Source organism: Glycomyces mayteni (assembly GCF_042428885.1).
Taxonomy (GTDB): domain Bacteria; phylum Actinomycetota; class Actinomycetes; order Mycobacteriales; family Micromonosporaceae; genus Glycomyces; species Glycomyces mayteni.
In genome coordinates this window covers 617252-674154 of record NZ_JBHMBP010000001.1, presented here as the reverse complement: position 1 = coordinate 674154, position 56903 = coordinate 617252, and the positions used below count along the sequence as shown (strand labels likewise).

Below are 56903 nucleotides of genomic sequence, written 5' to 3'. Positions count from 1 at the left end.
GAGCTGTCGCGCATCACCGCCGAGCGCGTCCGCGACGAGTTCGTGAAGCTCATGCTCGCGCCCGACCCGGTCGTGGGCCTGCGCATCCTCGTCGACACGGGCCTGGCGGAGCAGTTCCTGCCGGAGCTGCCCGCGCTGCGCATGGAGATCGACGAGCACGCCCAGCACAAGGACGTCTACGAGCACTCGCTCCAGGTGCTGCGCAACGCCATCGCGCTGGAGGACGACGGCCCCGACCTGCTCATGCGGCTCGCGGCCCTGCTCCACGACATCGGCAAGCCCGAGACGAAGGACGTCGCGCCCGCCGGCGGCGTCACCTTCCACCACCACGACGTCGCCGGGGCCCGCCTGGCGCGCAGGCGGATGCGGGAGCTGAAGTTCCCCAAGGCCGAGATCCAGGCCGTGTCGCTGCTCATCTCGCTGCACCTGCGCTTCTACGGGTACGCCGACGACGAGGCGGGCGGCTGGACCGACTCGGCGGTGCGCCGGTACGTCACCGACGCGGGCGACCAGCTCGACCGGCTCCACGTGCTCGTGCGCTCCGACTGCACGACCCGCAACCGCCGCAAGGCGGAGCGGCTGCGCCGCGACTACGACGCGTTCGAGGACCGCATCGCCCGCATCCGGGCCGAGGAGGACCTGCGCGCGGTCCGCCCCGACCTCGACGGGAACGCCATCATGGCGCTGCTGGGCCTGAAGCCCGGCCCCGAGGTGGGCCGGGCCTGGGCGTTCCTCAAGGAGCTGCGGCTGGAGCGGGGGCCGCTTCCCCGCGAGGACGCTGAAGCGGCGCTCCTCGACTGGGCCGCTTCGGAAGGGATCGCACCGCGTCCAGACGCGGGATGAGGATCTCCTGCACCACGAGGGCGCACATGACCGCCACGGCGAGCCACCGCGAGGCCGCGGCGGCGAGGAACAGGCCCTCGGGGATGCCCCGGCCGTCCTCGGCCGACACCTGGAGCATCTTGCCGTAGAACGAGAAGAAGTAGAACAGCTCCGCGGCCTGCCACACCAGGAAGAAGCCCCACTTGGGGCGGGCGAGCACCGCCAGCGGCAGCAGCCACAGCACGTACTGCTGCGACCAGACCTTCCCGAACAGCAGGAACGTCGCGACCACGAGGAAGCACAGCTGCGCCAGGCGCGGCACCACGTCCTCGGTCGAGGGCGTCTTGAGCCCGAAGTCCCCGCCCGCGGTCCGGCGCTGCGCGAAGTACCCGAGCGCGGCGATCCCCAGGCAGGACAGGGCGAACAGGCCCAGGTACATGTCGTTGACGAACTCGGAGTCCCAGAGCCGCTCCCAGCCGGTGACCCCGCGGAGCACGTACCAGCCGGTGCCCCAGTCGACGGGCCGCTCCGAGTTCAGCTCGAAGAACCGCATCCACGACTCGGGCCACAGGTACGCGACGGGCCCGTTGATGAGGGCCCACACGACTGCCGCGGTCGCCGACGCCTGGAGCGCAGGCAGGAGCTTCTTCTGCCGCAGCGCCAGGATGAGGAGCGGGCCGATGAACAGGAGCGCGTAGAACTTCGCGGCCACGGCGAGGCCGAGGAACAGCCCGGCCATGACGGGGCGGCCGCGCTGCCAGTACAGGAAGAACGGCATCGACAGGGCGACGGCGAACAGGTCCCAGTTGACGGTGGCGGTCACGAGGACGACCGGCGCGGCGGCGAGCATCATCGCGTCCCACGGCCGCGAGGGCCGGGAGTGGACGAGCGCCGGGTCCGGGTTGGGGCCGGGGATGTCGGTGCGGCGGTTGTCGCGGCGGATGCGGTGCAGGACCGCGATGGCGGCGGCGCCGCAGACGAACAGCACGACCGCGTTGAGGTGCCAGAAGATCGGGCCGCCGTCGGTGTTCGCGACCGAGCCGATCCGGTAGGCGATCTGCCCGAGCACACCCATGAACCATCCGGTCAGTACCGGGTATTCGACCGGGTGGTCCTGGTAGGGGACGGCGCCCTCGTTGAGCCTCTCCGCACCCCACAGCGCGCGGATGTCGGTGTAGCAGGCGCCGGTGTACTGCTGCCAGTCCACCCAGCCGCCCGCCGAGCACGGGTACTTCTGGAGCCAGTTGACCGCGAACGCGATCAGTCCGGTGAGGAGGATGACCCGGATCGGGATCCAGAACGTGCGGCGGGGCGGGTCGGCGGCGTGCTCGCCGAACGGCCCGCCGATGAGGCCGGAGGCGAACCGGGCGACCCGGTCGGTGAGGGTGGGTGCGGCCGGGGGGTCCCCGGCGGGGCGCTCGATCCCGGAGGGGGGCGGCGCATCGTTCGGCGCGTGGTCCGGGGCTGGGCCCGGTGCGGATGCAGACGGCGGCATGGGCCTTATTGTGGCCCATCCCCCCGTCGCTCCGATACTGGCCGAGGGTCGTCCCCGGCTCGCTAGCTAACCGCCCCGGCCCTCGTCGGGCTCGCTGGTCGAGCCCTCCTCGGTCGGCGTGCTCGGTTCCTCTTCGGGGCAGGTCGGCTGGAGCCAGCCGCCGCACTCCTCGCCCGTGGACTCCTCGCCGGTGGGATCGGTCGTCGGATCGTCCGTGCCCGGATCGCCGTCTTCCTCACCGGGCTGGCAGGCCTCGCCGTCCCAGGTGCCGCCGTCCGCTTCGCAGTCCTCCTGGGCCTGCTCGTCGGCCTGTCCGGCGCAGAGCGGGTCGTCGGCGTTCTTGGAGCAGAACGCGCCGCCGTCGATCGGGCCCCCGGCCTTCTCGATGTCCCAGCTCTGGGCGTTGCCCTGGTCCTCGACCTTGCCGTCCCAGTCGACGACCTCCCACTCCTCGGCGTCGAGGATGCGGCTCATCGCGGTGAACCACACCGGGTAGGCGGTGTTGGAGCCGAACACGTTGTTCGGGTCGCCGTTGATGTCGGCGATCGGGTCGGACTCGGAGGTCACGTTCCCGACCCAGGCGGCGATGGACAGCTGCGGGATCGCCCCGACGTACCACGCGTGCGCGTTGTACGAGTCCGGGTAGTCGTTCCCGTCCTTGTCCTTGCCGCCGGCCTCCCAGGTCCCGGTCTTGCCGAAGTAGTCGCGGGGGAGCTGGTCGACGTCGGACGAACCGCCGATCTCGGAGCCGATCCACTGGAGGTTGCGGGCGACGGCCTCGTCGATGACCTGCTGGTCGAGGGTCAGCTCGTTGGTCGGCTGGACCTCCTCGCCCTTGTACTCGACCTTGGCGACGAAGTGCGACTCGTTGTAGACGCCGTTGTTGGCGATGGTCGCGTAGATCGAGGCCATGTCGCGCACGCTCGTCGGGTACTGGCCGAACGCGATGTGGTTGTAGAACGGGTCGGTGTTGCCCTTGCCGCCGATGGTGCACTCGGTCGGGTTCTCCTCGTAGAGGAACCGACCCTCGGTGTTCACGATCGGGTTGCAGTCGGCGTCGACCTGGATGCCCGCGTTGACGTCCCAGTTGCCGGAGGCGTCGACGATCGGGTTGTTGCTGGAGTCGACCGCGGTCCCGTGCTGGGTGTAGGTGCCGCTGTCGGTCATGTGGTAGTTGATGCTGACGTCGTGCATCTCGCCGTTGTCGTCCTCGATGGACCGGGCCTGGTTCATGACCGACAGGCCCATCTGGTCGGCGTAGTCGAGGATGGTGCTCGCGCCGTACTCCTCCGCGATCGAGTACATCGGGGTGTTCTTCGACTCGCGGACCGAGTCGGTCAGCGTCATCTCGACCTTGGAGTTCTGGCTGCCGTTGCGCAGCGTGCAGTCCGGGTAGGTGCCGCCGCCGATGCACTCTTCGACGTCGTCGAGCGTCAGCGACTCGAACTCGCGCGGCGAGGAGGCGTTGAACCAGGAGTCGACCGAGTCGCCCTCCTCCATCGCGGTGGCGGCGGTGACCATCTTGAACGTCGAGGACGGCGGGTGCGGGGACTCCGCGCCGGCCTTGTCGACGCCGAAGCCGTCGTCGCCGCCGTAGTAGCCGAGGATCGCGCCCGTGTCCGGGTCGATCGCGACCATCGCCGTCATCATGTACTCGTCGTAGTCCTTGAGGGCGGCGTCGTCGTTGTCGTTGACGAACTGGGCGTACCCGTCCTCGGTGAGGTCGCGCTCGGCCTGGTTGACGTCGGTGACGACGTTGCCGTCCTTGTCGACGGGGTTGCCGTCGCCGTCGGTCTTCACGGCGATGGCGCCGCGGGAGCCGGTGCTCTTGAGCGAGGTCTGCACCTTCGGGTCGATGGTGAGCGTGATCGAGTAGCCGCCGTCGGCGCCGCTCTCCTCGGCGCCCTTGAGCATGTCCTTGGTGATGCCGTAGCGCTCGTAGAGCTCGTCGAAGACGTACCCGTCGAGCTCGTTGATGATGAAGCCGACGTCGGTGTTGCCGCCCCAGGACCCGGACGCGTTGAAGTCGGTGTCCGTGCTGTCGATGACGTCCTGGTAGGTCGCCGCGTCGCGGTCGGCCTGCTTGATCTGGCCGGTCTCCAGCAGGGCGTCCATGGTGAACTCCCAGCGGGCCTTCGCCGCGCCCTCGTCGTAGCTGTCGGTGTAGTACGGGTCGTAGTAGCCGTTGGGCGACTTGACCTGCATGACGATGTAGGCGGCCTGGCCGTAGGTGAGCTGGTCGAGCTCGGTGTCGAAGTAGTTCTTCGCGGCGGCCTTGATGCCGTAGGCCCCTCGGCCGAAGTAGGCCATGTTGAGGTAGGCCGTGATGATCTCGTCCTTGTCGTACTCGGACTCCATCTTGATCGCCAGGGCCGCCTCGCGGGCCTTGCGGTCGTACGAGATCTCGTCGCGCGCGTCGAGGACCATGCCCGCGTACTGCTGGGTGATGGTCGAGGCGCCCTGGGTGTCGCCGCCGGTGAGGTTGTTGACCAGGGCGCCCATGGTGCGGATGTAGTCGACGCCGCCGTGGTCCCAGAACTTGCGGTCCTCAAGGGCCACGAGCGAGTCGGTCACGGTCTCGGGGGCCTGGCCCGGGTCGATCTGGAGGCGGAGGGTGTCGCCGTAGGCGCCGGCCTGGGTGCCGTCCGCATAGAAGAAGGCGGAGGACTCGCCCTTGCGGAAGACGTTCTGGAGGTCGGGGGTGTTTTGGAAGAAGTAGGTGGCGACGATCGTCACGCTGGCGACGAACAGGATGCCCATCGCGATGAGGGCCGCGAACATCTTGCGGCCCAGGCGTTTGCGCTTCTTCTTGGCGCCTTCGAGGTCGTCCTTGTTCAGAGGGCCGTTCCCGGCGCGGCGGCGGCCGCCGTTCCCGGCGCGGCCGGTGCGGGCGTCGGCCTCGTCGAGGTTGATGCGGGCGGCGCCCACGGACGCGGAGCCGACGGAGGCCGACCCGACCGAAGCGGAGCCCACGGACGCGCGGCCCGAGCCCCCCACGGACGCGGAGCCGACCGAGGCGCGGCCGGAGCCGCCGACCGAGGCCGAGCCGGTGGGCCGGGCGGAGCCGACCGAGGCCGAGCCGGTGGGGCGCGCGCCGCCGACCGACGCGGAGCCGCGGCCGACGGGGGCCTGGCCCGCGGGCGGCGTGCCGTAGCCCTGCTGCGGACGGCGCGGAGGCTGCTGGCCGTGGCCCTGCGGGGGGGAGCCCTGCTGGCGTCCGCCGCCCCACCCGTAGTCGGGTTCGCGGGGACCGCCGCCGGGGGCGGCGCCGTAGCCGCGCGCCTGCCCGGAGGCCCGGCCCTGCGGCCGCCCCTCGTCGGGCGGCGGTGGGCGGTAACCGTTGTCGCTCATGCTCAACCATCCACGTGCTGTGTAACCCCAGCGGGGCTTGCCGGTCGGCCCGGTGCGCGCCGGAAGGGTGGCGCCCCGGGGGGCGCTCCGGCGGGACCGGCGTTCGCAAAGGTCTACTTCCGGCATGGGGGGTGGCCGGTCGTCTCGCAGTCTCGCACACCGAATCTGGGAGGACTCCGCTAGACCGCGTCGTGCGCACGAGCCTATCGGATCGAAGTGCCTCTGAACAGGGCGCGGACCCGTCGCTTGACGTGATTTGCACCTGCCGCTAAGGTTATCCTGATGTATCGGTCCGATACATCGCTCAGTTAGATCGCCGTGTGAGAGGAGGGACCGATGTTGGAGCTGGCCATTCTGGGGCTCTTGCATGAATCCCCGATGCACGGCTACGAGCTGCGCAAACGGCTGCTGGCCCTGCTGGGGGCCATCAGGGCGGCGTTCAGCTACGGATCGCTCTACCCGACCCTCAAAAGAATGCGCCTGCGCGGGCTCATCGTCGAGGAGACTCCGGCGGGCGTCACATCCGAGAAGACCCTCGCCACCCGCGCCGCGGCAGAGAAACCCCTGCTCAGTGGCCGAAGGGCCCGAAAGGTCTACCGGCTCACACCCGAGGGCAAGGAGCACTTCGCCCAGCTCATGGCCGACGCGGGCCCCGAGTCCGCGGACGAGGCCCTGTTCGGCGTCCACTTCGCGTTCTTCTCCCGCACCGACCCGGCCACCCGCCTGCGCATCCTCGAAGCGCGCCGGCGCCGCGTCGAGGAGCGCCGCGAGCGGATCCGCGAGGCGCTCGCCCGCACCGCCGAGCGGCTCGACGCCTACGGGCTCGAACTCCAGCGCCACGGCCTGGAGACGGCCGAGCGCGAGGTGCGGTGGCTCAACGAGCTCATCGCCTCCGAGGAGGGCCGCCGCCCCCGGCAGCACCACGACTTCGGCGATCCCGTCGCCGGGACGGGAGGGCCCAGCGCCCTTCCGGAACAGGGAACACCCGATCCGGCTGCGAGCGCCGGAGACCCAAATAAACAAGACAAAGGAGGCATGCGCGATGGGTAAGCTGCGCGTAGCCATTGTCGGCGTGGGCAACTGCGCCTCTTCGCTGGTCCAAGGAGTCGAGTACTACCGCGACGCCGCTCCCGAGGACCGGGTGCCCGGCCTCATGCACGTCCAGTTCGGCGACTACCACGTCAACGACATCGAGTTCGTCGCCGCATTCGATGTCGACGCGAAGAAGGTCGGCCAGGACCTCTCCAGCGCGATCAACGCCTCGGAGAACAACACCATCCAGTTCGCCGAGGTCCCCCCGACCGGCGTCCAGGTCCTGCGCGGCCCGACGCACGACGGCCTGGGCCAGTACTACACGGAGATGGTCACCGAGTCGTCCGAGGCGCCCGTCGACGTGGTCGCGGTCCTCAAGGAGACCAAGGCCGACGTCGTCGTCTGCTACCTGCCGGTCGGCTCCGAGACCGCCGCGAAGTTCTACGCGCAGGCCTCGATCGACGCGGGCTGCGCGTTCGTCAACGCCCTCCCCGTGTTCATCGCCTCCGACCCCGAATGGGCCCAGAAGTTCACCGACGCCGGCGTCCCCATCGTCGGCGACGACATCAAGTCGCAGGTGGGCGCGACCATCGTGCACCGCGTGCTCGCGAAGCTGTTCGAGGACCGCGGCGTGCGCCTGGACCGCACGTACCAGCTGAACTTCGGCGGCAACATGGACTTCATGAACATGCTGGAGCGGACCCGCCTGAAGTCCAAGAAGATCTCGAAGACGCAGGCCGTGACGTCCCAGATCCCGCACGAGATGCTCGGCGCCGACGTCCACATCGGCCCCTCGGACCACGTGCCGTGGCTGACCGACCGCAAGTGGGCGTACATCCGCCTGGAGGGCACCACCTTCGGCGACGTGCCGCTCAACGCGGAGCTGAAGCTCGAAGTGTGGGACTCCCCGAACTCCGCGGGCGTCATCATCGACGCGGTGCGCGCCGCGAAGATCGCGATGGACCGCGGCCACGGCGGCCCCGTCGAGTCGGCCTCCTCGTACTTCATGAAGTCCCCGGCCAAGCAGTTCTCCGACGAAGAGGCCCGCATCTCCGTCGAGAACTTCATCGCAGGGCTCTAAGCACCGCGAACGCCTCCCCAAGGGGGACCCCGATTCCAAAATCGGGGTCCCCCTTGGCAATCCCCGGAGTTATCCTCGGACGATGCGCACCGACGGGCACGTCCGCAACCTCGCCGGCAACCGCCGTTTCCGGCACCTGCTGGCGGTGCGCCTCACCTCCCAGGCCGCCGACGGCATGTTCCAGGCGTCCCTGGCGCTCTCGGTGTTCTTCAACCCCGCGCTCGGCGACGCGGGCGACCCGTTCCGGTACGCCGCCGCCGTCGCGCTCCTCCTCGGCCCGTACTCGCTGCTCGGCCCCTACGTCGGCACCGTCCTCGACCGGTTCAGCCGCCGCAACCTCATCGGCGGCGCGAACCTCGTGCGCGCCGCCCTCATGATCGTCATCTGCCTGACCCTCCCCGGCGGCTTCAACTGGTCGTGGGTGCTGTGCGCCATGGTCGTCCTCGCCGCCAACCGGTTCGTCCTCGCCGGGCTCGGCGCCGCCCACCCGCAGGTCGTCCCGCCCCAGGACCTCGTCACCGCCAACTCCCTCGCCTCCACGCTCGGCGCGCTCGCCTACGGCCTCGGCCTCGCCACCACCGGCGTCGCGAAGCTCATCGACTCCGGCGTCTCCTACTCGATGCTCGCGCTCGCCGCGGGCTGCGGCTACCTCGTCTCCGCGTGCCTCATCTGGGCCGCGTTCAAGCGCTCCGGCCTGGGCCCCGCCGAGGACGAGTCGCCCGCGGGCGGCCTGTGGAAGGGCGTCGCCGCCACCACCGCCGGGATGGTCGCCGGCTTCAAGCACCTGGGGACGCGCCGCGGACCCGCCCTCGCGATGGCCGTCCAAGGGCTGCACCGGTTCCTGTACGGCATCGTGTTCATCATCGCGATCGCCCTGTTCATGGGCTTCTTCTGGGACGTCGAGTCCGACCCGGCCCGCACCACCACGATCTCCTGGCTGCTGGTCCTGGCGGTCCTCGGGAACGTCGGCGTCCTCGCCGCCGCGATCGTCACCCCCCGCGCGACCCGCGTGTGGGGCCCCAAGAACTGGGTCGTGGTCCTCATGGCCCTGTGCGCGGTCGTCGCCGCGGCCCTCGCCGGGACCATGCGGCCGGTCATGTTCGCCGTCGCGGTCCTGCTCATCAACATCGCCTCGCAGGGCGTGAAGATCACCGTCGACACGAGCATCCAGCGCGGCGTCGAGGACGCCTACCGCGGGCGCGTGTTCAGCGTCAACGACACCGTCTACAACGTCGGGTACCTCGCGGGCCTGTTCGCCGCCGCGCTCGTCGTCCCCACCGACGGCTACGCGCCCGGGACCCTCGTCGGCGTGGCCGTCTCCTACGGCCTGATCTGCGTCGGATACGCCTACCTCGCCCGAGACGACGCCCCGTACGATGCTGAGTCATGGAGCCCAGCCGCCCCGCAGACGGGACCCCAGCCGCGACCGAGCACGAGCCGGTAGCCTCCAGCCCCTTCAAGTCCACGCCCCCCTGGGAGCGCGGCTCGGGGTGGAAGCGCGGCCTCGCCGGGCTCGGCGCGGTGGTCCTCACCGCCGGCTCGATCGCCGGGGTCGCCTGGCTCGCGTTCCGCGACGGCGGCGGCGAAGGCGGCGACACCGGCGAGGTGATCTCCGCGCGCTGCAACGTGACCGAGGCCGAGGACGCCGGGAGCGGCGCCGACCCGCTCGACCCCGCGGCCCCGCCGGAGCGGTCGCTCGCGGTTGTCCAGACCAACTACGGGGAGATCGCCGTCATGCTGTGGGGCGACCTCGCGCCGTGCGGCGTGGACGCGTTCACGCACCTCGCCGAGGCCGGGTTCTACGCCAACCACGAATGCGACCGGCTCACCACGCAGGCGGTCGACCCGACCGCGGTCCTGCGCTGCGGCTCCCCCGGCGCCGACCCCGAGTCCGATGACTCCTACGGCCCGGGCTGGCGGTTCCAGGCCGAGACCGGCATGGCGGGCAACGACGTCGCCGACGTCCTCGCGCTCGTCACCGACGACCGCGGCCGCGCGGGCTCGGCGTTCGCGCTCATCCGCGGCGCGGCCGTGCCGACCGCGGGCGTGAGCGTCATCGGCGGGATCGTCGACGGCTTCGAGGTCCTCGACGACATCGCGGCGCTCTCCGAGACCGTCGAGTCGGACGGCCCCCCGTCCGTGCCCGTCGAGGTCTGGTCGGTCACCGTCACCGAGCTCGCGGACCTCCCCAGCGGCCCCGACACCGTGGGCGAACTCACCACCGGCGCGCCGACCGCGCTGCCCACCGGTCTGCCGACCGGGACCCCGACCCCCACCGACGCCGCGACGACGCCCTAAGGAAGGAACGACTACTCGTCGTTCTCTTTCCCGGGGCTGTTGCGCTTCGCGTACTTGTCGACGTACTCCTGGCCCGTGAGCCGCCGGATCGCGTCCATGACCTCGTCGGTCACCGCGCGGATCACCACCCGGTCGTTCTCCATGCCCTTGTACCGCGTGAAGTCCAGCGGCCGCCCCACGCGCACGCCCACCGGCGCGACCCGCGGCCGCGACTCCCCGATCGGCAGGACCTTCTCCGTCCCGATCAGCCCCACCGGCACCACCGGCGCCCCCGACGCCAGCGCCAGGCGCGCCACCCCGGGCTTGCCGCGGTATAGCCGCCCGTCGGGCGAGCGGGTCCCCTCCGGGAAGATCGCGAACACGCGGCCCTCTTCGAGCACTTCGAGGGACGGCTCCAGGGCCGAGGCGCTCTTGCGCCCGCCCGAGCGGTCCACCGCGACCTGCCCGAGGGCCTTGACCGTGGAGGAGATGATCTTGCCCTTGACGCCCGCGCCGGTGAAGTACTCGATCTTCGCCATGGTCGCGATGTGCCGCTTCGTCGTCAGGCCCAGGAAGTAGTGGTCGGCCACGGAGAGGTGGTTCGACGCCAGGATCACCGGCCCGGTCTCCGGGATGTTCTCTTTCCCGTCGATCCACGGCCTGTAGATCAGTTTGACGGCCGGCGCGGCCGTCCATTGCAGCGTCCTGTACAGCACCGTGCTCAGCTCTCCAGTGGTCTCACCCTAGGGACGGGTCGGCACAATTATGGCTCGCGAACCGCCGGAGGCGAAACCCGCGAGCCGTCGTTCCCGAGGGCCGCGCCCGAAGACGACGACGGCCCCGCCGGGAAGGCAGGGCCGAGTCTATGGCATTCGGCGCCGCTACAGGTACTGGCCAGGAGGGTGGTCGCGGTCGTCACCGCGCGCGGCGCGCTCGGCCATGACCGCCCTCAGCTGCGGCGGGAGGTCGCTCCCGGCGGGCAGGGCCTTGAGCTCCCCGCCGCGCATCTGGTCGAGCTGGAGCCGCGCGGCCATCTGCTGCGCGACCAGCGCCGCCTGGATGCCGTGGAACAGCCCTTCGAGCCACCCCACGAGCTGGGCCTGCGCGATGCGCAGCTCCGCCTCGGTGGGGATCTCGTCCTGCCCGAACGGCAGCGACAGGCGCTCCAGCTCGTCGCGGAGCTCGGGGGCGAGTCCGGTCTCCAGTTCGGCTATGGAGCGGGCGTGGATGTCGCGGAGGCGCTGGCGGCCCTTCTCGTCGAGTTCGGCGGCGCGGACCTCTTCGAGGAGCTGCTTGATCATGGAGCCGACGCGCATGACCTTGGCGGGCTCGCTGACGAGCCGGGTCGGGTCGGTCTCGTAGGGGTCGCCGTCCTCGTCCTCGGAGTCGGCGTGCGCGGCGGATTTGGCGGTGGCGACCGGGTTGCCTTCGGCGTCGACGATGAGGAGGTCGTCCTCGTTCTCCCGCTCGTCTCGGTCCGGCTCGGTGTTCGCGTCGCTCATGGTCGCATTGACCCCACAGTCGTGTCGATGGTGGTTCCGTTCCCTTGCTTCGAGCCTAACGCGGAAGCCCCGGAAGGTGTTCCCGCTCGCCATCCAGGCCGTGGATAGCGAAAAGGCCCGTGGTCGAAACCATCGGGCCTTTGCCTGTGCGCGAGGGGGGACTTGAACCCCCACGTCCTTGCGGACACTGGCACCTGAAGCCAGCGCGTCTGCCATTCCGCCACTCGCGCGTGTCGGGACTTGCAACGCGACGATAGTACCCTGCGCGGCGAGTCCCGCTCAACGGGGTATTGCCTCCGTTGAGGCCGGGGCCACTAGAGGAGGGTGCGGACGCGGCCGACCGGCTTGCCGCCGCCGAGGATCTCGGGCCCGGAGAGGGCGTCGATCTCGGGTTTGGCGGCCTGCGGGACGTCGAGTCCGGCGATGGCGGTGAGGGCGCGGAGGGCGACGGGCATGGAGGCGCGTCCGGCGCCGTCGTCGATCTTGACGGCCACGGCGCCGACGCCAGGCGCGGCGACGACATGGAAGCCTTCGGCGCCGCCTTTGGCGAGGAGGCCGGGGACGGCGGTCATGGAGCGCTGGTCGGGTCCGCGGGTGCCGTCGATGAGGCGGGGGTTGGCGCGCATGGCGTCGGCGACGCGGCGCTCGTCGGTGCCTTCGGGGGCTTCGACGAGGCGGGCGAAGGCGCGGGCGATGCCGTGGAGGGAGACGGCGAGGACGGGGGCGCCGCAGCCGTCGACGCCGACGTGCTCGACGGCCTCGCCGGTGAGGTCTTCGACCGTGGCGACGATGAGGCGCTGGAGGGGGTGCTCGGGGTCGCGGTAGGTCGCGGTGTCCCATCCGGCGGCGGCGCAGGCGGCGAGCATCCCGGCGTGCTTGCCGGAGCAGTTCATGTAGACGCGCTTGGGCTCGGGCCCGTCGGCGGCGACGACGGCGTTGCGGGCGTCGGGGTTGCCGGGGAGGTCGGGCGGGCACTGGAGGTCGTCCTCGGTGAGGCCGGCGTGCGCGAGGACGGAGCGGACGCGTTCGACGTGGAACGGTTCGCCGCGGTGGCTGGCGGCGGCGATGGCGAGGTCGGCCTCGGTGCCGGGCTCCCAGCCGGCGCGGAGCATCGCGAGGGCCTGCATGGGCTTGTTGGAGGAGCGGGGGAACACGGGGGAGGCGGCGTCGCCGATCGCGGCGGCGAGGCTTCCCGCGGGGTCGGTCACGGCCACGCTGCCCCGGTGGAAGCTCTCGGCGAATCCGGACCTGACGACTTGGGCGACGGGTTCGCCGCCTCGGTACGAAGCACTCATACTGCGAGGCTAGCCGGGCGGCTAGAGGCTCGCGGCCTGATCGCCCGTGATGAGGCGCACGTCCTGGTTCGCGACGGCCGACCGTTTCACCTCGGCGAGCGCGATCTGGCCGAGCTCGTAGTGCTGGACGGCGGTGCCGATGTAGCCGACTTCCTTGCCGTCCAAGGTGATCGGGGTGCCGTGGGCGGGCGGGTGCTCGTCGGTGCCGTCGAGGTGGAGCATGACGAGGCGCCGGGGCGGCTGGCCGAGGTGGTGGACCTTCGCGACGGTCTCCTGGCCGCGGTAGCAGCCCTTGTCGAGGTGGACGGCGGCGGCGAGCCAGTGCGGGACCTCGTGGGGGACGGTCTTCTCGTCGGTGTCGGCGCCGAACGCGGGGAGCTTCGCGGCGACCCGGAGGGCGTTCCAGGCCCAGGTCCCGGCGAGGGTCTCCGCGCCTTCGGCGGCTTCGGCGAGCTGCCCGCGGCGGACGAGGACGTCGAAGGTGGGGACGCCGAGGGCGTCGGTGCGGCGGGTCCAGCCGTCGGTCTCCCGGAAGGGGCCGCCGGGGTAGACGGAGGTGGGGACGGCGAGGAGGTCCTTGGACGCGAACTTGGCGACGGGCACGGGCTGGACGACGGGCGCGTCGTCTTCGGCGCGGGCGATGCCGGTGAAGGTGAACAGGGCCCAGTCGGCGGACTCGTCCCTGATGTCGACCTCGGTGCGGAACTTCATGAGCTCCAGGTACTTCAGGAGCGGTTCGCCGCGGCCGGGCTCGGTGTCGAGCCAGGTGGTGGCGCCGTCGTCGTAGACGTTCGCGTGGTGCTCGACGCGGCCGGTCGGGGAGAGGATGAGCGTCTCGGTGCCCTGGTGCGGCTTGAGGGCGGTGAGCTGCTGGGTGGAGAGGGAGTGGAGCCAGGTGAGGCGGTCCGCGCCGGTGACGGAGAGGACGTCGCGGTCGGAGCGGTCGAAGAGCGCGCCGGTCTCCATGGCCGCCTTCTGCTCCTTGAGCGGCCCGCCGTAGTGCCAGGCGGTGCGGCCGTCGGCGGTGGCGACGGCGCCGGGGGCGGCGAGGAGCGGGGACGGTCCGATCGTGGTCATGCGTGCTTCTCCAGGCAGTCGGCGCAGGTCCCGAACAGGGCGACGTGGCCGACGTCCATGACGAATCCGGTGGCGTCGGCGACCTCCCTGCGCACGCCTGCGAACTTCGACGGGTCGACTTCGGTGATCCGGCCGCAGCGGTGGCACACCAGGTGGGCGTGGCCGCGGTCGCCGGACAGGTGGTAGGTGGGGGCGCCGTGGGAGAGGTGGGTGTGCGAGACGAGCTGGAGCTCTTCGAGGAGGTCCAGGGTGCGGTAGACGGTGGTGATGTTCACGCCTTCGACCTGGCCGCGGATGCGCTCGTGGATGCGCTCGGGGGTCGCGTGCCCGAGCGCGCGGACCGCCTCCAGGACGAGCTGGCGCTGCGCGGTCATGCGCAGGCCCTTGGAGCGCAGCACCGCCGCCAGTTCGGTCTCGGCCTCGGCTTCGGTGGGCATGACTGCATGGTACTGCGCCGGGCGCTCGCCGGATCGCTCCCCGGCGGGGAGCACAATGAGCGGATGGCACTAGTAACCGCAGTACTGCACCGCGGCGTCGTCGACTCCGACGCGCCGCTCCTGTGCGCCGACGACCTCGGGGTCCTCCGGGGCGACGGCGTCTTCGAGACGATCAACGTCCGCGGCGGCGCCGCGTTCCTGCTCTCCGAGCACCTCGACCGGATGGCGAACTCCGCGCGCCGCATGGAGTTCGAGCTGCCCGCGAAGGCCGAGCTGGCCGAGTTGGCCGAGCAGGCGCTCGTGGCGTGGCGCGAGCGCGCCGAGGGGGAGGGCGCTTTGCGCCTGGTCGCGACCCGCGGCCGCGAGGCCGGCGGCCCGCCCACCGTCTACGCGACCGTGGACCCGGTGCCGCGCGAGCGCATCCTGCCGCGCCGCGACGGCCTGCGGATCGCCACGGCGACCCTGGGGGTGAATGCCGATGCGCGGGGCGACGCCCCGTGGCTTCTAGGCGGCGTGAAGGCGCTGTCGTACGCGTCGATGATGGCGGTGACCCGCTGGGCGAAGACCCAGGGCGCGGACGACGCCCTGTGGGTGTCCGCGGACGGGTTCGCGCTCGAAGGCCCCACGTCCTCGCTGTTGTGGCTCGAAGGCGACACGGTCTTCACCACGCCGACCTCCGCGGGCATCCTGCCCGGCACCACGAGCGCGTACCTGCTGGAGCAGGCCCCGAAGGCGGGCCTGAAGACCGGCGAGAAGCTGATCTCGGTGGGGGACTTGAAGAACGCCGAGGCGGCGTGGCTCAGCTCCTCCGTCCGAGGTGTGGCCTTCATCACTCAGATCGACGGCGAAGCGGTCGCGCAGCGCCCGGACATCACCGCTGAGCTGGACAAACTCGCGGGATTCGAAGTGCCTTCGTAACGGTTCGGCATCGTTTCCCAGGTTCTTCCCAGGCTCGCCACAGGTCCCGTTCAGAGACGGTCCTCATAGTAATGAGTGTTCCGGTCACGCCGACAAGCCAATCGGAGGGACATGGGCAGTCTTCCGGGAGGCACGGAACATCCGGGGGCACTAAGCCGGTAAGGGCAATCGGGCACAGCCCTACCGGTGCCAATGAAAAGTGGAGCTCCTCCACTTTATCGGGGCCGCAGCGAATGGGCAAGCGCTGCGGCCCCATTACCGTGTCACAGGACCGACACGAAACCGCATCGGCGCCAAACACACTCGCGTGAAAAGGCGGTGCCGCCTGCGGCAACGCCGCCCGCATTCGGTCCGGCCGGTCAGCCGAGAACCTTCCCCGGATTGAGGATGCCGAGCGGGTCGAGCGCCGCTTTCAACCGCCGCTGCACCGCCAGGTTCACCGGGTCGACCTCCCGTTCCAGCCACTCGCGCTTGAGCATTCCCACCCCGTGCTCCCCGGTGATGGTGCCGCCCATGGCGAGCGCCATCTCCAGGATCTCGTCGAACGCCGCCCGGCCCGCTTCGAGCGAGCCGGGGACCTCCGGGTGGACGATGATGTTCGGATGCAGGTTCCCGTCCCCCGCATGGGCGATGACGCCGATGACGACGCCGTGCCGCTCGGCCGCGGCCTGCACCCCGTCGAGGGCCTCGGCGAGCCGGGCCCGCGGGACCGCGACGTCGTCGACCAGGACCGTCCCCAGCTTCTCCATGGCGTGGTAGGCGCTGCGTCGCGATTCGAGCAGCGCGTCGGCCTCCTCGGCGTCGGTCGCCCGGTACACCTCGCTCGCCCCGGCCTCGGTGCACAGCGCCTCGATCGCGGCGAGCTCCGCGTCCGGGTCGGCGTCGGCGGCCACGAGCAGCAGCGCCGCGGCCTCGGTCGGCAGTCCCATGGGGCGCAGCGCTTCGAGGGCCCGCAGGTGGACGTTGTCGATGAGTTCGAGCAGGCTCGGCTGCTTCCCCTCGGCCATGATCGCGGTGACCGCGCGGCCCGCGTCGGCGGTCGTGCCGAACACCGCCGCGAGCGTGAGCCGCTGCGCCGGGACCGGCGCGAGCTTCACCGTCGCCTCGGTGATGATCCCGAGGGTCCCTTCGGAACCGCAGAACAGGCGCACCAGGTCGTACCCGGCGACGCCCTTCGCGGTGCGCCGCCCGCACCGCATCACCTCGCCCGAGGCGAGCACGACCTCCAGGCCCAGCACGTACTCCGGGGTCGTCCCGTACTTGACGCAGCACATGCCGCCCGCCGCGGTCGCGATGTTCCCGCCGATCGTGGAGATCTGCCACGACCCCGGGTCGGGGCTGTACCGCAGCCCGAACTCGCTTGCGGCCGTGGAGATCGCGGCGTTGAGGACCCCCGGCTGGACGACCGCGAGCCGGTCCACCGGGTCGATCTCCAGAATCCGGTCCATGCCCGAGACGTCCAGGAGCAGCGCCCCGTCGACCGCGGTCGCCGCGCCCGCGAGCCCGGTCCGGGCCCCCTGCGGGACCACCGGCGCCCCGAGCTCCGCGCACACCGCCACCGCCGCGCTCACCTCCGCGGTCGAGCGCGCCCGCACCAGCGCGGCCGCGCGCCCGGCCGGGACGAGCCCGGCGTGGTCCACCGAGTGGGCTGCCAGCACGTCCGAGTCGGTCACGGGCGCCAGGCCCGCCGCGGTCAGCGCGTCAACGAGTTCGCTCATGCAGCGATTGTCGCCTACCGCCCGCCGCGGAATCCGCCCCGGATCGTGCATCCTATATCCTATAGGATATAGGGTTTCCGGATCAGGCGTACGGGTCCGTGTCGACGACGGTCCGGACGATCTCGGCGAGCGCCTCGACCCGCTCGATGCCCTCCTCCTGGGAGGACGAGCCGCCGGTGAGGATCGCGATCTCGATGGGCGCGTCGGTGTCCCCGGCGACCACGCCGATGGAGTTGACGACCCACTCCCCGCCCATCGCGTCGCGGGTGTCCCAGCCGTTCTTCATCCACACGGTCTCGCCGTCGGCCGCCGCCGCGGACACGCCCCACTGCTGGAAGTCCGCGAGGTCGCCCATGAGGGAGCGCGCGTACTCGGTCTGCTCGGCGTCCAGGACCCCCGCGTCCTCGTACAGCGCGATCTCCAGGACCCGCAGCTGGTCGAGCGCCGTCGTCTGGGTCTTCCCCCACTGCTCGGTCTCGTTCGGGTTCGTGTGCTCCAGGCCGAAGTCGATGTGCGCCTGGGCGATCGCCGCATGCCCGTCGTCGAACGTCCCGCCGTACAGCACGTCGTTCGTCGCGTCGTTGTCCGACTCGCGGATCATCAGCTCGGCGCGGTCCAGCAGCCAGCCGGGGACCTGGTCGAGCGTCCCGTACTCCTTGAGCATCATCGAGAGGATCTCGACCTTCACCACCGACGCCGTGTCGTACTGCACCTCGCCGTCGTAGTCGAGGCGGAACTCGCCGTCGTCCACGGCCACCGCCGCGTAGAAGTTCTCGTCGTCCTCCTCCGCGAGGAACGCGGCCACCGCCTCGTCGAGCTGCGACTGGAGCTGCACCTGCGCGGCCTCCCGCAGCTCCTCGTCCGACGGCTGGAGCGAGGAGCTCGACAGGTCGTCGGCCTGCGAGCCCGGCAGGGACTCGTCGGAGGAGCCGCCCGAGCCGCCGTCGTCGCGGCCGGAGCCGACAATGAACACCACGGCCGCGACGAGCACGGCGAGACCCGGGACGGCGAGGTAGGGCCAGAGCCGCCGCGATGAGGCGTGTTTGGAGGTCACAGCTGGGAACCTGACTCTTCAAAAGGGCGGGGGACGCGGACGAATTGCTGCGGCCCACGCTAAAGCAGCGACCATCGCGCACACAAGCGGGGCCGATCCCCAGACCCGTAACGGTTGCGCATCGGTGCGTGCGCCCGGCCGCAGGGGCCTGACCCCCAATGGTCCCTCGCCGCACCCGCAACGACCAGCGTCCCTCGTCACTGGAGACCCATCGGCCCCACCGGAAGCGGACACGGGACGACGAAGCGCCCGCCGAGACCTGCGGGCGCTGCTCCGTGCGTGTTCACATGTGCGTACTCCGGCGGGGCCGTGAGGCACTGGTCCGGGCGATCGGTGTGGGACCTGGGGAGGAAATGACCATCATCGAGTGCCCGAGCCGCAGTGCCTCACGGAGACTCCACCGTGCCGCGCCTCGACTGCCCGGAAGGCGGCGCCTTCGCGGGCTCCGGCCGCCGCGTGCGGCGGGCCGGCTCGGGGCCGGTGAAACACCGGGCCGCCCGCTGCCGCTCGCGGCGGTTCCGCACCCGCCCCCCGGTCCAAGCCGGAGAGCCGTGGGCGGGACCCGCTGCGGCGGCCGACTGCGGCGCCGGGGCCTTCATCCGGACGGCGGTGCTCATACCGCCGCCCGCTGCTTCAACAGGGTGCGCGCCACCGCGGCGGCCACCCCCACCAGGCAGATGATCGCGACCAGGGCCAGCAGCCCGTTCGCGCCGTCCGCCACGGCCTTCGGGTCGACCGCGACGACCTCGTCCTCCGCGGCCGGGTCGAACGCCCCGTCCTCCGCGCCCGGCTCGCCGAACGCGTTCACCTCGTCCTCGACCGGGGCCGCCGACTCGTCGGCCGCAGGCGCCTCGTCCTCCGGGCCCTGCCGCCCCGCGGCGTCGCCGCCCGCGGGCGCGTCCTCGTCGGCGCCGCTCTCGTCAGCGCCGTCCTCGGCCGGAGCGGGCAGCGTGTGCGAATCCGGCTCCTCCTCGCCCGACTCGCCGTTCCCGCCGGGCTGCTCCTCGGACTGCGCCTCGACGACGTGGACCTGCGCGGAGTCGTACTCGGCGAACAGGCCGTGGCACGAGGGGACCATCGCGACCTCGGCCGAGCGGTTCATCTCGAACACCTGCGACGAGCCGTTCGCGATGTCGTACACCTCGTCGCCCACGTGCAGCTCGGCGTTCGCGCCCAGCTCGTTCGTGTACTGCACCTGCGAGCCCTGCTCGACCGTCAGCTCCGACGCGTCGGGGATCGACGACGCCGACAGCAGACCCAGCGTGCCGCAGTCGCCGCTGAAGACGATCTCGCTCCCGGTGCCCGCCTCCGGCTCGTCGGCCGTCGCCATGCTCACCCCGGCCGCACCGCCCGCCGCGATCACCGCCGCCGCCGACAGCGCCGCCAGACGCGAGCGCCGCCGCTGCGAACGCCGGTCCATCGCCGCCTGGACCACCGGGTTGATCCGGCCGTCGTTCACCGGGTACGGCAGCGGAGGACGCGTCTGGGCCCGGGACTGCTGACCGAGCTTCGTCTTGTGTCTTCCCATGCCTGCGTCTCTCCAACCGCGATGCCGTCTGTGTCGTGCGGACCCGGGTCCACCGCGGGAATCAGGTCTCAACCCCTTTCAACGACCGGGCGGCCGAAAGGTGACGGCCCCGCCCGCCCCCGATTCGCGGACCGCCCTCATGCGGTCGGGCACGGGCCCGCGACCGTCCGTAGGATGTGCCGGGACAGCACCCAGCGAGACCGCGGGAACCCCATGGTGATCACCGAACCCGACTCCACCGACTCGGACCCGGGGCGCGAGCCCGAGGACGGCGTCCAGGTCGCGGCCGAGAACGAGCCGAAGGCCGAGGACGCCGCGTCCGACGGCCCGAGCACCGGCGAGCACGAGCGCTGGCAGCGCTTCGCCTCCGGCGAGACCTCCGCCGCCGCACCCGGCCCGCCCCCCGGGCGCCTGCGCGCCGCCGGGCGGCTCGCCGCGCGCGCCGCCCGCAGCGAATGGACCCTCGCCGCGCTCTTCAGCGCCTTCCTCGCCGTCGCCATGACCTGGCCCCTCGCCAAAGACCTCGACGACGTCATCCCCCACGACACCGGCGACCCGCTGCTCCTCACCTACATCCTCGGCTGGGTCGGCCACGCCCTGCGCGACAACCCCGCCGGGATCTGGGACACCAACAGCTTCTGGCCCCTCACCGACGCCTACCTGTTCACCGACACCCTCCTCGGCTACGCGCCGTTCGCGCTCTTCGCCACCGGCCCCGCCAGCGCCCTCGTCGTCTACAACGTCCTCTACATCGCCTCGTTCGCCCTCGCGTTCCTCGGCGCGTACGCGCTCCTGCGCCAGCTCGGCGCCCGCGTCGCCGGCTCGGCCGTCGCCGCCGCCGCGTTCGCCTACGCCCCTTGGAAACTCGGGCAGGCCGGGCACCTCCAGGTCCTGTCGTGCGGCGGGATCGCGCTCGCGCTGGCGATGCTCGCGCGCGGGCACGGCTGGTCCCTGCGGCACGGCTTCAAAGCGGAGAAGCAGCGGCCGGGATGGATCGTCGCCGGGTGGCTGACCGCCCTGTGGCAGTTCTCGATCGGCGCCGGGCTCGGCATCCCGTTCGTGTACCTGCTGCTGGGCGTCGGCGTGGTCGTGGGCCTGAACTGGCTCATCATGCGCCCGCGCCTGAAGTGGCAGACGCTCGCGGCGGACGGCGTCGGCGGCGTCGTGTTCAGCCTCGGGGTCCTGTGGATCGCCGACAAGCACGCCGTGGTCGCCCGCGCCTACCCCGAGTCGATCCGCGACGTCGACTACATCTCGTGGTTCAGCCCCACGTGGCAGTCGTTCATCATCGCCCCGGAGGAGTCGCGCGTGTGGGGCGCGGCGCACGAGGCCGCGCGCGCGGACCTGACGTGGGCGCCCGAGCAGGCGCTCCTCGTCGGATTCACCCTCGCGGCCTTGGCGATCGCGGGCCTGGTGTGGTCGTGCTGGACGGGCTGGCAGCGGTTCTGGCTGGCCCTGGGCGGCTTCGCGGTCTTCGCGATCGCCATGGGCCCCAACTTCCTCGACCACGGGTCGTGGGCGTGGGCGCCGCTGTACGAGTACGCGCCCGGCTGGGAGGCGATCCGCACGCCGGGCCGCCTGGTCATCTACCTGACGCTGATCCTCGCGGTCCTCGCCGCGGGCACGATCACCCGGATCGCCGACGAGGCCGACGACGTGGCGCACCGCGCCCGCGTCGACAAGCGCCTGAAGGTGAAGGCCCCCAGGCGGGTCCACGCGCTGCTGTTCCTCCCGATCGTGCTGGTCCTGTGGGAGGGCCTCACGGCCGCGCCGTACACGCAGGTCCCGGACGCGCCGGTCGACATGGCCTCGCTGGAGGGCCCGGTGCTGTTCCTGCCCATGGGCGGCGGGGACACGAAGGTCCAGTACTGGAGCACCGACGGGTTCGTGGAGACCGCCAACGGCGTCGCCGCGTTCACCCCCGACGAGCAGGCGGGCATCAAGTCGATGGCCGAGAGCTTCCCGAGCGACGACTCCGTTGCGGCGCTGCGCGACGCGGGGATCGAGACCGTCGTGGTCCTGCCCGGCTCGGGCCTGGACACCGAGGCCGACCCGTTCGGCGTCGACGTCGAGCGCACCGACACGGCCGTGGTCTACGACCTCAACCCGTAAGCGGGCCTTCGCTTCTCACGCAGGTCCGATCGGGGTGAGGAACGCCAGCGCCCCGATCGCGTCGAGGCGCGGCGGCGAGTGCAGCGGCGAGGCCGTCACGTCGAACGTGCGGTGGACGCCGCGGCGCTCGATGCGCATGAGGCTGCGTTCGAGGGCGTCGGTCTGGAGCGCCTGGACGGGCGCGAGCCGGGCGAGCTCGGCGTCCACGAGCGGGTGCGCCCCGGCCGTGAAGTCCAGGAACCGCAGGCCCGCGTCGAGGAAGCGGGGCATGACGATGTCGATGTCGGGCCCGAGCCCGAGGATCTGCCTGGCGGGGCGCGAGGTCGCGACGACGCGCGTGTCGGCCGCGAGCAGCAGGCACGCGTCGGCGCTCGCCGCGACCGCGGTGCGCCACGTGGACAGCGCCGCGTCGAGTCTCCTGCCATCGCGTCCGGGCGCGGCGCCGCGGAGCGGGATGACCAGTTCGAGTTGCGTCAATTGGGCGCCCCGGGGGTAGTGGTTACGCTCAGTCTGTCCATGTTAACTGAGAAAAGTTGATCTTCGTCCCCGGCGCGTCTACCCTCGGGTCATGAGTGCAGATGCCGCGCCCGCGTACGGAGTCGACTCGGAAGTGGGGCGCCTGCGCAGCGTCATGCTCCACCGCCCCGGGGGAGAGCTGCGGCGCCTGACGCCGCGCAACAACGGCGCGCTGCTGTTCGACGGCATCCCGTGGGTCGAGCGCGCCCAGGAGGAGCACGACCGGTTCGCGGGGGTCCTCACCGAGCACGGCGTGGAGGTCCTGTACCTGAGTGCGCTGCTCCGGGAGTGCCTCGAACTGGAGGAGGCTCGCGAGGCGGTCACCGTCGGCGTCGCGGCCGACCCGCGGCTGGGGCAGACGCTGGGGCGCGAGCTCGCGGCGTTCCTGTCGGGCCTGGACCCCGAGCGGCTCGCGTCGGTCCTGGTGGAGGGCTTGACGAAAGAGGAGTTCGGGCCGTCGAGCAGCCTGCGGCACCGGATGATGCGGGCCGTGGAGTTCGTCATCGACCCGCTCCCCAACACGATGTTCACACGCGACTCGTCGGTGTGGATCGGCGACGCCGTGGCCGTCACCAGCCTGGCGATGCCCGCGCGACGCCGCGAGACGACGCTGACGGGCATCGTCTACCACCACCACCCGCGGTTCGCCGACGTCCCGAAGCTGTACGACCCGTCGCTGGAGCACCTGGAGGGCGGCGACGTCCTCGCGCTCGCGCCGGGTGTGCTGGCCGTCGGCGTCGGCGAGCGCACCACCCCCGCGGGCGTGGAGCGCCTGGCGCGCAAGGTCTTCGAGCGGGGCACGATCCGCACGGTCCTGGCCGTCCCGATCGCGCAGCGCCGCGCCACGATGCACCTGGACACGGTGTGCACCATGGTCGACCGCGACCGGATGGTCATCTACGCGCCCGCCGCGCAGCGCCTGGAGTCGTACACGATCACCCCCGACGGCGACCGCATCGCCATCGACGGCCCCCGCCGCTTCCTTGACGCCGCCGCCGAGGCCGTCGGCGTCGACGCGATCGAGACCATCCACACCGGCGAGCGCGACGTGGTCACCGCCGAGCGCGAGCAGTGGGACGACGGCAACAACACCCTCGCCCTCGCCCCCGGCGTCGCGGTCGCCTACGAGCGCAACACCGTCACCAACGCCCGCCTCGAACGCGCCGGCGTCAAGGTCCTCACCATCCCCGGCTCCGAACTCGGCTCCGGCCGAGGAGGCCCCAGATGCATGTCCTGCCCGACCTCCCGGGCCCCCCTCGCCGCCTAGACGCGCGGAAGGCCGCGGCCCCTGGGGGGTCGCGGCCTTTTCGCTGCGGGGCTAGATGTTCGCGGCGATGTCCTTGCGGTAGTAGCCGCCTTCGAGTTTGACGCCTTCGGTGAGGGCGTAGGCCTCTTGGCGGGCCTCGGCGACGGAGCGGCCGGTGCCGACGCAGCCGAGGACGCGGCCGCCGGTGGCGATGAGCTGGCCGGAGGCGTCGAGGGCGGTGCCCGCGTGGAGGACGCCCTCGGTGTCGGCGCCGAAGAGGGGGCGGCCGGTGACCGTGGTGCCCGGGTAGCCCTCGTTGGCGACGACGACGCACACGGCGGCGCCCTCGCGCCACCACAGGGAGCCGAAGTCGGCGAGCTTGCCGGTGGCGGCCGCGTACAGGAGCTCCCCGAGGGGGGTCTCCAGGAGCGCGAGGACCGCCTGGATCTCCGGGTCGCCGAAGCGGGCGTTGAACTCGACGACCTTGAGGCCCTTCGAGGTCAGCGCGAGGCCGCAGTACAGGGTCCCGACGAACGGGATGCCGCGCCCGGCGAGCTCGGCGAGGGTCGGCTCGGCGACGCGCTCCATGACCTCGGCGACCAGGTCGTCCGGGGCCCACGGCAGCGGCGTGTACGCGCCCATGCCGCCGGTGTTCGGGCCGGTCCCGCCGTCGCCGATGCGCTTGAAGTCCTGCGCGGGCAGCAGCGGCTTCGCGCTGGTGCCGTCGGCGATGACGAACAGGGACACCTCGGGGCCGTCGAGGTACTCCTCGATGACGACGCGTTCGCAGTCGAGAGCATGGGCGAGCGCCTGCTCGCGGTCCTCGGTGACGACGACGCCCTTGCCGGCGGCGAGGCCGTCGTCCTTGACGACGTAGGGCGCGCCGAACTCGTCGAGCGCGGCCTCGGCCTCCTCGCGGGTGCGGCAGGCGCGCGCGGCGGCGGTCGGGACGCCCGCGGCGGCCATGACCTCCTTCGCGAAGGCCTTCGAGCCCTCGATGCGGGCGGCCTCGCCGTTCGGGCCGTACACGGGGATGCCCTTCGCGCGGACCGCGTCGGCGACGCCCGCGACGAGCGGGGCCTCCGGGCCCACGATCACGAGGTCGGCGGCGGAGGTCACCGCCAGGGACGCCACCGCGGCGGGGTCGGTCTGGTTCACCGGCACGCACTCGCCGAGCGCGGCCATGCCGGGGTTCCCGGGGGCGCAGATGAGCTTGGTGACGGAAGCGTCCGCGGCCAGGGCCGCCGCGAGGGCGTGCTCGCGGCCGCCGGAGCCGATCAGGAGTACTCGCACCCGGCCAGTTTACGGGGTGGATACGTGCTGGTTAACCGCCACGCCGAGTGGCCCGCATTACGGACCCGTCCCCCGATCGGGCGACACGGGCGGCGCCGGGGCCCGATCCTGTCGGACCCGGCCGGGAAGATGGCGCCTATCTTCCCCGGGGTGGGTGGGGGCTAGGGATGGAACTACCACTACCCCGCCCACCCGCCCTGCGGGCGGCGCCCGTTACTCCCGCGGGCCGGTCCCCGCCGACCCGGCGTGCGCAGTGTCATCATTGCCCCGTGACTGCGAATGTGCTCGCCGAGCGTTATGCCTCCGCGCCGATGCGCGACATCTGGGACCCCGTCGGGAAGATCAAGGCCGAGCGGCACCTCTGGATCGCCGTCCTCCAGGCGCAGCACGACCTCGGCGTCACCGTCCCCGACGGCGTCGTCGCCGACTACGAGCGCGTCCTCGACACCGTCGACCTCGCCTCCATCGCCGAGCGCGAGCGCGTCACCAAGCACGACGTCAAAGCCCGCATCGAGGAGTTCTCCGACCTCGCCGGCCACCAGCACATCCACAAGGGCATGACCAGCCGCGACCTCACCGAGAACGTCGAGCAGATGCAGGTCCGCCAGTCCCTCGAACTCGTCCAGGGCCGCATCGTCGCCGCGCTCGTGCGCCTCGCCGCCCGCGCCCAGCAGTACCGCGGCCTCGTCATGGCCGGACGCAGCCACAACGTCCCCGCCCAGGCCACCACCCTCGGGAAGCGCTTCGCGACCTGGGCCGAAGAGCTCCTCGCCGCCCACGACCGCATCGACGACCTCCTCAAGCGGTACCCGCTGCGCGGCGTCAAAGGCCCCGTCGGCACCGCCCAGGACATGCTCGACCTCTTCGGCGGCGACACCGCGAAACTCGCCGAACTGGAGCAGCGCATCGCCGCCCACCTCGGATTCGAGCGCGTCATGGACTCCGTCGGACAGGTCTACCCCCGGTCCCTCGACTACGAGGTCGGCACCGCGCTCGTCCAGGCCGTCGCCGCCCCCTCCTCCGCCGCCGTCACCATCCGGCTCATGGCCGGCGCCGAACTCGCCACCGAGGGCTTCATGCCCGGCCAGGTCGGCTCCTCCGCCATGCCCCACAAGATGAACACCCGCTCCTCCGAGCGCGTCAACGGCCTCGCCGTCGTCGCCCGCGGCTACGCCGCCATGCTCGGCGAACTCGCCGGCGACCAGTGGAACGAAGGCGACGTGTCCTGCTCGGTCGTGCGCCGCGTCGCCCTCCCCGACCTGTTCTACGCCGTCGACGGGCTCTATGAGACGTTCCTCACCGTCCTCGACAACTTCGGGGCCTACCCCGCCGTCATCGGCGCCGAACTCGACCGGTACCTCCCCTTCCTGACCTCCACGAAAGTCCTCATGGAGGCCCTCAGGCAGGGCGCCGGCCGCGAAGACGCCCACGAGGCCATCAAGGAGCACGCCGTCGCCGTCGCCCGCGCCATGCGCGAGGACGGCCAGCGCGAGAACGACCTCTTCGACCGCCTCGCCGCCGACCCGCGGCTCCCCCTCGACCGGGCCGGACTCGCCGCGCTCGTCGCGAATACGGGTGAATTCACCGGCGCCGCAGGCGATCAGGTCGACCGTGTCACCGAAAGAGTGGCGCAGGCGGCGAAAGCGCACCCCGAGGCGGCCGCGTACCGCCCCGGTTCCATCCTCTGACGGGTTGTGACCTGGCACCGTCCCCGTAACGCGGCGCTGGCCCAGGTCAGTGCCCGTGAATATGCTGGTCCTGTTCCGTCCATGTGACCGACAGGAGTGCGACCGTGGCCCGTGTAGTGGTCGACGTGATGCTGAAGTCCGAAATCCTCGACCCCCAGGGCGAGGCCGTCCTCGGGGCGCTGCCCCGTCTCGGCGTCACCGACGTGGCGTCGGTGCGGATCGGCAAGCGCGTCGAGATCGAGTTCGACGAGAACGCCCGGAACGTCGAGGAGCAGTCGCGCGTCATCGCCGACCAGCTCCTCGCCAACCCCGTGATCGAGAACTTCGCGATCTCGATCGAGGGCGCATGAGCGCGCGCGTCGGGGTCGTCACGTTCCCCGGCTCCCTCGACGACCGGGACGCCGCCCGCGCGGTGTACCTGGCCGGGGGCGAGCCGGTGGCGCTGTGGCACGACGACGCCCAGATCCACGGCGTGGACGCCGTGTTCCTGCCCGGCGGGTTCTCGTACGGCGACGCGCTGCGCTGCGGCGCGATCGCCCGCTTCAGCCAGGTGATGGACACCGTGAAGGCCGCCGCCGCCCAGGGGATGCCCGTCCTCGGCGTCTGCAACGGCTTCCAGGTCCTGTGCGAGTCGCACCTGCTGCCCGGCGCGCTGGTGCGCAACGCCCACCTGCGCTACCGCAACCGGCCCGCGCGCCTGCGCGTGGAGACGACCCGGACCGCCTGGAGCGGCGCGTTCGCGCCCGGCGCCGAGATCGTCCTCCCCGCCAAGCACGGCGAAGGCCGGTACGTCGCCGACGAGGCGACCCTCGACCGGCTGGAGGCCGACGGCAGGGTCGTCTTCCGGTACCTCGACAACCCGAACGGCTCGATGCGCGACATCGCCGGGGTGGCGAACGAGGCCGGGAACGTCGTCGGCCTCATGCCCCACCCCGAGCACGCCGTGGAGGCGCTGACCGGGCCGTCGACCGACGGCCTCGGCGTCGTCGCCTCCGTCCTGGCCCACCTCAGCGAGGGAGCGAGCCGATGAGCAACTACGTGGCAGTGGACACCGTGGGAGTCGCCTCGGCGACCTCCGACGAGAAGCAGCCGTGGGCCGAACTGGGCCTGAAAGAGGACGAGTACCAGCGGATCCGCGAGATCCTCGGGCGCCGCCCCACCCAGTCCGAGCTCGCCATGTACTCGATCATGTGGTCCGAGCACTGCTCGTACAAGTCGAGCAAGGTGCACCTGCGCCAGTTCGGCGAGAAGAACCCGCGGACCCCGCGCCTCCTCGCCGGGATCGGCGAGAACGCCGGGGTCGTCGCCATCGATGACAACATCGCGGTGACGTTCAAGGTCGAGTCGCACAACCACCCGTCGTACGTCGAGCCCAAGCAGGGCGCGGCCACCGGCGTCGGCGGCATCATCCGCGACATCATCGCGATGGGCGCCCGCCCGATCGCCGTCATGGACTCGCTGCGCTTCGGCGCCATCGACCACCCCGACACCGCCCGGGTCCTCCCGGGCGTCGTCGACGGCATCGGCCACTACGGCAACTGCGTGGGCCTGCCGAACATCGGCGGCGAGACCTACTTCGACCCGTGCTACCAGGGCAACCCGCTCGTCAACGCGCTCAGCGTCGGCGTCATGCCCCGCTCGCGCCTCCAGTCGATGCAGGCCTCCGGCACCGGGAACGTCGTGATCCTCCTCGGCGCGAAGACCGGCCGCGACGGCATCGGCGGCGTGTCCGTCCTCGCCTCCGCGACGTTCTCCGAGTCCGGCGAGGACGACGCCCGCCCGTCCGTGCAGGTCGGCGACCCGTTCACCGAGAAGCTCCTCATCGAGGTGTGCCTGGAGCTGTTCGACGCCCAGCTGGTCGTCGGCGTCCAGGACCTCGGCGGCGCCGGGCTCACCTGCGCCCTGAGCGAGACCGCGGCCGCCGGCGACGGCGGCATGCACGTCGACCTCGAACTGGTGCCGCTGCGCGCCGAGGGCATGGAGCCGCACGACATCCTCGCGTCCGAGTCGCAGGAGCGGATGCTCCTCATCGTCGACCCGGCCAAGGCCGAGGAAGTGCTCGCGCGCGCCCACCGCTGGGGGCTCCTGGCCACCGCGATCGGCACCGTCACCGACACCGGCCGCCTCGTCGTGGACTTCCACGGCCAGACCGTCGTCGACGTCCCGCCGAAGTCCCTCGCCGACGAGGGCCCGGTCTACCACCGGCCCCTCGCCGAGCCGAACGACCTCGGCCTCATCGCCGTCGACCGCGCCGAGACCCTCCCGCGGCCGACCACCGACGAGGAGATCCGCCAGACCGTCCTCGACATGGCCGCCAGCCCCAACCTGTGCGACAAGTCCTGGATCACCGAGCAGTACGACTCGTCGGTGTTCGGGAACACCGTCCTCGGGACGCCGCACGACGCGGGCGTGGTCCGCCTCGACGAGCGCACCGGCGTCGGCATCGCGATCTCCCTCGACGGGAACGGGCGCTTCGCGCGCCTCGACCCGTACCACGGGGCGCAGCTCGCGCTCGCCGAGGCGTACCGGAACGTCGCCGTCACCGGCGCCACCCCGATCGCCGTCTCCGACTGCCTCAACTTCGGGTCCCCCGAGGACCCGCACGTCATGTGGCAGTTCGAGCGGGCCGTCACCGGCATCGCCGACGGATGCCAGAAGCTCGGCATCCCCGTCACCGGCGGCAACGTCTCGTTCTACAACCAGACCGGCCGCGAGGCGATCCACCCGACGCCCGTCATCGGCGTGCTCGGCGTCATCGAGGACGTGGCCCGGCGCATCCCGCTCGGCCTGGGCCGCACCGGCGACACCATCGCCCTCGTCGGCACCACGAGCGAGGAGCTCTCGGGCTCGGAATGGGCGTCGGTGAAGCACGGGCACCTCGGCGGCGTGCCGCCGAAGGTCGACCTGGACCACGAGATGAAGCTCGCCGACCTGCTCTCGCGCCTGGCCGAGACCGAGCAGCTCGCGGCCGCGCACGACCTGTCCCAGGGCGGGCTCGCGCAGGCGCTGGTCGAGGCGATCTCGTTCTCGCGCATGGGCGCGCAGATCCTCCTGCCCGAGGGCGCCGACCCGTTCACGTACCTGTTCTCGGAGTCGTCCGGGCGGGTCCTCGTCGTCATCCCGCGCGGCCAGGAGCTCGCGGTGCGCAGCGCCTGCGAGTCCCGCGGCCTGCCGATCACGCCCCTGGGCGTGGCCGACGCGAACACCGACGGCCTGCACCTGCGCGACCACTTCGACATCTCCCGCGAGGACATCGACGCGGCCTGGAAGGGCCGCATCGGCGCGCGACTGGGAGAGTAAGGACACACCGCACGACCACGGACGCCCCGGCGCGCAGCGCCGGGGCGTCCGTGCTGCGGCGCACGCTGACGGGGAGGACATCGCCTGGGAGAGGGCCCCCGGTTTCAACCGTAGCGGGGGGTAGCTGAAGGGGAGCTGAAGCGGGCTACGCCCCAGCTTCGAGGTCCTCGCCGTGGGGGCCGGTGAGCGGCAGGACGTCGGTGAGGTCGGCGCGCTGGCCGGAGGCGGCGACGCGCCCGGAGGCGACGGCATCGGCGAACGCGAGGCGCCCTGTTGCGAGCTCGACGAACACGACCGGGTGGCATTCGACGACGTTGGGGGGCGTGCCGCGCCGGTGCCGGGGGCCCTCGACGCACTGCACCGCGCCGTACGGAGGGACCCGCACCTCCACGGAGTGGCCTGGGGCTTTGGCGGCCAGGGCGCGCAGGAGCTCGCGCACCGCGGCCTTGAGGACGTCCTTGCCGGGGGCCTCGTCGTTGTCGAGCGCCGCGATGGCGTCGGCCACAGCGTCCACGGGGAGACCTCCCTGTCACGTTAGACTGCCCGTTACGGCACGTTGCCGAACGGCGATGACCGCCGCCGAACTGTCGCCCGCGGCGCCGTCCGCACCCCGGTCCCGTGACCGAAATGAGACCAGGCATAGTGGCGACGACGGCCCGCTTCCGTGGGTTCGTCGTGCCTGCCCGCAGCGAGCTCCGCGGGTCGGCGCCGAAAGCACATGCCCAGGAGGGGATGTAGATGACCGTAGCGGACGCACGGAGCGGGACCCAGGGTAGCTCCCCGCGGTCCCCGCGCAGGCGACGGGGTGCTCTGGCCTCGCGCCTGGCCGGCCTCGCCGCGGTGGCCGGCGTCCTGCTGGTCGGGCTGCTCGCCCTCCCCCAGGCCGCGGTGGCGCAGCCGAACACCGTCAACGGCTGGATCAGCTACGGGCCCGAACCGGCGCAGATCAGCATCGGCGGCCAGGCCACGGTCATCTCCGTCACGGTCCAGAACCTCGACCCCGTGTCGCCCAAGGACATCACGATCCGCGCCGACGTCGAGGGCCTGAACGACTACATCTCCGCCATCGACAACGACGGCGGCGCCGGCATGTGCAGCCGCGAGGACGGCGACAAGGTCAAGTGCGCCCAGGTCGAGCCGAACGGCCAGCGCACCGTCTCCTTCACCGTCACCACCGAGATGGACTCCGACCTCCCCAACGGCCAGCAGGCCAACGGCACGTTCAAGGCCGACTACGGCGGGCAGGCGACCGCTGACGCGGGCGTCGCGGTCGTCGGGTCGGGCTCCACGGTCAGCGAGATCACCGGCAAGGTCACCTCGAACGGCGACCCGGTCGAGGGCGCGAAGGTCGTCCTCTCCGACGGCGACGGCCAGGAGCGCGAGGAGGAGACCGGCGGCGACGGCTCGTTCAAGTTCACCGGCGACGGCGGGAACTCGATCGCCCCGGGGGACATGACCCTCACCATCAGCAAAGAGGGCTTCGAGGAGAAGACCGAGGACCTCACGGTCGAGACCGGGAGCTTCAACCTCAACGTGACGCTCGCGCAGGCCGAGGTCGAGGAGACGACCTCCGAGGCCGCGCCGACCACCGAGGCCGAGCCCCCGCCCACCGAGACGCAGCAGGAAGAGGAGGGCGGCGGCATCTCCGGCACGCTCCTCGTCCTCATCATCATCGGCGCGCTCCTGGTGGTCGGCGGCATCGTCGGCATCGTGTTCCTGCTGCGCGGCGGCAAGGACAAGGACGACGACGACGGCGAGAGCTTCGCCCCCGACGGCCCGCCCGACCACCAGCCCACCGCCGCCCAGGTCGGGTCGCCCGGCGTCTACCAGGCCGGGCCCGCGCCCGGCTCCGACGCGCCGACGATGATCCACCCCGGCGGCCTCGTCGACAGCGCCGCGCCGACGCAGTTCGGTCCCGCGTACGGCGGCGGCAGCGACTCCACGCAGGTCATGCCGCAGGGCGGCTTCGGCGCCCCGCCGCCCCCGGCCGGGCCGGTCGGCCCCGACGGGACGACGATCCTCCCGGTCGTGAAGACCCCGGGCGCGTTCGACGCCTCCGACGCGACGCAGATCATGCCGCAGGCGAACCTGTCGAACCCGCCGTCGGCCCCGCACGGGTCGTTCGGCGCCGACGCGGCCACCCGCCCGCACCCCTCGCCCACCGGGGCGTTCGGCGCGGACCCGGGCGCGACGCGCCCCCACCCGTCGCCGACGGGCGCGTTCTCCGACCCGGGCGCCACCCGCCCGCACCCGGGGGCCTCGCCGACCGGCGCGTTCTCCGACCCGGGCGCGACCCGGCCCTACTCGGCGCCGACCCCGCCGCCTTCGGGCGGCGGCATGTTCGAGCCGCAGAACCCGGGCCTCGTGCCGCCCTCGGAGCCCCGCCACGGCGGCCCGAGCGCGCCGAGCGCCCCGCAGTACGGGCCCGGCTCGCAGAACTTCGGCGGCGGCCCGGCCCAGCCGAGCCAGCCGCAGGGCCACGGCCAGCCCCCGGCGGGCTACGGCCAGCCGCCCGGCCAGCCGCCCGCCTACGGGCAGCCCAGCCAGCCGCCAGCGGGCTACGGCCAGCCCAGCCAGCCGCCGGGATTCGGCGGCGGCCAGGGCGGACCGAGCCAGCCGCAGTACGGCGCGCACGGCGCGCCGAGCGCCCCGCAGGAGCCCACCGGGTACGGCCAGTCCATGCGCCGCGACCCGTACGCCCCGTCGGAGCCCTCGGCCCCGCCCGCGGGCACCCGCCCGATGCCCCAGTACGGCAACCAGTCCCAGCCCTCGGCGCCCTCCTACGGCGCCGAGCCGGACCGCGACCCCGACGACCCCGACTCGCGCCGCACCGAGCGCCGCAGCTGGGGCGAATGGGACGACCGGCCCCGCTCCTGGTAGCCGCCCGATACGGCGCGCCGCATTCGCGCCCGGCACTCCGCCGGTGCGCTGCATCACGACCGCTGACCCGATCGGGTGACACGGGCGCCGCGGGAGCCGGTTCTCGTCGGACCCCCGCGCGATGCTGGCCGCTATGTTCCCCGGGGTGGGTGGGGGCTTGGGATGGAACTACTACTGGCCCGCCCACCCGCCCTCCGGGCGGCGCGTGTTCCGCCCTGCACGCCGCCGCCGCGGCGCTCCGCTTGCCGCGGCCGGTGAAACCGGCCCCGGTGGGCGGAAATGCGAGGAGTTTCACCTAGTCGGGGAGGGGCACGGCACACACCCGCGCTCGTTGGACGGTGGCGCCGCGCCGCAGGTCCGATAGACTGGCACCTGCGGCTCGGGCGAACCGGGCGGCGATTCTGCCAGCCGACCGAGGAGTTAGCAGTGGCCCGAGGTGACGGTTTTCTCACCACGGAACTCGATCCCGACAATCCCGGCCCCCGCGACGCCTGCGGCGTCGTCGGCATCTGGGCCCCAGGGGAAGAGGTCTCCAAACTCACCTACTTCGGGCTCTACGCGCTCCAGCACCGCGGCCAGGAGGCCGCGGGCATCGCCGTCTCCGACGGCGCGCGCACCGTCGTCTACAAGGACCTCGGGCTCGTCGCCCAGGTCTTCGACGAGTCCACCCTCGCGCCCCTCCAAGGCCACCTCGCCATCGGCCACGCCCGGTACTCCACCACCGGCGCCCCCACCTGGGAGAACGCCCAGCCGACGATCCGGTCCACCTCCACCGGCACCGCGATCGCCCTGGCGCACAACGGCAACCTCGTGAACACCGCCGACCTCCTCAAGGAGGTGGACCACCTCGGCATCGACATGGGGACCACCACCTCCGACACGCACCTCATCACCGCGCTCCTCGCCGCGCGCCCCGACGAGTCCGTCGCCGCCGCGGCCGAGCGGGTCCTCCCGCAGCTGCGCGGCGCGTTCTGCCTCGTCTTCATGGACGAGAACACCCTGTACGCCGCCCGCGACCCGCAGGGCGTCCACCCGCTCGTCCTCGGCCGCCTCGCCACCGGGTGGGCCGTCGCCTCCGAGACCGCCGCCCTCGACACCATCGGCGCGCACTTCGTGCGCGAGGTCGAGCCCGGCGAGCTCATCACCGTCGACGAGCACGGCCTGCGCTCCACGCGGTTCGCGAACCCCGAGCCCAAGGGCTGCCTGTTCGAGTACGTGTACCTCGCGCGCCCCGACACGAAGCTCGCCGGGCGCAACGTCTACGCCACCCGCGTCGAGGTCGGCCGCACGCTCGCCCGCGAGTTCCCCGTCGACGCCGACCTCGTCATCGGCGTCCCCGAGTCGGGCATCCCCGCCGCGATCGGGTACGCCGAGGAGTCCGGCATCCCCTACAGCCAGGGCTTCACCAAGAACCAGTACGTGGGCCGCACGTTCATCCAGCCCTCGCAGTCCCTGCGCCAGCTCGGCATCCGCCTCAAGCTCAACCCCCTGATCGACCAGATCAAGGGCAAGCGCCTCGTCGTCGTCGACGACACGATCGTCCGCGGCAACACGCAGCGGGCGCTCGTGCGGATGCTCCGCGAGGCCGGCGCCGTCGAGGTCCACATCCGCATCTCCGCGCCCCCCGTGAAGTGGCCGTGCTTCTACGGCATCGACTTCGCCACCCGCGCCGAGCTCATCGCCGGGTCGCTCGACGTCGACGGCATCCGCGCCCAGATCGGCGCCGACTCCCTCGGCTACGTCTCCATGGACGGCCTCGTCCGCGCCACCGAGCAGCCCGCGTCCCGCCTCTGCATGGCCTGCTTCGACGGGAACTACCCGATCGAGCTGCCCGCCGCCGACCTCATCGGCAAGCACCTGATGGAACCGCAGCCCCCGTCCTCCGCGTCTCATCCACCCCAGGCACCGACACCTCGATCCACCGAAGCGAGCACGCAAGTGCGGGAAGGGACCACAGCGTGAGCAGCGGCACCACCACTCAGAAGACGATCTCCTACCAGTCCGCGGGCGTCGACATCGACGCCGGGGACCGGGCCGTCGACGCCCTCAAGCCGCTCATCAAGCGGACCGTCCGCCCCGAGGTCGTCGGCGGGATCGGCGGGTTCGCCGGCCTGTTCGCGCTCGACACCGACAAGTACAAGAAGCCGCTGCTGGCCTCCTCCACCGACGGCGTCGGCACCAAGCTCGTCATCGCGCAGAAGCTCGACATCCACGACACCGTCGGCATCGACCTCGTCGCGATGGTCGTCGACGACCTCGTCGTGTGCGGCGCCGAGCCGCTGTTCCTCCTCGACTACATCGCCACCGGGCAGGTCGTGCCCGAGAAGATCGCCGACATCGGCGCCGGGATCGCCGACGGCTGCCGCTACGCCGGGTGCTCCCTCATCGGCGGCGAGATCGCCGAGCACCCCGGGGTCATGAAGCCCGACGACTACGACATCTCCGCCACCGGCGTCGGCGTCGTCGAGGCCGACGAGCTGCTCGGCCCCGACCGCGTCAAGCCCGGCGACGTCGCCATCGCCATGCGCGCCTCCGGCCTCCACTCCAACGGCTTCTCGCTCGTGCGCCAGGCCCTGTTCGGCGTGGGCGGCCTCGACCTCGGCGCCGTCATCCCCGAGTTCGCCACCGCCGAGCGCAACCAGCGGACCCTCGGCGAGGAGCTGCTCACCCCCACGCACATCTACGCCAAGGACTGCCTCGAACTCGCCAAGGAGTGCGACGTCCACGCGTTCGCGCACATCACCGGCGGCGGGCTCGCCGGGAACCTCGTCCGGTCCCTCCCCGAGGGCCTCCAGATCGAGGTCGACCGCGGCACCTGGACGCCGAACCCCGTGTTCGACGTCGTCCAGCGCACCGGCGGCGTCTCCCTCGAAGAGATGGAGCGGACCTTCAACATGGGCGTCGGCATGGTCGCCATCGTCGCGCCCGACCAGGTCGACCGGTCCCTCGCCGTCCTCACCGCCCGCCACGTCGAGGCGTGGACGATCGGCGAGGTCACCGGCGAAGGCTCCGGCGTCAAACTCTCCGGTGACTATCTGACGGCTGGCTAGGGATCTCCGGGTCCCCGTCGGGACCCGGCCCCTCCGCCTCCTCGGCCGCCGCCAGGGCGGCCTCGCGGTGCTGCTTCGCCTTGATGCTCAGCCACAGCCACAGCAGGCCCAGCGTCGGCAGCACCGCCGCCGAGATCAGCGCCGGGATCAGGTGCAGCGTCGGCGTCAGCATGACGCCGAGGATCAAGAGCACCGAGATGAGGATCGTCCGGCGCGTCGCCGGGTCGAACACCGCGACCGGCCCCAGCGGGATCGTCGCCCACGGCACGCGCTTGGCGCAGCGGATGATGATGAGCCCCAGCAGGAACCCCGCCGGCTCGTCCGACAGCCAGTGCTGCCCCAGGAACACCTGCGAGGAGAACACGATCACCGGCGGCGCGATCAGGAGCGCCAGCCGCGCCCACCGCGGCAGGATGCCGCCCACGAGCATCACGATCAGCCCGAACAGCAGGATCGAGTTCACCGCGTGCCCCGAGGGGAACGCCGTCGCGTCCGGGATGCCGCCGCCGCCCTCCGGGTGGTACGTGAACAGCAGCGGCCCCTCCGGCGAGACCTCCTGGAGCGCGAACGGGTGCTGCGACAGGGGCCGCCCCAGCAGGTGCTTCATGCCCAGGATGCTCGCCAGCGTGATGAACGACAGCACGTACATCAGCAGCGGCCGGATCGACCGGGACCGCAGGGCGCACCAGATCGCGATGAGCAGCGTCACCGTCGCGACCGTGCGGGCCTGCCCGAACTCGGCGCCCGCCTTCGCCAGGTCCCGCAGCCACTCCACGTCGTTCGCGTCCACCGCCCACAGCCGCACCTCCCAGTCGAGGCGCACCAGCCACGACGGGTACGACACGAAGAACGCCAGACCCAGGAACGCCAGGAACATGAGGAGGTCGGGCCACCAGCTCTTCGGCCGCTTCCCGTAGGGTTCCCAGTCGAACCAGCCCACGGGGATGTACCGGCGCAGGGGCGTGATGATCTGCCGCACCAGGGCGCCGTCGGAGACGGTGACGCCGCGGTCGGTGATGTTGTCGCTCCTGCGCGCGGTAGTCGACCGGTTCGATTCAGAAGACATATACGGATGTTCGCCGGTCAAAGTGAATTTTGATGCCGCCACACCCGAACTGGACCGAATTTGTTATCAGGTCGGTATATATGGTGTGGTTTGCGACGCAACACCGATGAGCTGCACCGATACTCAGCGATACCGGTCACGTTTCGACACCGCCCTCAGCGCCCGTCATGCCACCTCGAAACGAGGGGCCTTCGTCATGGCCGCGCCAGCGGCGCGAGGGCATTGCCGAGCTCCCGGCACCGCAGATATGCGAAGAGATCGTGACGGTCGAACGAACCGTTGACGTCGAGTCGGTCTTCGTCCAGGCCCTTGAACCGGTCGGCGATTCCACCACGCGGCATCGCCACGAAGTCCTCCGGATCGGCGATGTTGACCCACCGGTGCACCCCGGCCGGCCGCTCCCCGAACCCGTCGATCGGCTCGGGCGTCAGGCGAGGGAAGACCATCGGCATAGCGAGCGGAGAACCGATGGTGACGAGTAGCGGCAGCTCTACTCGGTGCTTCCACAGCGCCTCGTAGGCTACGATCGACCCGAGCGAGTGCGCCACGACGACGTCGGCGCCCTGGACGGCGGTCCCGACGGTCTTCAGAACCTCCGCTTTCGGAGAGAAGTCCCCGTCCGTCCGCAGGAACACCGCGACCTCACGGAAGAAGCGCTCCAGCAGCGCAACCGTCAACTTCTCGTTCTGCCCGAACGCGCGCGCGAGCCGTGCGCTGGCGGTGTGCAATGTACTTCGGAGTGTCCCTTGAGGGTTGGGCGGCAAGTAGTCCGAGACGAAGCGCTGCCAGAGCTCGGCGGCATCCTTATCGAGCTGCGACGAGCCCTGCCTGCCCGGCTGGACGAGAAGGTGGGCGTAATAGGCGACGTCCAACTCGAAGTCTCCTGAGGACAGGGGGCAGCTCGGTGACCCGAGTAGTGCCGCCCGCCATTCGCCGGCCTTGGCCAAAGCGGCCGCGAGCGGGGATGCAGCCCTGCTCTCGTAATTGCGGATGCCGTGGACGCCGACGATCCGGATCACTTCGTCTCCCCGAACATGTCGATGTGCCGGTATACCAGGATTTCTCCGGTGTCGCATCCGACGATGATCTGGCCCGGTGCCCCACTTGCCGCCGCCGTACACGGATGCGGCAATGGGAGCGTCTCGATCAGGGAATGGTTCTCGAGATCCCAGATGCGTACTGTCCGGTCGAGGCTTGTGGAAAACCCGATGAAGCGGCCGTTGAGGTGGTGTACGCCGACGGCGGTGACGGCAGCGGTGTGGCCGGTGAGCGTCAGCCCGAATTGTCTGCCTTCGTCGAGGTCCCAGACTCGGACCGTGCCGTCGTCGCCGCCGGAGACCGCGATGGTCCGACTGTCGAGGTGATCGATTGTGACCGCGCGCACCGATCCTTGGTGCCCGATAAGCGCCGCCCCGATCTGTTTGCGCTTCTTAAGGTCCCAGACACGGAGGGTCGCATCGAGGCTCGCTGTCACCGCTATCGATCGGTCGCCGAGTTGATCGACCGCCAGCGCGTTGATGCGCTTCTGGTGACCGGGGAGTTCCTTCCCCAGCTGCACGCCAAACTTCAGGTCCCAGATTCGGATCTTGCCGTCATCGCCGCCGGAGACCGCGACCGGGCGGGCGCGCAGCCGATTGATGACGATCGCGGTCAGGCCCGCCGTCTTGCCTTTGAACTGGATGCCCGGATCTCTCGTGTCGTCCAGGAACCACGCTGTGACATCGCGGTTCGATCCGGCGATGAGTGCGACGGGCCGGTCGAGAAGCTTGCCGAAGGCGAGTGCGCGCACCCAGTTTCCCAGCTCCCGGTCCGAGGTGAGGACGTGGCCGACCATGGTGGGTTGGTCGAGGTGCCACACGCGGACCACGAGGTCCCTGCCCGCCGTGATCGCGACCGGACCGGTGCTCAAGCCGCCGAACACGATCGCATTGATCTGGTCGGCGTGCCCGGTGAGGACGCTGGCGCGTCTCGCGGCGGCGCCGAGGTCCCAGACATGGGCGGTTCCGTCGTCGCTGCCGGTGACCGCGATTGTGTCGTTCCGATGGTCAAGCATCGCGATGGCCCGGACCGGTCTGGTGTGGTCGGCGAGGACGAGGCTCTGCCTTGAGGACTTCTCTAGGCTCCAGATGCGTACCTCCTCGTCTTGGCTTCCGGTGAGTACTGCGGAGCGGCTCCCTGATCTGCCGATGGCGACCGCGTTGATAGGGGCGCGATGTCGGGTGTAAAGGATCTTCGCCAGACGGGCATCGGGTTCGGAGAGGTCCCAGACACGGGCGGTTCGGTCCTCACCTCCGGTGACCGCAATCGAAGTCTTATGGGCGCCTCCGATCGCCACGGCACTGACGACGCCGTCGTGTACCAGCAGCTGGGGCTTGGATTTCGGATACCCCTCCAGTTTCACGACCCTGACCGTGCGGTCGTTGACGCGGCAGGCCGCGCGGTAGATCCACGCACGGAAGTACTGAATCGAGAGGATTGGGCAGCCCCAGTCGGCCAGCAGCTCAACGGAGGATGGTCTGGCGGGGAGGCGCCACAGGCGGAGTGTGCCATCGGCTCCTCCGCTAACGACAGCTGGGCCGCCTCGGAAGAGGCCGAGGGCGACGGCGGTGACGGCACCGCGGTGTGCCCTCAAGGCGGGTCCGGACTGCTCGTTAGTCCTCAAGTCCCACAGGAGGACTGTTCCCTCCGCATCGCCGGAGACCGCCATGGGCGGCCCGACCGTACGGCGACACAGGGAAACCGACGTGACAGGACTTTCGTGGCCGGTGAGTGTTGGACCGACCTGAAGGCCCTTCATCGAGTCCCACACGCGGACCGTCGTGTCATCACTCCCGGTGATGGCCATCGCTCGACCGTCGATCACCGCGAGATCGAGGGTCTGCACGCTTCCGGAATGGCCGGTCAGCGCCCCAAGCTTCGCCGTGGCAAGGTCGGTGCCTTGGGACCAGTGCAGGTCCCAGGACCCCACAGGCGAGACCATATGGTGGAAGGCCCCGATGCGGATCAGGTCTCTTCGGAGCAGCTGCGACCGCTTCGTGAATGCTCCGGGCTCCTGGTGGACCGCGGCAGCGTACTTGTAGGCACTGGCGATTTGCTGGTTCTCGGGGAGCCGCAGCTTCCGCAGATGCGGGATGAGGTGCCGCGGTTCGGCGTTCGGCAAGTAGTCACGTTCCCAGACGAGGTCGTCGAGCAGTTCTGCGTCCACCGCGTGGTCGGCGGTATGGCGCTTGAGGTAGGCGTTCGCGTTCACCCACCCGCTTCGGGCCCCGCTATCGATGAGCGCGCGTGCGACGGCTTTCATGTCCTCGGGATCGGCACTCATCTGTGTGTCTCCATCATCGGCGCGACCCGGGGATGGGTCAGCATGTGGTCGGCGAGCGACTGGTGGAAGAGCCGGTACAGGGTCTCGCCGCTCTCCATGTCGATATTCGTGCGCACGAACGCCTTCAACCCGGTTCCTCTGGCTAGCAGGTCCCACACGCTGAGTGAATCGGTGCCGCCGAAGACCTTGCATGCGAGCATGCCCGCAATGGAGGCGGGCATGCCGGCGCCGCGGGCATGGGCGAGGGCGGCGAGGATCGAGCGGAGTTCCGACGCGCGTGCGGAGTTCGGCTCCTCGCTCAACGACAGCTCGAGCAGCTCCGGGAGAGTGCGCGGGATGCACTGCATTGCTCGTGTGAAGCCCACCTCAGGGGTCATGCGCTCGAGGTGCTTGACATAGAGCGCGGCAGTGAGGAACTCGCCGAATTCGGGTTTTGGAGCGGAGAGGCCAGCGTCCTCGAACGGGACGAGTGCTTCGGCGATCTGCTCGGAGGCACGGTTGACGGCAGTGCGGTCAGGCACTGCGAGCGCTAGTCGCAGAAACTCGGTGATGTCGCTCCGGAGCTCGTCACGGTGGACATCATCGAGGTCGAGGGTGGCTGGTCCCGTCGCGGTCGCTCGCAGCCGGTTGAGGATCTGCCGCTGGGACGAGTTCTCCTTGCGGCTCGCGATGATGATTCGGCAGATTGGTCCACGGCTCGGCCGACCGGGCGGGCGCAGGAGTGTATGCAGGAGCGAATCGGTGATGAGCTGTGGCTCGATCGACTCGTCGAAGGCGTCGAAGACGATTGTCGGCGGGATGGGCATCGCGGCAATAGCTGCGGCCAGCCGGCCGGGGCTCGCTTCGGACGGCGAAAGGGTGAGGTGGCCCTGTGCCGCGAGCTGCCTTGCGATGGAGGTGGTGATCTCGTTGATGCGAAGCTGACGGGCGTGGACGGCTGCGAACGGTGCCCTCTCAGGGAGCCGGTCGAGAGCACCCGGATACAGCAGTCGGAGCCGGTTGCCGGTATCGGCGTATTCGGACACTGCCCGGAGTTGCGGGTGGTGGGCGAGGACCAGCGCACCCATGACAGCCGATTTGCCTGAGCCGCCCGAACCGGTCACGATCTGCAGGTTCGACTGGTGCACAGGGGTACGCAGCCACTTGCCAAGGAGGTCGATGATCCACCGCCGCCCGGCGAAGCATCTGCCGACGCGGCTATCGAAATGTGGAGCGTCGAGACCGTCATCAAGGTACTCGTGGAGCCCCGACTCGATCTTGACCTGTTCTCGTCTCCGCTGGGCGACCGCTGGGTCGTAGCTGGGATTGGGGAAGATCATGGACGGCGGGTCGAGCGCATTTGAGAACTTTCCGACGAGCAGCGGCTCCTGGCCGTAGTGACCCGGTTCCATACCGAACTCGTTCAGCTTGGCGGCCAGAGCATTGCGGAAGGTGCTCATCGACAGATACGAGCTCCCGCCGTCGGTGCCGATCCGTCGTTCGCGGATGTCGTTTAGTACGGCGGTGAAGGCTCGAGTGAACCGGCCGTCCTCGGCGGCGCGGTCAGGAGAGGAGGCCGCAGCGATCCAGACGTGGCTGAGCTGCTGGATCGACAAGCGGTCGATCGCCGCGCCGGCTTGGCACAGGTCGATCACCAACAGTAGTTCGCGGTCCTCCCTGCCTTCGCAGATACTCTGGGCCGCTTCGGTTATAGATTGAACGGAGGTGCGAAAGTCGGTAATTCCAGATGGTGGGATGAGGTGATGGAATCCATCCCCCTTCTTCTCTCCGTGGCCGAAAAGGAGGACGACCTTCAACTGCGCTGAATCGGAAATGTACTTCGGTAGATCCGCGAGGTAACGCACATCCTCGTCGTCCTGGAGATCGAACCACTCGACTTGCTGGTCGAGCACCGCTTCGAGCGCGTTCTTCGCTTCGGTCAGCGCAGCGTCGAACTCCAGAGCGACCCGATCTTCAGGGGACCCGGGGTCGGCCTTCGGCCTGAGTGAACTGACGATTACGGCTCCGATTTCGCGCGCCGGCATCGAGCCTCCATACCCACCATAGAGAGGACCGGGTCCACTCTACGGGAGTCTGACTCAGGTTGTGGGGGCGCGACTCTCGAAAGGGTTTGCCTATGTGGTTGCGGGGAGCGGGAAGCGGACGCCCGTCAGCTCCTCCGAGACGTCCCACAGTCGCCGCGCCGTCGCCGTGTCGTGCGCCTCGGCGCTGGCGCGCACCGGGACCGGTGCGCCCGTGCGCTCCTTCTTCCCGTCGGGCCCGAAGTACTGGCCGCCCTCGGCGTCCGGGGCCGTCGCGGCGCGCAGCTGCGGCAGGGCGCCCGCCGCCGGGGACTGCGTCGTGAACGGGACGAGGAGGTTCGCGATGAACCGCCACTGCGCGTTCATGCTGCGCAGCAGGCCGGTCGAGGAGAACCCGGGGTGCGCCATGAGGCTCGTCACCGGGCTCGACGCCGCGCGCAGGCGCCGGTCGAGTTCGAGTCCGAAGAGGAGGTTCGCGAGCTTCGACTGCGAGTAGTAGGCCACGGGGCTGCGGCGGCGCTCGCCCACCGGGTCGTCGAAGAAGATGCGGCCGTGGCCGTGCGCGAGCGAGGAGACGGTGACCACGCGCGGGTCCGGGCTCGCGAGACGGTCGAGCAGGAGCCCGGTGAGCGCGAAGTGCCCGAGGTGGTTGGTGGCGAACTGGATCTCGTGGCCCTGCGGGCTCAGCGAGAACGGCGGGGCCATGATCCCGGCGTTGTTGACGAGCACGTCGATCGGGGAGTCGAAGCCCTCGGCGAAGGCGCGCACCGAGTCGAGGTCGGCGAGGTCGAGGCGGCGCACCTCCAGGTCCGCGCCCGGGACCTCGGCGCGGATCGCCTCGGCCGCGGCCTCGCCCGCGGCGGTGTTGCGCACGGTCATGACGACCCGCGCGCCGCGCCGGGCGAGGGCCCGCGCGGTCTCCAGTCCGAGTCCTGAGTTCGCGCCCGTGACGAGGAAGACCCGTCCGGACTGGTCGGGGATGTCGGCGGTGCTCCAGTCGTGCGTCATCGTCCAGCCCTTCGCTCCGGTAAAATGAATCCTGATTCATCATATGATGAACCATGATTCAGGTTATTGCAAATCCGCAGGCGGACTATGATGTCCGGCGGGGAGAGGAGACCGCATGGGCGAGGACCGGCCGCTGCGCGCCGACGCGGCGCGCAACCGCGGGCGGATCACGGAGGCCGCGACCCGCCAGATCATGGCCCGCGGCCCCGAGGTCCCCATGGAGGCCATCGCCGAGGACGCGGGCGTCGCCGTCGGCACCCTCTACCGCCACTTCCCCACCAAGCGGGACCTCGTCGTCGCCGTCCTCGCGGAGTGCTTCGGCGCCTTGACGAAGGCCGCCGAGGACGCCGCCGACCGGATCGACGCGGGCGCGAGCGCCATCGCCGAGTTCACCGCCTTCGCGCGCATCGTCATGGAGGACGCCGCGGGGAACCTCGCGATGAAGGCCGCGGCCCGCTCGCTCGGCGCGGACGTCCACGAGGCCGAGGAGCGCCGCCGCGGCGAGGCCGCGATGGCGCGGCTGCTGGAGGCGGCGAAGGCCGAGGGCACCGTCCGCCCCGACCTGGGGATCGAGGACTGCTACCTCTTCTTCATCACCGTGCCGGTGGACCAGCCGCCCGCGATGCGCGACCGCTGGTTCGAGCTGATGATCGCCGGGTTCCGCGCGGGCGCGGTCAGTACGTCAACGGCCCCTTGAGGACCGAGAGCGCGGTGGACCGGTCGCCGTCCCACTCCAGGGACGGGTCGTCCTTGGCGAGGCGGCCCCACAGCATGAGCAGGAGGTCCCCGGCGTCCCCGGTGACCTCGGCGACCGGGTCGCCGGGACCGTAGATCCACCAGTCGCCGGTGTCGGCGGCGGTGAACTTGACGCACGCGTCCGGCGGCCAGGCCTTGCCGACGCCGACCATCTTGGGCGCCAGCACGTCGAGCACCTCGGCGACGCCCGCGGCGGCGAGCACCGGGTCGAGCGGCGCGGGCGCGTCCACGGTCTGCTGGGCGTCCCAGCGGTGCAGCATGGTCTCCACGGCGATCGACCGCTGCCAGTACCCGGCGTTCGGGGGCGTGAAGTGGCCCCACGCGGGGGTCGCCGGGTCCACGTCGAGGGACATGACGAGGAGCTCGGCGGTGCCTTCGAGCCACCGCAGCAGCTCGCCGCGGTCCTGCGGGGCCAGCGGCGGCGCCCCGTCGGGAGGAGTGTCGCCGCCGGTCCACTCGGTCACGCACGCGGCGGTGAACAGGTTCGAGTGCCCTACGGCGCGCGCGAGTCCGGCGAGGTCCACCGGTTCGGCGAACTCCTCGCGGTAGGCGATGGCCGCGCCGAGGTCGCCCTCGGCGACGCACTTGCGGAACGCGTCCATCTCGCGCCGGAAGCACCGCAGATATGAAGCACCGTCCATACCCTCACCCTATCGGCGACCCCGGTGCGGGCCGGATCGGGAGCGTCGGGTCAGCGCTCGTAGACCGGGCGGCCCATGAACCAGTTCCCGGGGGCCTCGGGGTCGGTGCTGGACCAGTACTCGACGACGGCGCGCACGAACTCGTCGATGGAGAGGGAGCCGTCGCCGTCGCGGTCGAGGTGCGCGAACGCCTTGTCGATCTCGTCGGCGGCGAGGTTGGGGAAGTGCGCGCGGGAGAACGAGGCGAACTCGTCGGGGCCGACGTCGCCGCTCGCGTCGGCGTCGGCGATGGCGTGGAAGGTGCGGGCGAGGTGGCCCACGGTGGCCTCGGCGGCGGCCGGGTCGTCGGCGAGGCTGCGGGTGGAGGCGATGAACGTGGCCTTGTCGATCGCCTCGGCGCCGTCGGCGAGGTGGGGGCGGTGGAGGCCGTTCCAGATGTCCATGTACGCCGAGACGATCCAGGACTCCTCGGGCGAGCCGGGGGCGTGTCCGAGCTCGGCGGCGGTGCGGCGGCCGAGCTCGATGTGGTCGTGCTGGTCCAGGCGTCCGTCGCCGTCGGCGTCCAGGTGGTCGAAGCCGTGCGCGATCTTCGCGGTGAGCATGTCCTCGGTCATGGCCGGGCCCCCTTCGGTGGTGGTCGGGAGGTCACAGCATCGCAGGACGGCGGCGCCGCGGCGGGTATCCCGCGCCGCGGCGTCCTCCGTGTCCCGTGCCCGGGCGCGCTAGCCCTTGACGATGCGCAGTCCGGCGGTGCCGCCGTCGACAGCGAGGCTGGTGCCGGTGAGGGCCTTGTTGGCGGGGTCGGCGAGGTAGACGATCGCGTTCGCGACCTCCGCGGCGGTGACCAGGCGGCCGGTGGGCTGGCGCGCTTCGAGGCGGGCCCGCTCGGCGGCCGGGTCGTCGGACTGGTCGAGGAGGCGCTGGACCCACGGGGTGTCGGCGGTGCCGGGGTTGACGCAGTTGACGCGGATGCCCTCGCCCACATGGTCGGCGGCCATCGCCAGGGTGAGCGACTGGACGGCGCCCTTGGACGCCGAGTACAGGGCCCGGTTGACCAGCCCGGTGGTGGCGACGATCGAGGAGGTGTTCACGATCGCGGGCGAGGGCGACTCGCGCAGGTGCGGGAGGCAGGCGCGGGCGAGGCGCACCATGCCCAGGACGTTCACGTCCAGGACGCGGAACCACTGCTTGTCGGAGTTCTCCTCGACGGTGCCGACCGCGCCGATCCCGGCGTTGTTGACGAGCACGTCGATGCGGCCGAAGTGCTCGGCGGTCGCGGCGACGGCCAGGCGGACCTGGTTGTCGTCGGCGACGTCGCACTTGCGCGACCAGTGGCCGGGGCTCTCGTTCAGGTCGAGGACCGCGACGTTCGCGCCGCGCTCGGCGAAGGCGTCGGCCGCGGCCGCGCCGATGCCGGAGGAGCCGCCGGAGACCACGACGGTGAGGCCTGCGAAACCGCTCATGCGTTATCCCTCCATTCAGGACCGTTCGGGTAGGCGAAGCGCTGGAGGCTCTCGCGCCGCATCTCGGCGGAGAACCCCGGCGCGGTCGGGGCGGCGTAGCGGCCGCCCCGGACGACCGCGGGCGCGGTGAAGTGCTCGTGGAGGTGGTCCACGTACTCGATGACCCGGTCGTCCATCGAGGCGCTCACCGACGTGTAGTCGAACATCGAGAGGTGGCAGACCAGCTCGCACAGGCCCACCCCGCCCGCGTGCGGGCACACCGGGACGCCGAACTGCTTGGCCAGCAGCAGGATCGCCAGGTTCTCGTTGACCCCGGCGACGCGCGCGGCGTCCATCTGGAGGAAGTCGATCGCGCCCGCCTGGAGGAGCTGCTTGAACATGACCCGGTTGTGGACGTGCTCGCCGGTGGCGACCTTGACGGGCGCCAGGCGCTTGCGGATCGCGGCGTGGCCCAGGACGTCGTCGGGGCTCGTGGGCTCCTCGATCCACCACGGGTCGAACTCGGCGAGCGCCTTCGTCCACTCCACGGCCTGGTCGACGTCCCACCGCTGGTTCGCGTCCACCGCGATCCTGATGCCCGGCCCGACGGCGGCGCGGGCCGCGGCGAAGCGGCGGCGGTCGTCCTCCAGGTCGGCGCCCACTTTCAGCTTGATCTGCCTGTAGCCCTGGGCGACCGCCTCGCGGGCGAGGCGCACGACCTTCTCGTCGTCGTACCCGAGCCAGCCGGGCGAGGTGGTGTACGCGGGGTAGCCCTCGCGCTCGACCTCGGCGATCCGCTCGGCCTTGCCGGGCTCGGCGGCGCGCAGGATCCCCAGGGCCGCTTCGGGAGTGAGCGCGTCCGAGAGGTACCGCCAGTCGACGCACTCCACGATCTCCTCGGGGGTGAGCGAGGACAGGTACTTCCACAGCGGGAGCCCCGCGCGGCGCGCGGCGAGGTCCCAGGCGGCGTTCACCAGGGCCGCGGCGGCGAGGTGCATGACGCCCTTCTCCGGTCCGAGCCACCGGATCTGCGAGTCGTGCGTGAGGCGCCGGTACAGGTCGCCGAGGTCGGCGGGGCCGTGGACGTCGGCGCCCACGACGAACTCGCTGAGCGTCTCGATCGCGGCGCAGCACAGGTCGTTGCCGCGCCCGATCGTGAACGTGAACCCGTGGCCCTCAAGGCCGTCGTCGGCGTGGAGCACCACGTACGCGGCCGAGTAGTCGGGGTCGGGGTTCATCGCGTCGGAGCCGTCGAGGCTGCGCGAGGTGGGGAAGCGGACGTCCACGACGTCCACGGCCGTGATGGTCACGCCTGCACCGTCGGGTTCCTCGTGGAGCCCAGGCCCTCGATGCCGACCTCGACGGTGTCCCCGGCCTTGAGGTAGGGGAAGCGGCCGGAGAGCGCGACGCCCTCGGGGGTGCCGGTGAGCAGGAGGTCCCCGGCGTCGAAGGCCATGAACTGCGACATGTGGTGGATGATCCTCGCGACGGAGAAGATCATGTCCTTGGAGCTGGAGTCCTGGCGGGCCTCGCCGTTCACCTTGGACCACAGGCGCAGTGCCTGCACGTCCTCGATCTCGTCGGGGGTGACCAGCCACGGGCCCAGCGGCGTGAACGTGGGGCACGCCTTGCCCTTGGAGAACTGGCCGCCGGAGCGCTCGATCTGGAACTCGCGCTCGGACAGGTCGTTGGCGACGACGAACCCGGCGATGCAGCCGAGCGCCTCCTCCTCGGACTCCAGATAGGACGCCCGCTTGGCGAGCACCACGCCGAGTTCGACCTCCCAGTCGGTCCGGGTGGACGCCCGGGGGATCTCGACGTCGTCGTGGGGGCCGACGATCGTGTTGGGGTGCTTGTAGAACACGACGGGCTCGGCCGGGGGCTCGGCGCCGGACTCGGCGCAGTGCGCGGCGTAGTTCATGCCGATGCACACGATCGCGTTCGGCTTGGCGATCGGCGGGGCGATGCGCGCGTCCTCGATGTCGATCTCGGGGAACCCGGCGGTGGTGGCGATGCCGCCGGCGTTGAGGAAGTCGCCGTCGATGTCGACCGCGGCGGCTGAGAGGTCGTAGTACTTGCCCTCGTGCAGCGCCACGGGGGTCTCGTAGCCGGGCAGTCCGATGCGCAGGTACTTCATAACGCTCCTAGCTGGTAGACCTTGGCGGCGGTGCCGCCGAAGACGTCGGGGTCGGTGCGGCCGAGGACCTCGGTGAGGGCGTCCTTGACGCGGGTGTAGGTGGCGGCCAGTTCGCAGACGGGCCAGTCGGACCCGAACATGAGCCGGTCGGGGCCGAACAGTTCGAGCGCGGTCTGCACGAACGGGCGCAGGTCGGCGGGCTTCCACCGGTGCCAGTCGGCCTCGGTGACCAGGCCGGAGAGCTTCGCGGACACGTTGGGGCGCTTGGCGAGCGGCGTGACGGCCTCCCGCCAGGCGCGGAGCCCGGCGTCCCCCTCGCGCACCTGCGGCTTGCCGAGGTGGTCGAGGACGAAGTGCAGGTCGGGGACCGCGGCGGCGGCCTCGGCGGCGGCGGGGAGCTGGTCGGCGCGGACGACGAGGTCGAACGTCCTCACGTGCTGGGCGACGGTCTTGAACGCCTGGACCGCCTCGGGCCTGGCGAGGAAGTCCGCTTCGGGGCGGCCCTGGACCTGGTACCGCAGGCCCACGAGGTACCGGGCCCGCGGGTGGCTCCCGTAGCGCGCCAAGGTGTTCCCGAGGCCGGGGTCGGTGAGGTCGGCGAAGCCGACGACCCCGGCGATCTCCTCGGTGGCCCCGGCGAGGTGCAGGAACTCGACGGTCTCGGACGGGTGCCCCCAGTCGGCCTCGACGAGGACGGTCCGGTCGACCCCGGCGGCCTTCAGGTTGGCCCGCAGGTCGGCCACGCCGTAGTCGCGCCGGATCGGCGCGAACTCGGGGCGGCTCGCGAGCCACGGGTAGTCGGCGGTCCAGACGTGGTGGTGCGCATCGATGACGAGCGGGGCCGTCATGGGACGGGTGCCTCCTCGGCCAGGAGCCCGGCGGCCTTGAGGTCGTGCCACAGCGCGCCGGGGATCGGGTGTGCGTACATGGCGAGGGCGTCGTCGACCTCGGAGGGGTTGCGCGCGCCGACGAGGATCGACGCGACGGCGGGGTGGGCGGCCGCGAACTGGAGCGCGGCGGCCCGCAGCGGCGTGCCGTGCCGGTCGCAGACCGCGGCGATCGCCTGGGCCTTCGCGACCATGCGCGGGTCGGCCGCGGCGTAGTTGAAGGTGGCGCCGGGCTTCGGGTCGGCGAGGATGCCGGAGTTGAAGACGCCCGCGGCGATCACGGAGACGCCGCGGTCGAGGCACAGCGGGTAGAGCCGGTCGAGCGCGGACTGGTCGAGGAGCGTGTACCGCCCGGCGACGAGCGCGACGTCGAGTTCGGTCGCCTCGATGATCTCGGCGGCGGCGTCGGTGGAGTTCATGCCGAGGCCGACCGCGCCGACCTCGCCGCTCGCGCGCAGTTCGGCGAGGGCCCGGTAGGTGCCCGCGACGGCCTCGCCGCGGTGGTCGTCGGCGTCGTGGATGAGGCCGATGTCGATGCGGCCCAGGCCGAGCCGCTCCAGGGAGCCGCGGTAGGACGCGAACGCGCCGCGGTAGGAGAAGTCGAACTCGGCGCGCTTGCCGTTGGGCTCGGCCCACAGGTCCCACTGCCCGTCGTGGTCGACCAGGACCCGGCCGAGCTTGGTGGAGAGCGTGTAGCCGTCGCGGCCGCGGGGGGCGAGGGCGGCGCCGAGGCGCTGCTCGGAGAGGCCGGCGCCGTAGTGGGGCGCGGTGTCGAAGTGGCGGATTCCGCCGTCCCACGCGGCGTCGACGGTGGCGGTGGCGTCCGCCGGGTCGACGGGGGCGAACAGGCCGCCGAGGGGGGCGCAGCCGAGCCCGACGGCGGTGACGGTGACATCGGTGGAACCCAGCCGCCGAACCGGCGGCGCGGAGTGGTGAGCGCTCACGAGGTCTCCAAACGTATATCCTATAGGATATCGGATCCGCGTCCGGACGGCCGCTTCGCGGGGCCGCGGCGCGTATCCGCGGGGTGTCGCCTATATCCTATAGGATCTACGATATGGGAGAAGTACAGGTGCTACCGCGGCGGCAGACCCTCGCGGACAAGACGTACGACGAGCTGAACTCGCGCATCATGCAGAGCGTGCTGCCGCCGGGGGCGAAGCTCAGCATCGACGGCCTCGCCAGGCAGATGGCGATCTCGCAGACGCCGCTGCGCGAGGCGCTGGCCCGCCTGGAGGCCGAGGGCCTGGTCGAGCGGCGGCCGCTGAGCGGGTACACGGTGACGGCGCTCCTCACGACCGAGGAGTTCAACGACCTGTTCGACCTGCGGCTGCTCATGGAGCCGCTCGCCGCGAGCCGGGCGGCGGGCCGCGTCGGCCAGGCCCACATGACCGGCGACGGGAAGGCGCTCCGCGCCCTGGCGCGGACCCCCGAGTACCACTCCGACGCGAAGCTGAGCCAGCTGGCGTTCACCCAGGCGGACGCGAAGTTCCACGCCTCGGTCGCGCAGCACAGCGGCAGCGGCGTCCTCGCCAAGGCGATCCGCCGCCTCGACGCGCACCTGCACCTCCACCGGGCGTACCTGACGCCGGAGTCGATCAGCGAGACCGAGGCCGAGCACCTCGCGGTCGCGGAGGCTATCATTGCCCAGCAACCGCTTGCCGCCGAAGCGGCGATGCGCCGCCACCTCGAACTCTCGCGGGTGCGGCACGCCGCCGCCTTCACCGCGGACGAGCAGGCGGACGCGAAGAAGCAAGCGAAGAAGTAGGCAGAGACGCGAAGCAGCAGAGAAGGGGTGACCGCGCGATGGCGCGCGTAGCGCTGTTCATCACCTGCGTCAACGACGCGCTCTTCCCCGAGGCGCCGAAGGCCGTCGTGCGCGTCCTGGAGCGCCTCGGCTACGAGGTCGACTTCCCCGCCGCGCAGACCTGCTGCGGCCAGATGCACGCCAACTCCGGGTACCGGGACGACGCGGCCCGGCTCGCCCGCGCCTTCGACGAGGTCTTCGGCGGCTACGACGCGATCGTCACCCCCTCCGGCTCGTGCGCCGCGATGGCCCGCGACCAGTACCCGCACCTGACCGGGTCCGGCATCGGGCGGCGCGTGCACGAGCTCTCGGAGTTCCTGGTCGACGTCGCCGGGGTCGAGGACGTCGGCGCGCACTTCCCCCACTCGGTCACCTACCACCCGACCTGCCACGGCACCCGCGCGCTCGGCCTGGGCGACAAGCCGCTCCGCCTCCTGCGCAACGTCGGCGGCATCGAGCTCGTGGACCTGCCCGCCGCCGACCAGTGCTGCGGCTTCGGCGGGACCTTCGCGCTCAAGAACTCGGAGGTGTCCTCCGCGATGCTCGCCGACAAGTGCCGCAACGCGGCCGCCACCGGCGCCGAGTACCTCGCGGCCGCCGACAACTCGTGCCTGACGCACATCGGCGGCGGCATCTCCAGGAGCGGCGGCCCGAAGCCGATCCACTACGCCGAGATCCTCGCGGGCACCGCATGAGCGAGATCGTGCCCGCCGCCTCGCTCATCCCCGCCGACGCGCCGTTCCCCAAGGCCGCCAAGGTCGCCCTCGGCATGCCGCAGCTGCGCGCCAACCTCGCCCACGCCACCGGGACGATCCGCGCCAAGCGCGCCAAGGTCGCCGGGGAGCTCGACGACTGGGAGCGCCTGCGCGACACCGCCGCCGCCGTGAAGGCCGACGTGCAGCGGCGCCTCCCCGAACTCGCCGTCGAGTTCGAGCGCAACGCCACCGCGGCGGGCGCGAAGGTCCACTGGGCGCGGGACGCCAAGGAGGCCAACGAGATCGCCGCGCGGATCGTGCGCGAGGCGGGCGCCGAGGAGGTCGTCAAGGTCAAGTCCATGGCGACGCAGGAGATCGAGCTCAACGAGCACTTCGAGGCCGTGGGCCTCAAGGCGTTCGAGACCGACCTCGCCGAGCTCATCGTGCAGCTCGCCGAGGACCGGCCGAGCCACATCCTCGTGCCCGCGATCCACTACAACCGCACGCAGATCCGCGACATCTTCGATCAGCGGATGGGCGACGCCCCGGACGGTCTCACGGACGATCCGGCCGCGCTGGCGGAGGCCGCGCGGCTGCACTTGCGCCGCCGCTTCCTGTCGTCCACGGCGGCGATCTCGGGCGCGAACTTCGCGGTGGCCGAGACCGGGTCGCTCGTGGTCGTGGAGTCGGAGGGCAACGGCCGCATGTGCCTGACGATGCCGGACACGCTCGTGAGCATCGTCGGCGTCGAGAAGCTCCTGCCGAGCTTCAGAGACCTGGAGGTGTTCATGCAGCTCCTGCCGCGCTCGTCCACGGGCGAGCGCATGAACCCCTACACGTCGGTGTGGACCGGGGTCCGCGAGGGCGACGGGCCGCAGGACGTGCACGTGATCCTGCTCGACAACGGCCGCACCGGTGTCCTGGCCGACGAGGTGGGCCGCCAGGCGCTCTCGTGCATCCGCTGCTCGGCCTGCCTGAACGTGTGCCCGGTGTACGAGCGGACCGGCGGGCACGCCTACGGGCACGTCTACCCGGGCCCGATCGGCGCGATCCTCGCGCCGCAGCTGGAGCCGGGCCGCCACGACGACCTGCCGTACGCCTCCAGCCTGTGCGGGGCCTGCTACGAGGTCTGCCCGGTGAAGATCAACATCCCCGAGGTGCTGGTGCACCTGCGCCAGCGGGGCCCGCACGCCGCCGCCGAGAAGGCCGCGATGGGCGCCGCGGAGGCCGTCATGGCCCGCCCGCGCCTGTGGCGGGCCGCGCTCAGGGCCGCCCGGATCGGGTCGATGCCGTGGCGGCGCAAGGGGTTCGTGAGAAGAATGCCGTGGCCGGTATCGAAGTGGACGGTGAGCCGGGATCTGCCGGTGCCGCCGCAGGAGTCCTTCCGGGACTGGTGGAAGGAGCGCGGCCGGTGAGCGCGAGGGACGAGATCCTGGAGCGGATGCGGCGTGCCCTGGCGGATGCGTCGGCGGCCCCGCCGGTGCCGCGCGAGTACCGGCGGTCGCTCGACCCCGGGACCGACGTGGTCGCGACGCTCGTCGACCGGCTCGTGGACTACAAGGCGAACGTGCACTACGGCGTGGAGGCGATCGCGGCGGCGCTCGACGGGGCGGCGCGCGTCGCGGTCCCGGCGGACCTGCCGGCGGCGTGGCGGCTCGGCCCGGCCGAGTTCGCGGAGGACCGCGGGCTGACCACCGCGGAGCTCGACGGCATGGACGCGGTGCTCACCGGCTGCGCTGCGGCCGTTGCGGTCTCGGGGACGATCATGCTCGACGCCGGGGCGGCCCAGGGCCGCCGGGCGCTCACGCTCGTGCCGGACCATCACGTGGTCGTGGTGCGCCGGGACCAGATCTGGGGGCACCTGGCGGAGGCGCTGCCGCGGCTGGACCCGGCCGCGCCGCAGACGTGGATCTCGGGGCCGTCGGCGACCAGCGACATCGAGCTCCAGCGCGTCGAGGGGGTGCACGGGCCCCGGCGGCTGGACGTGGTGATCCTGGACCGGCAGGGCCTGGATTGAGCCCGGTCTAGCGGCCGATGCCGGGGCGGCCGGAGCGGCGGACGCGTTCGCGGCCGAGGAGCCACAGGGCCTGGACGCCGTCGGTCCAGGTGATCTTCTTGCCCTCCTCGCGGCTGCGCGCGGTGTACGAGATCGGGACCTCGTAGGGCCGGATGCCGCGCTTGAGGAGCTTCGCGGTCAGCTCGGCCTCCATGCCGAAGCCGCCGGAGCGGATGTTCAGGTCCAGGTACATCTGGCGCGGCAGGAGCTTGTAGCAGGTCTCCAGGTCCGAGATGTACGAGTTGAAGAGGATGTTCGCGGCGAGGGTGATCCCCTTGTTGCCCATGACGTACCAGAACGAGTACGCCGAATGGGACCCGAACGACCGCGAACCGTACACGACCTCGGCCTTGCCTTCGAGGACCGGTGCGAGGAGCCGGGGGAGGTCCGCCGCGTCGTACTCGCCGTCGGCGTCGAACACCACGATGTTCGCGCCCGAGGCCGCCTTCGCGGCGGTGCGGATGGCCGCGCCCTTGCCCTTGTTGCGGTCGTGGCGGATCAGCTTCACCCGCGAATTGTCCTCAAAGGACTGGAGTACTTCCCAGGAGCGGTCGCGCGAGCCGTCGTCCACGACGACGATCTCGGTCTCGCAGGGGAAGTCCACCGCGAGCAGCTCTTTCAGCGTCCCTGCGGCGAGGCGTTCCTCATTGAAAACCGGGACGAGTACCGACAACAGCATCTTGCTGCTCCATCCCCTCGCGTCCGAACACGATTGCACAACCATAACGCGCTGCCGCCAGGGCGGCATCCGCCGGACCGGTCGTGTTGAATGGAGCGGTGCTGCTCGTCCTGTGGCTCCTCGCCCTGCTTCCGGCGCTCGCCTACGCCCTCCGCCCCCGCGACGGGGCCGTGCTCGCCCCGGCCCGCCTGGCGGTGATCCGGGCGGCGCTCCTGCTGGGCGCCTTCGCGATCGCGGTCGTCGAGGCCGCCTCGGTGTGGCACGCGCTCACCCCGGCCACCGTGGCGGCCGCGTGGATCGGCGCCACCGTCGCCATCGCCGCCGCGGTCGTCGTCCGCTGCGTGAAGGACGTCGACGCCGGGCCCGTCCAGTCCCTCGACGTCCTCAAGGAGGAGCTGCGGTCCCGCCGCGGCGCCACCCGCCGCACCTGGCGGCGCACCAAGAGCGCCGCCGCCGCGGCCCCCGCCTGGCAGTGGGCGCTCGGCTGCGTCGTCGCGATCCTCGCCGTCAGCGCCGCCGTCCTCGCGATCGCATCCTCCCCCAACAACTTCGACTCGCAGACCTACCACCTGCCGCGCATCGAGCACTGGGTCCAGAACGCCTCGGTCGCCGTCTACCCCACCGCGATCCACCGCCAGGTCGACCTCGGGCCCGGCGCCGAGTACCTCCTCGCGCACCTGCGGCTCCTCTCCGGCGGCGACGGCGCGTACAACCTCCTCCAGCTCCTCGCCGGGGTCGGCGCGCTCCTGGCCGCCTCCCGGATCACCGCGCAGCTCGGCGGCGGCCCGACGGCGCAGCTCGCCACCGTCTTCGTCCTCGCCACCACCCCCGAGGTGCTGCTCCAGGCCACCAGCACCCAGGTCGACCTCATCGCCGCCGCGTGGGTCGCGGCCCTCGCCACCGTCGTCCTCGACGAGTTCACGCGCCCGGGGGACGCCGACGGGAGCGCGCTGCGGGCCGCCGCGCCCGCCCCGGACGCCCTCTACCTGGGGCTCGCGCTCGGGCTCATCGCCGTCACCAAGACCACCGGGCTCCTCGCCGCCGCGCCGCTCCTGCTCATCTGGGGGATCGGGCGGCTCGTGCGCGACGGGCACCGCCGCCGCCCGTGCCTGTGCGGGCGCAGCCCCGGCCGCTGCTCGCGCGCCGACGCGTCCCGCGCCTGGACCTCCCGCGGCCGCACCGTCCTCGCCTCGCTCGCCGTCATCGCGCTCGCGCTCGCCATCGCCGGGCCGTTCCTGTGGCGCATGCAGGAGGCCTTCGGCAGCCCCCTCGGGCCGCCGGTGCTCCGCGAGTCCATCGGCGTGCAGACCGCCGACCCGCGGCTGCTGCTGGTCAACGCGCTCCGCATCGCCCAGACCGGCCTCGACACGCCCCTGTTCTTCCTCTCCGACGCGACGGCCGGCGCCATCAACGGGCTCGCGAACCTCCTCGGCGTGGACGTCAACGACCCGCGGATCACGTTCGGCGCCAGCGAGTTCCCCGTCCCCGCCTGGTACCCCGACGAGGACCGCGCGGCCTTCCCGCTCACCGGCCTCGCGTCCCTCGCCGGGCTCGCGTGGTTCGCGGTGAAGGGCCCGCGGCTGCGCCGCGCCTACGCCGCCGCGCTCGCGGTCGCATTTCTGGGCGTCGCCTGCACCGTGTCCTGGCAGCCGTGGGTCAACCGCCTCGTCGTCTTCCTCGTCGTGCTCGCCGCCCCCGCGGCCGGACTCCTCGCCGCCGCCATGGTCAAGGGCGTCGCCCGCACCCTCGGCGACCGGAGGCGGCGCCGCGCCGCCGTGGCCCTCATCGCTGCGTTCGCGTCCCTCGCGTCCGTCGCCGGGCTCCTGACGGTGGCCTACGGGTACCCGCGGCGGCTCACCGGCGCGTGGTCGGTCTTCAGCCTCACCGACATGGAGGAGCGGTTCGTGCGGCGGCTCGAATGGCTCCCCCAGTACGAGGCCGCCGCCGACGCGGTCTCGGCGGTCGAACCGGAGACGGTGGGGGTCGTGCAGGGCAACGACTCGTGGGAGTACCCGTGGTGGGTCCTCCTGCCCGAGGGCACCGAGATCCTCGCCCTCGAATCGGTCGTCCCCGGCCAGGACCCGCCCGACCCGGGCTCGGTGGACGCGATCGTGTGCGCCGAGGACCTCGACCGGTGCGCCGAGCTCGTCCCCGACGGCTGGACGCTCACCGACCTGGGCACGGTGGCCTACGCCTTGCCCCCGGAACCTGAGTGACGCCCACGCTGCGGTCCCGTTAGCCTGGGCGCATGCTGCTTAGCGATCGCGACATCCTCGATGCCGTCAAATCGGGCCGCCTCGGCATCGACCCGTTCGACGAGGAGCTCGTGCAGCCCTCCAGCATCGACGTGCGCCTCGACCGCCGCTTCCGGGTCTTTAACAACCAGAAGTACACGCACATCGACCCCGCCCGGCAGCAGGACGAGCTGACCTCCCCCGTGGAGGTCGCCGACGACGAGCCGTTCGTGCTCCACCCGAGCGAGTTCGTCCTCGCCTCCACCCTCGAAGTGATCACCCTCCCCGCGGACCTCGCCGCCCGCCTCGAAGGCAAGTCCAGCCTCGGGCGCCTCGGCCTGCTCACCCACTCCACCGCCGGGTTCATCGACCCGGGCTTCTCCGGGCACGTCACCCTGGAGCTGTCGAACGTCGCGAACCTGCCGATCACGCTGTGGCCGGGCATGAAGATCGGGCAGCTGTGCCTGTTCGGGCTCTCCA

The 56903-nt window shown here is 71.5% G+C and carries 48 protein-coding genes and 1 tRNA gene (2 of these 49 running past the window's edge); 22 read left to right on the top strand and 27 right to left on the bottom strand.

What is annotated here, in order from left to right; all coding sequences use genetic code 11:
- On the top strand, positions 1 to 843 hold the 3' portion of the coding sequence (locus tag ACFFXY_RS03180) for a CCA tRNA nucleotidyltransferase (protein WP_382345793.1). It extends 591 nt beyond the left edge of the window; the window shows 843 of its 1434 coding nt (coding positions 592-1434); the start codon falls outside the window, past its left edge; the stop codon is at positions 841 to 843.
- On the opposite strand, the gene ACFFXY_RS03175 is transcribed toward ACFFXY_RS03180, so the two are convergent.
- Together ACFFXY_RS03175 and ACFFXY_RS03170 are read right to left on the bottom strand one after the other, a co-directional pair.
- Complete coding sequence (locus tag ACFFXY_RS03175; protein ID WP_382345791.1) at positions 734 to 2317, bottom strand: glycosyltransferase family 87 protein; 1584 nt, start codon at positions 2315 to 2317, stop codon at positions 734 to 736. The genes ACFFXY_RS03180 and ACFFXY_RS03175 overlap by 110 nt on opposite strands.
- Positions 2318 to 2383: 66 nt before the next feature.
- Positions 2384 to 5668, bottom strand: a complete 3285-nt coding sequence (locus ACFFXY_RS03170; protein ID WP_382345789.1) for a transglycosylase domain-containing protein — start codon at positions 5666 to 5668, stop codon at positions 2384 to 2386.
- 336 nt (positions 5669 to 6004) lie between these two features.
- Between ACFFXY_RS03170 and ACFFXY_RS03165 the strand changes: the two genes are divergently transcribed.
- The 4 genes from ACFFXY_RS03165 to ACFFXY_RS03150 all read left to right on the top strand — a co-directional run bounded on the left by ACFFXY_RS03165 (position 6005) and on the right by ACFFXY_RS03150 (position 10079).
- On the top strand, positions 6005 to 6718 hold the full coding sequence (locus ACFFXY_RS03165) for a PadR family transcriptional regulator (RefSeq protein WP_382345787.1): 714 nt from the start codon (positions 6005 to 6007) through the stop codon (positions 6716 to 6718).
- On the top strand, positions 6711 to 7781 hold the full coding sequence (locus ACFFXY_RS03160; protein ID WP_382345785.1) for an inositol-3-phosphate synthase: 1071 nt from the start codon (positions 6711 to 6713) through the stop codon (positions 7779 to 7781). Before ACFFXY_RS03165 ends, ACFFXY_RS03160 begins: the two co-directional genes overlap by 8 nt.
- Positions 7782 to 7863: 82 nt before the next feature.
- Positions 7864 to 9225, top strand: coding sequence for an MFS transporter (locus ACFFXY_RS03155; protein WP_382345783.1), 1362 nt, complete (start codon positions 7864 to 7866; stop codon positions 9223 to 9225).
- Positions 9168 to 10079 (top strand): peptidylprolyl isomerase, encoded by a 912-nt coding sequence (locus ACFFXY_RS03150; protein WP_382345781.1) that lies wholly within the window; start codon positions 9168 to 9170, stop codon positions 10077 to 10079. Before ACFFXY_RS03155 ends, ACFFXY_RS03150 begins: the two co-directional genes overlap by 58 nt.
- An 11-nt stretch (positions 10080 to 10090) precedes the next feature.
- Here ACFFXY_RS03150 and ACFFXY_RS03145 read toward each other — a convergent pair whose 3' ends face one another.
- The 6 genes from ACFFXY_RS03145 to ACFFXY_RS03120 form a co-directional block, all read right to left on the bottom strand.
- Positions 10091 to 10774 carry a lysophospholipid acyltransferase family protein gene (locus ACFFXY_RS03145; protein WP_382345779.1) on the bottom strand — a complete coding sequence of 228 codons (684 nt, stop codon included), beginning with the start codon at positions 10772 to 10774 and terminating at the stop codon, positions 10091 to 10093.
- A gap of 165 nt (positions 10775 to 10939) precedes the next feature.
- Positions 10940 to 11560: a bacterial proteasome activator family protein gene (locus ACFFXY_RS03140; RefSeq protein ID WP_382345777.1), complete on the bottom strand. Its 621-nt coding sequence runs from the start codon at positions 11558 to 11560 to the stop codon at positions 10940 to 10942.
- A 147-nt stretch (positions 11561 to 11707) separates the two neighbouring features.
- Positions 11708 to 11790 (bottom strand) — tRNA-Leu (locus ACFFXY_RS03135).
- Between the two features lie 84 nt (positions 11791 to 11874).
- Positions 11875 to 12855 carry an asparaginase gene (locus tag ACFFXY_RS03130; protein ID WP_382345775.1) on the bottom strand — a complete coding sequence of 327 codons (981 nt, stop codon included), beginning with the start codon at positions 12853 to 12855 and terminating at the stop codon, positions 11875 to 11877.
- Between the two features lie 21 nt (positions 12856 to 12876).
- Complete coding sequence (ygfZ, locus tag ACFFXY_RS03125; RefSeq protein WP_382345773.1) at positions 12877 to 13932, bottom strand: CAF17-like 4Fe-4S cluster assembly/insertion protein YgfZ; 1056 nt, start codon at positions 13930 to 13932, stop codon at positions 12877 to 12879.
- Positions 13929 to 14369: a Fur family transcriptional regulator gene (locus ACFFXY_RS03120; RefSeq protein WP_106362874.1), complete on the bottom strand. Its 441-nt coding sequence runs from the start codon at positions 14367 to 14369 to the stop codon at positions 13929 to 13931. The genes ygfZ and ACFFXY_RS03120 overlap by 4 nt, the downstream gene beginning before the upstream one ends.
- Before the next feature lie 63 nt (positions 14370 to 14432).
- On the opposite strand from ACFFXY_RS03120, the gene ACFFXY_RS03115 reads away from it, so the two are divergent.
- A complete protein-coding gene (locus tag ACFFXY_RS03115) occupies positions 14433 to 15287 on the top strand; it encodes an aminotransferase class IV (RefSeq protein WP_360053541.1) in 855 nt (284 codons plus the stop codon).
- A 359-nt stretch (positions 15288 to 15646) separates the two neighbouring features.
- On the opposite strand, the gene ACFFXY_RS03110 is transcribed toward ACFFXY_RS03115, so the two are convergent.
- From ACFFXY_RS03110 to ACFFXY_RS03100, 3 genes are all read right to left on the bottom strand, one after another.
- Positions 15647 to 17005, bottom strand: a complete 1359-nt coding sequence (locus ACFFXY_RS03110) for an FAD-binding oxidoreductase (protein WP_382345770.1) — start codon at positions 17003 to 17005, stop codon at positions 15647 to 15649.
- Between the two features lie 82 nt (positions 17006 to 17087).
- Entirely contained in the window at positions 17088 to 18059 is a 972-nt protein-coding gene (locus tag ACFFXY_RS03105) for a serine hydrolase (RefSeq protein ID WP_382345768.1), read from the bottom strand.
- Positions 18060 to 18672: 613 nt separating this feature from the next.
- Positions 18673 to 19587 (bottom strand): prolipoprotein diacylglyceryl transferase, encoded by a 915-nt coding sequence (locus ACFFXY_RS03100; RefSeq protein ID WP_382345766.1) that lies wholly within the window; start codon positions 19585 to 19587, stop codon positions 18673 to 18675.
- A 213-nt stretch (positions 19588 to 19800) separates the two neighbouring features.
- On the opposite strand from ACFFXY_RS03100, the gene ACFFXY_RS03095 reads away from it, so the two are divergent.
- A complete protein-coding gene (locus ACFFXY_RS03095; protein WP_382345764.1) occupies positions 19801 to 21699 on the top strand; it encodes a hypothetical protein in 1899 nt (632 codons plus the stop codon).
- Positions 21700 to 21714: 15 nt separating this feature from the next.
- On the opposite strand, the gene ACFFXY_RS03090 is transcribed toward ACFFXY_RS03095, so the two are convergent.
- A complete protein-coding gene (locus tag ACFFXY_RS03090) occupies positions 21715 to 22176 on the bottom strand; it encodes a hypothetical protein (RefSeq protein ID WP_359946551.1) in 462 nt (153 codons plus the stop codon).
- 91 nt (positions 22177 to 22267) lie between these two features.
- Between ACFFXY_RS03090 and ACFFXY_RS03085 the strand changes: the two genes are divergently transcribed.
- A complete protein-coding gene (locus ACFFXY_RS03085) occupies positions 22268 to 23482 on the top strand; it encodes an arginine deiminase (RefSeq protein WP_382345762.1) in 1215 nt (404 codons plus the stop codon).
- 51 nt (positions 23483 to 23533) lie between these two features.
- Here the strand turns inward: ACFFXY_RS03085 and purD are convergent, their stop codons facing one another.
- Positions 23534 to 24754, bottom strand: a complete 1221-nt coding sequence (gene purD / locus ACFFXY_RS03080) for a phosphoribosylamine--glycine ligase (protein WP_382345760.1) — start codon at positions 24752 to 24754, stop codon at positions 23534 to 23536.
- A gap of 269 nt (positions 24755 to 25023) precedes the next feature.
- Between purD and purB the strand changes: the two genes are divergently transcribed.
- The 4 genes from purB (at position 25024) to purL (ending at position 29742) form a co-directional block, all read left to right on the top strand.
- Complete coding sequence (purB, locus tag ACFFXY_RS03075; RefSeq protein WP_382345758.1) at positions 25024 to 26442, top strand: adenylosuccinate lyase; 1419 nt, start codon at positions 25024 to 25026, stop codon at positions 26440 to 26442.
- 104 nt (positions 26443 to 26546) lie between these two features.
- A complete protein-coding gene (gene purS / locus ACFFXY_RS03070; protein ID WP_382345756.1) occupies positions 26547 to 26792 on the top strand; it encodes a phosphoribosylformylglycinamidine synthase subunit PurS in 246 nt (81 codons plus the stop codon).
- Positions 26789 to 27472: a phosphoribosylformylglycinamidine synthase subunit PurQ gene (gene purQ, locus ACFFXY_RS03065; RefSeq protein ID WP_382345754.1), complete on the top strand. Its 684-nt coding sequence runs from the start codon at positions 26789 to 26791 to the stop codon at positions 27470 to 27472. The genes purS and purQ overlap by 4 nt, the downstream gene beginning before the upstream one ends.
- Positions 27469 to 29742 (top strand): phosphoribosylformylglycinamidine synthase subunit PurL, encoded by a 2274-nt coding sequence (purL, locus tag ACFFXY_RS03060; protein ID WP_382345752.1) that lies wholly within the window; start codon positions 27469 to 27471, stop codon positions 29740 to 29742. The genes purQ and purL overlap by 4 nt, the downstream gene beginning before the upstream one ends.
- Before the next feature lie 145 nt (positions 29743 to 29887).
- On the opposite strand, the gene ACFFXY_RS03055 is transcribed toward purL, so the two are convergent.
- A complete protein-coding gene (locus ACFFXY_RS03055) occupies positions 29888 to 30247 on the bottom strand; it encodes a sterol carrier family protein (protein ID WP_382347346.1) in 360 nt (119 codons plus the stop codon).
- Between the two features lie 233 nt (positions 30248 to 30480).
- Between ACFFXY_RS03055 and ACFFXY_RS03050 the strand changes: the two genes are divergently transcribed.
- From ACFFXY_RS03050 to purM, 3 genes are all read left to right on the top strand, one after another.
- Positions 30481 to 32622 (top strand): carboxypeptidase regulatory-like domain-containing protein, encoded by a 2142-nt coding sequence (locus ACFFXY_RS03050; RefSeq protein ID WP_382345750.1) that lies wholly within the window; start codon positions 30481 to 30483, stop codon positions 32620 to 32622.
- 426 nt (positions 32623 to 33048) lie between these two features.
- Positions 33049 to 34584: an amidophosphoribosyltransferase gene (gene purF, locus ACFFXY_RS03045; RefSeq protein WP_382345748.1), complete on the top strand. Its 1536-nt coding sequence runs from the start codon at positions 33049 to 33051 to the stop codon at positions 34582 to 34584.
- Complete coding sequence (purM, locus tag ACFFXY_RS03040; protein ID WP_382345746.1) at positions 34581 to 35672, top strand: phosphoribosylformylglycinamidine cyclo-ligase; 1092 nt, start codon at positions 34581 to 34583, stop codon at positions 35670 to 35672. Before purF ends, purM begins: the two co-directional genes overlap by 4 nt.
- Here purM and ACFFXY_RS03035 read toward each other — a convergent pair.
- The 5 genes from ACFFXY_RS03035 to ACFFXY_RS03015 all read right to left on the bottom strand — a co-directional run bounded on the left by ACFFXY_RS03035 (position 35638) and on the right by ACFFXY_RS03015 (position 43089).
- Positions 35638 to 36738, bottom strand: coding sequence for a phosphatase PAP2 family protein (locus tag ACFFXY_RS03035; RefSeq protein ID WP_382345744.1), 1101 nt, complete (start codon positions 36736 to 36738; stop codon positions 35638 to 35640). The genes purM and ACFFXY_RS03035 overlap by 35 nt on opposite strands.
- A 194-nt stretch (positions 36739 to 36932) precedes the next feature.
- On the bottom strand, positions 36933 to 37757 hold the full coding sequence (locus tag ACFFXY_RS03030) for a hypothetical protein (RefSeq protein WP_382345742.1): 825 nt from the start codon (positions 37755 to 37757) through the stop codon (positions 36933 to 36935).
- On the bottom strand, positions 37754 to 40060 hold the full coding sequence (locus tag ACFFXY_RS03025) for a WD40 repeat domain-containing protein (RefSeq protein ID WP_382345740.1): 2307 nt from the start codon (positions 40058 to 40060) through the stop codon (positions 37754 to 37756). Before ACFFXY_RS03025 ends, ACFFXY_RS03030 begins: the two co-directional genes overlap by 4 nt.
- A complete protein-coding gene (locus ACFFXY_RS03020; RefSeq protein WP_382345738.1) occupies positions 40057 to 42084 on the bottom strand; it encodes a hypothetical protein in 2028 nt (675 codons plus the stop codon). Before ACFFXY_RS03020 ends, ACFFXY_RS03025 begins: the two co-directional genes overlap by 4 nt.
- Positions 42085 to 42174: 90 nt before the next feature.
- Positions 42175 to 43089, bottom strand: coding sequence for an oxidoreductase (locus tag ACFFXY_RS03015; protein ID WP_382345736.1), 915 nt, complete (start codon positions 43087 to 43089; stop codon positions 42175 to 42177).
- Between the two features lie 115 nt (positions 43090 to 43204).
- Here ACFFXY_RS03015 and ACFFXY_RS03010 point away from each other — a divergent pair, with 115 nt between their 5' ends.
- Positions 43205 to 43786: a TetR/AcrR family transcriptional regulator gene (locus tag ACFFXY_RS03010; RefSeq protein WP_382345734.1), complete on the top strand. Its 582-nt coding sequence runs from the start codon at positions 43205 to 43207 to the stop codon at positions 43784 to 43786.
- On the opposite strand, the gene ACFFXY_RS03005 is transcribed toward ACFFXY_RS03010, so the two are convergent.
- From ACFFXY_RS03005 to ACFFXY_RS02975, 7 genes are all read right to left on the bottom strand, one after another.
- Positions 43764 to 44486 carry a maleylpyruvate isomerase family mycothiol-dependent enzyme gene (locus tag ACFFXY_RS03005; RefSeq protein ID WP_382345732.1) on the bottom strand — a complete coding sequence of 241 codons (723 nt, stop codon included), beginning with the start codon at positions 44484 to 44486 and terminating at the stop codon, positions 43764 to 43766. The two genes, ACFFXY_RS03010 and ACFFXY_RS03005, sit on opposite strands and share 23 nt — an antisense overlap.
- A gap of 50 nt (positions 44487 to 44536) precedes the next feature.
- Entirely contained in the window at positions 44537 to 45100 is a 564-nt protein-coding gene (locus ACFFXY_RS03000) for an EF-hand domain-containing protein (RefSeq protein WP_382345730.1), read from the bottom strand.
- 108 nt (positions 45101 to 45208) lie between these two features.
- Positions 45209 to 45949 carry an SDR family NAD(P)-dependent oxidoreductase gene (locus ACFFXY_RS02995; RefSeq protein ID WP_382345728.1) on the bottom strand — a complete coding sequence of 247 codons (741 nt, stop codon included), beginning with the start codon at positions 45947 to 45949 and terminating at the stop codon, positions 45209 to 45211.
- Positions 45946 to 47238, bottom strand: coding sequence for an enolase C-terminal domain-like protein (locus tag ACFFXY_RS02990; protein WP_382345726.1), 1293 nt, complete (start codon positions 47236 to 47238; stop codon positions 45946 to 45948). Before ACFFXY_RS02990 ends, ACFFXY_RS02995 begins: the two co-directional genes overlap by 4 nt.
- On the bottom strand, positions 47235 to 48065 hold the full coding sequence (locus tag ACFFXY_RS02985; protein ID WP_382345724.1) for a fumarylacetoacetate hydrolase family protein: 831 nt from the start codon (positions 48063 to 48065) through the stop codon (positions 47235 to 47237). The genes ACFFXY_RS02990 and ACFFXY_RS02985 overlap by 4 nt, the downstream gene beginning before the upstream one ends.
- Entirely contained in the window at positions 48062 to 48913 is an 852-nt protein-coding gene (locus ACFFXY_RS02980; protein ID WP_382345722.1) for an amidohydrolase family protein, read from the bottom strand. Before ACFFXY_RS02980 ends, ACFFXY_RS02985 begins: the two co-directional genes overlap by 4 nt.
- A complete protein-coding gene (locus tag ACFFXY_RS02975) occupies positions 48910 to 49896 on the bottom strand; it encodes an aldo/keto reductase (RefSeq protein WP_382345720.1) in 987 nt (328 codons plus the stop codon). The genes ACFFXY_RS02980 and ACFFXY_RS02975 overlap by 4 nt, the downstream gene beginning before the upstream one ends.
- 113 nt (positions 49897 to 50009) lie before the next feature.
- Between ACFFXY_RS02975 and ACFFXY_RS02970 the strand changes: the two genes are divergently transcribed.
- Genes ACFFXY_RS02970 through ACFFXY_RS02955 form a run of 4 tightly spaced genes read left to right on the top strand, consistent with a single transcriptional unit; the run spans position 50010 to position 53471 of the window.
- Positions 50010 to 50720, top strand: coding sequence for a GntR family transcriptional regulator (locus ACFFXY_RS02970; RefSeq protein ID WP_382345718.1), 711 nt, complete (start codon positions 50010 to 50012; stop codon positions 50718 to 50720).
- Between the two features lie 38 nt (positions 50721 to 50758).
- The gene (locus ACFFXY_RS02965) at positions 50759 to 51454 is read left to right on the top strand and encodes a (Fe-S)-binding protein (protein ID WP_382345716.1); all 696 of its coding nucleotides are present in this window, start codon (positions 50759 to 50761) and stop codon (positions 51452 to 51454) included.
- A complete protein-coding gene (locus ACFFXY_RS02960; protein WP_382345714.1) occupies positions 51451 to 52869 on the top strand; it encodes a LutB/LldF family L-lactate oxidation iron-sulfur protein in 1419 nt (472 codons plus the stop codon). The genes ACFFXY_RS02965 and ACFFXY_RS02960 overlap by 4 nt, the downstream gene beginning before the upstream one ends.
- Positions 52866 to 53471: a LutC/YkgG family protein gene (locus tag ACFFXY_RS02955; protein ID WP_382345712.1), complete on the top strand. Its 606-nt coding sequence runs from the start codon at positions 52866 to 52868 to the stop codon at positions 53469 to 53471. Before ACFFXY_RS02960 ends, ACFFXY_RS02955 begins: the two co-directional genes overlap by 4 nt.
- Positions 53472 to 53478: 7 nt before the next feature.
- Here the strand turns inward: ACFFXY_RS02955 and ACFFXY_RS02950 are convergent, their stop codons facing one another.
- A complete protein-coding gene (locus ACFFXY_RS02950) occupies positions 53479 to 54189 on the bottom strand; it encodes a glycosyltransferase family 2 protein (RefSeq protein ID WP_359946479.1) in 711 nt (236 codons plus the stop codon).
- 98 nt (positions 54190 to 54287) lie between these two features.
- Between ACFFXY_RS02950 and ACFFXY_RS02945 the strand changes: the two genes are divergently transcribed.
- Both ACFFXY_RS02945 and dcd read left to right on the top strand, forming a co-directional pair.
- Entirely contained in the window at positions 54288 to 56405 is a 2118-nt protein-coding gene (locus tag ACFFXY_RS02945) for a hypothetical protein (RefSeq protein ID WP_382345710.1), read from the top strand.
- Between the two features lie 32 nt (positions 56406 to 56437).
- Positions 56438 to 56903, top strand: the 5' portion of a protein-coding gene (gene dcd, locus ACFFXY_RS02940) for a dCTP deaminase (protein WP_382345708.1). 110 nt of this gene lie beyond the right edge of the window; the window shows 466 of its 576 coding nt (coding positions 1-466); the start codon lies at positions 56438 to 56440; the stop codon falls past the right edge of the window.

Coding starts and splice junctions, on each gene's coding strand:
- ACFFXY_RS02960 (WP_382345714.1), top strand. CDS start 51,451: ATGAGCGAGATCGTGCCCGCCGCCTCGCTCATCCCCGCCGACGCGCCG.
- purQ (WP_382345754.1), top strand. CDS start 26,789: ATGAGCGCGCGCGTCGGGGTCGTCACGTTCCCCGGCTCCCTCGACGAC.
- ACFFXY_RS02980 (WP_382345722.1), bottom strand. CDS start 48,913: ATGACGGCCCCGCTCGTCATCGATGCGCACCACCACGTCTGGACCGCC.
- ACFFXY_RS03085 (WP_382345762.1), top strand. CDS start 22,268: ATGAGTGCAGATGCCGCGCCCGCGTACGGAGTCGACTCGGAAGTGGGG.
- ACFFXY_RS03155 (WP_382345783.1), top strand. CDS start 7,864: ATGCGCACCGACGGGCACGTCCGCAACCTCGCCGGCAACCGCCGTTTC.
- ACFFXY_RS02985 (WP_382345724.1), bottom strand. CDS start 48,065: ATGAAGTACCTGCGCATCGGACTGCCCGGCTACGAGACCCCCGTGGCG.
- ACFFXY_RS03035 (WP_382345744.1), bottom strand. CDS start 36,738: ATGTCTTCTGAATCGAACCGGTCGACTACCGCGCGCAGGAGCGACAAC.
- ACFFXY_RS03120 (WP_106362874.1), bottom strand. CDS start 14,369: ATGCCCACCGAAGCCGAGGCCGAGACCGAACTGGCGGCGGTGCTGCGC.
- ACFFXY_RS03100 (WP_382345766.1), bottom strand. CDS start 19,587: ATGGGAAGACACAAGACGAAGCTCGGTCAGCAGTCCCGGGCCCAGACG.
- ACFFXY_RS02965 (WP_382345716.1), top strand. CDS start 50,759: ATGGCGCGCGTAGCGCTGTTCATCACCTGCGTCAACGACGCGCTCTTC.
- ACFFXY_RS02950 (WP_359946479.1), bottom strand. CDS start 54,189: ATGCTGTTGTCGGTACTCGTCCCGGTTTTCAATGAGGAACGCCTCGCC.
- ACFFXY_RS03140 (WP_382345777.1), bottom strand. CDS start 11,560: ATGAGCGACGCGAACACCGAGCCGGACCGAGACGAGCGGGAGAACGAG.
- ACFFXY_RS03015 (WP_382345736.1), bottom strand. CDS start 43,089: ATGACGCACGACTGGAGCACCGCCGACATCCCCGACCAGTCCGGACGG.
- ACFFXY_RS03110 (WP_382345770.1), bottom strand. CDS start 17,005: ATGAGCGAACTCGTTGACGCGCTGACCGCGGCGGGCCTGGCGCCCGTG.
- ACFFXY_RS03095 (WP_382345764.1), top strand. CDS start 19,801: ATGGTGATCACCGAACCCGACTCCACCGACTCGGACCCGGGGCGCGAG.
- ACFFXY_RS03175 (WP_382345791.1), bottom strand. CDS start 2,317: ATGCCGCCGTCTGCATCCGCACCGGGCCCAGCCCCGGACCACGCGCCG.
- ACFFXY_RS02995 (WP_382345728.1), bottom strand. CDS start 45,949: ATGAGCGGTTTCGCAGGCCTCACCGTCGTGGTCTCCGGCGGCTCCTCC.
- ACFFXY_RS03170 (WP_382345789.1), bottom strand. CDS start 5,668: ATGAGCGACAACGGTTACCGCCCACCGCCGCCCGACGAGGGGCGGCCG.
- purL (WP_382345752.1), top strand. CDS start 27,469: ATGAGCAACTACGTGGCAGTGGACACCGTGGGAGTCGCCTCGGCGACC.
- ACFFXY_RS03160 (WP_382345785.1), top strand. CDS start 6,711: ATGGGTAAGCTGCGCGTAGCCATTGTCGGCGTGGGCAACTGCGCCTCT.
- ACFFXY_RS03010 (WP_382345734.1), top strand. CDS start 43,205: ATGGGCGAGGACCGGCCGCTGCGCGCCGACGCGGCGCGCAACCGCGGG.
- ACFFXY_RS03025 (WP_382345740.1), bottom strand. CDS start 40,060: ATGAGTGCCGATCCCGAGGACATGAAAGCCGTCGCACGCGCGCTCATC.
- ACFFXY_RS03150 (WP_382345781.1), top strand. CDS start 9,168: ATGGAGCCCAGCCGCCCCGCAGACGGGACCCCAGCCGCGACCGAGCAC.
- ACFFXY_RS03050 (WP_382345750.1), top strand. CDS start 30,481: ATGACCGTAGCGGACGCACGGAGCGGGACCCAGGGTAGCTCCCCGCGG.
- ACFFXY_RS03020 (WP_382345738.1), bottom strand. CDS start 42,084: ATGCCGGCGCGCGAAATCGGAGCCGTAATCGTCAGTTCACTCAGGCCG.
- ACFFXY_RS03000 (WP_382345730.1), bottom strand. CDS start 45,100: ATGACCGAGGACATGCTCACCGCGAAGATCGCGCACGGCTTCGACCAC.
- ACFFXY_RS03130 (WP_382345775.1), bottom strand. CDS start 12,855: ATGAGTGCTTCGTACCGAGGCGGCGAACCCGTCGCCCAAGTCGTCAGG.
- ACFFXY_RS03005 (WP_382345732.1), bottom strand. CDS start 44,486: ATGGACGGTGCTTCATATCTGCGGTGCTTCCGGCGCGAGATGGACGCG.
- ACFFXY_RS03165 (WP_382345787.1), top strand. CDS start 6,005: ATGTTGGAGCTGGCCATTCTGGGGCTCTTGCATGAATCCCCGATGCAC.
- ACFFXY_RS02970 (WP_382345718.1), top strand. CDS start 50,010: ATGGGAGAAGTACAGGTGCTACCGCGGCGGCAGACCCTCGCGGACAAG.
- ygfZ (WP_382345773.1), bottom strand. CDS start 13,932: ATGACCACGATCGGACCGTCCCCGCTCCTCGCCGCCCCCGGCGCCGTC.
- ACFFXY_RS03115 (WP_360053541.1), top strand. CDS start 14,433: ATGGCACTAGTAACCGCAGTACTGCACCGCGGCGTCGTCGACTCCGAC.